Raw genomic sequence first — 57,671 nt, forward strand, 5'->3', positions numbered from 1 at the left:
GGAATCCATTTCGCATACGCTACTGTTTCCTCATCTTGTATATTTAATATTTCCATTTCATATAGTGACGTGTCTAATAAACGCAAAGAATATAGTTGAATAATTTCATGACCAATGTCTCCATCGAGATGAAAGACATTTTCTAAACAACCTAAATAATCGGTGATTTCCACTTCTGTATGAAGCTCTTCCCTAAATTCACGAATAACGGTATGTGCTGATTGTTCACCAAGTTCAATTGAACCACCAAGAGGTCGGTAAAATGTTTCATCGGCTGAATAATATTCTTGTACGAGAAGACGCCCGTGATGTATAGCAATGCCAAAAGCCTTTGCACGTGGATACATATACAATCACTCCTTATTTTTTTGTATAAGGAAGATTATAATATTTTTTGTAGTAAAGGTGTCATGTATTTAAGAATGTGGTCTAATCGTAATTCCATCAAATAAGTCTTTCCAAAATGCTTCATTGTATTGGTATACATCCATAATAGGACATTTCATAACGCAAATACGTTGTAATCCCCAATCTTCTTGGGTGATAGTTGGTATATCGGCAGGAATTAGTAACAGGACAGAGAATGTATGTGTAACGATTTGAGATAAACTTTGTTCTAGGGAACATGCTTCTTCATATGTTCCTCCAGTTCGAATAAATAATATGGATTCTGCCGTTTCAATTGTAGCTAGAAAACGATTAATACGATGTTCATAGTTTAACTTAATTTCTGTATAAGAAGGCCAAGAAGTTGGTGTATTTACATCTGTTTTAAAGTCATGACAGGAGTCAATTTCATAAAGGTTGTCCCTTAATCTTAATTTTGCATCATCATCCCAAAATGAGATGAAGGATAAATTTTCGAAATTTAAAAAGCGGTCAAATCGATTTTGTAATAATACATTCACTTTTTCTAATGAGGGACTTAGCATAAAATCAATAACGCCAAAAAATGGTGATAATTCTAATTGATATAATGCCCAAGCGGGCCAGCAGTTTTGTCCTAAGCTGAATACCGCATTATATTCTTTTTTTATATCGGATAGATTCATGTGATTTATCTCATCCTTTTTGTTAATATTTTATGCCATTCAAAAATGGTATGTGAATAAAGATAGACAAGCATATTTGCAAAGAATAAGCAGAAATATGTTACAATAGAAAAAAATCGAACGAGGTGGTTGTTACGATGCGATCGAAGCGAGAACAAGCCATTTTAGACAATATAAAAGAATGGGAAGCGCAATTAGTTGAGCAAGAAGCGACCGATTTTCAAAAAGTGTTTGATAAATGGTTACATGCTACAGTTGCGAAATTACCTGAGAAAAAGCGAAAAGAATTCTTCACGAAAGCAGATGGATGGCTCTTTCATTTGCATGCATTTATTCAAAGTTCACAAGCACAGTTAGATGCACGTAATCGGATTTTAGGAACATCAAGGTTATTTGATGAATCGATTGAACAGCTTGAAGATTTGAAAGCATTATCTATTGATCAATTAACATACATAGCAGAGCAGCAAACAGCACGTCATCGTCTATATTCATTTGTACAAGGTGGGGCAACAGGTGCTGGAGGTTTATTATTATTAACGGCGGATTTTCCGGTTATGATCGCGTTAAATGTGAAGGCAGTCCAACTTATTGCAACATCATTTGGACATGATGTGAACAAGCCGTATGAAATGATGCTTGCGTTAAAGGTGTTTCATGCGTCATTACTACCAGGAAGACTTCAGCAATATGCATGGTACAATTTATTGCAAGAGCTGGAGCAAGAAGATTCGTTCTTTTACGAAGGAGACGAAGCAGTGCTACAAACAGCTTCTACTGAGGTTGTGTTAAAACAAATTTTGAAGACATTTTCGATTTATGCTCTTCGTCGTAAATTATTCCAAGGTATACCGGTAATTGGAATGGCAATTGGATCTACAGTGAATTATCGTTTAACAAGAAACGTTACTGAATTTGCAAATAGATTTTATCAAGTGCGCCATATAGTCGAGAAAGAAAAAAGAGCATAAAAAAAGCGAGAGGCCGAAGCCTTTCGCTTTTTTAATTTGTTGCATGTTTTTTGGACATTGGAACAGATACTGGCTGCTTTTCTGCTGTTTTTTCTGTTTTTGGATAATAAATTAAATCCAATGTTTTTGCCTGTACGGCAATCGAAAGAATAGTAAAAGCAATTTCTGTCCAATTTAAATAATATAATGAAAGCGCAAGAACAATCGCGTCAAAGACGAAGAAAATTTGCCCAATTGTAAAACGAGTTCGTTTACTTAATACAATTGTTAAAATATCGTCTCCACCGGTTGCACCGCCAAATCGTAATATAAAACCGAGTCCAATACCAGCTAACGCACCGCCAACTACTGCAGCTATAAATAAGTTATTTGATAAATCTACCGTAAATGGAGAATAATTTTCCATAAAGGAATAAAATACTCCGAATGAAATTGAACCTAGGAATGAATAACCAACCATTTTTCTACCTAAAAATGAAGCGCACAGTAAAATAATTGGGATATCCATTAATACAGTTGAAATAGATGGTGAAATATCATAAAAGTTTTGAATGAATAGTGCAATTCCTACAAATCCACCTTCTGTTAAGTGGTTTTGGAAGTGAATGTGATATAGCGCTGCTGCTAAAATAAATGAACCGATTAAAACCATAAAAATTTCTTTAATAATTTGCCGACTTTGGATGTTCCTCATCGTTATTCCTTCTTTCCGTAGTTAGTAGTCCTTTTTGTGTTGTAAACTAACTACGAGCTCACATGTAGCTTTCAGTTAGTTTACGAAAAAACTAACTACGCTATATGTCGCTGAAGAAATAACGAATAATCCTCTCGTCCATCAATTCTCCCTACCTTCGTTTTAGTTTAAGTCTTAAAACGACTAAACAAAACGTGGAGTAGGATTCGTCATTTAGCAATCCTGCTCTTCTTTGTTTTGTTTAGTTAGTAACAATTAAGTCCTAAACAAAACGCTATGTGTAAGAAGAGTCTTTTTTTTGCCAAATTATCCTTCGGGCAATCATAATTTCCCCACTCTCGTATTTTTTTCGCTAGACTAAAGTATCTGAGCTGAAAAATACGCTACGTGTATGATTCGTCAATACGATGCCACATGCTCCTTCGAGCGATCATGATATCAAAATCCCTTCCTTCAAGATTTATACTATTATATCATACTTTTAAAAAATGTATGCGGATGGAAACCGACAATAAACGGAGGGAATCTACAAAAAATGTTATGTTTAAATATTTTTGTAGAAAAGCCTAAGTTATTTCGGAGGATTGGACAGTTTATAACGGTTTGTCCAATAAGTAAGAAAAAAGGGTTTTATTCCGTTGTGTTCTTTTCATCACTTTTATCTTTAAAAAACGCATCCCAACTAATTACACTTAAAAAAGTTAAAGTGATAATAACGAAAGCACGCATAATTTTTAAACCTCCTTTTGTACATAGTATATGAATCATTCGATTCGGAATGTGTCATTTTTTTACAAGTCTTAACTATTATGAGAGTATATTAATATAGATAGATGAAGGGGAGAGTGAAGGTATGCTAAAAGAAATGTTCAAAAGAAAAGAATTAATATGTATTTCATGTCAGAAAAAAATTCAATATGAAGAAGAGCTTGTTGCTTTTGTAAAGTTGCCGAAAGAAAGAAGTATATTAGTTGGCCCTTTTGATGTGTGTTTGGCAAAAACAGCACAAGAAATATATTGTAAATCATGTTACGACAAAAAAGCATGACCCAAAGTAATTGAGGGGCATGCTTTTTTCATTGGTGTGCTTTCCCCTCAGATACATTTTGAGTGAGTCGATACCAAAGCCAAAGGTCATTAATGATGGAAGCGAGATCGGCAATTTCTGAATTCAATTTGCAAGAAATTTCGAAGTCTTCTTCGTTATTTAAATGATGCTGTTTTGCATTAATAGAGTGCTCGAGTTCTTTTATTCGATCAGGAATCTTTCCGCGAACTTGTTCCCATCTTAGTAAAATAGCATGCTGCATTTTTTCGGGGATATCTTCCCAATCTTCTTGTAAATGAGGAATTTCAATTCCTAGATGATCATCGTATAAGAAATACTTTTCCATAAGCTCACCCCCGTTGTCCTGCTTATATTGTACAGAAAAACAGAAAGAAGTTCGACGAAATTGTTTGAAAAAATTTGAAAATGACTCTTGATACATTTTGTGAAAGGTGGTAAAGTGTGAATTATTATAAAATAAAATGAATATTTATTCTTTAGGGGGATGCAAAATGGAGAAGAAAAAAGTTGTATTAGCATATTCCGGAGGTCTTGATACTTCCGTTGCAATTAAATGGTTACAAGAGAAGAATTATGATATTATCGCGCTTTGTTTAGACTTAGGGGAAGGTAAAGACTTAGCATTTGTAAAAGAAAAGGCACTTTCAGTAGGTGCAATTAAATCATATATGATTGATGTTCAAGAAGAATTCGCGAATGAATATGCATTGATGGCGATGCAAGCACACACATTATACGAAGGGAAATACCCTCTTGTCTCTGCATTATCTCGTCCGCTTATTGCGAAGAAATTAGTAGAAATCGCAGAACAAGAAGGCGCAACTGCAGTTGCACACGGATGTACAGGGAAAGGAAATGACCAAGTTCGTTTTGAAGTTTCTATCCAAGCATTAAATCCTTACTTAGAAGTGATTGCGCCTGTACGTGAATGGAAATGGTCACGTGAAGAAGAAATTGCATATGCAAAAGAAAACGATGTACCAATTCCGATTAATTTAGATAGCCCGTTTTCAATCGATCAAAACTTATGGGGACGCAGCAACGAATGTGGAATTTTAGAAGATCCATGGGCAGCGCCGCCAGAAGATGCATATGAGATGACATTGGCATTAGAAGATACACCGAATAAACCAGAGTTTGTAGAAATTGGATTTGAAGCAGGCGTACCGACTACTTTAAATGGCACTGCATATTCACTTGCAGAATTAATTAAAACGTTAAATGCGCTTGCTGGAAAACACGGCGTTGGACGTATTGATCACGTAGAAAATCGTCTTGTCGGTATTAAATCTCGTGAAGTATACGAATGCCCAGCAGCAATGACGTTAATCACTGCGCATAAAGAGTTGGAAGATTTAACACACGTAAAAGAAGTAGCACATTTTAAACCAGTGATTGAACAGAAAATAACAGAACTTATTTATAATGGTTTATGGTTCTCGCCTTTAAAACAAGCGCTTCATGCATTTTTACAAGAAACGCAAAAGAATGTAACAGGTACAGTGCGTGTGAAATTATTTAAAGGTCATGCGATTGTAGAAGGACGTAAATCTGAATACTCTTTATACGATGAAAAATTAGCAACATATACTGCTCAAGATGAATTTAATCATGATGCAGCAGTTGGATTCATTTCATTATTCGGTTTACCGACGAAAGTATACAGCCAAGTGAATCAAAAGAAGGTGGAAGCGTGAGCAAACTTTGGGGCGGACGTTTTACAGAAGAAGCGGAAGCATGGGTTGAAGAGTTCGGAGCATCCATCTCCTTCGATCAACAATTAGTAAATCAAGATATAAATGGGAGTATGGCACACGTAACGATGCTAGCAAAGCAAGGCATCGTTACGCAAGAAGAAGCAGAGAAAATAAAGATAGGTCTTCAATATTTATTGAAAGAAGCAAAAGAGAATAAGCTACAATTTTCAGTAGAAGCAGAAGATATTCATTTAAACATCGAAAAAATGTTAATTGAACAAATTGGCGAAGTAGGAGGAAAACTTCACACTGGCCGAAGTCGTAATGATCAAGTAGCGACAGATATGCATTTGTATTTAAAAGAAAAGGTAGAACATATTATAAAAGCTACAAAGCAATTGCAAACTGTTCTTGTTCATCAAGCAGAAAATAATATTGAAACCATTATGCCTGGCTATACGCATTTGCAACGTGCTCAGCCGATTTCATTTGCTCATCATATTCTCGCTTACTTTTGGATGTTAGAGCGTGATGTGAATCGTTATGAAGATTCGTTAAAACGTATTAACATTTCGCCATTAGGAGCAGGAGCGTTAGCTGGAACGACATTCCCGATCGACCGAGAGTATAGTGCGGAGCTTCTTGGATTTAATGGAATCTATGAAAATAGTTTAGATGCAGTAAGTGATCGTGATTTCATACTGGAGTTCCTAAGTAACTCCTCTATGCTTATGATGCACTTATCACGCTTTTGCGAAGAACTTATTTTATGGAGTAGCCAAGAGTTTCAATTTATTGAAATGAGCGATCAATATGCAACGGGAAGCAGCATTATGCCGCAAAAGAAAAATCCGGATATGGCGGAACTAATCCGTGGTAAAACAGGCAGAGTATACGGTAATTTATTCAGTTTACTCACAGTAATGAAAGGATTACCGCTCGCTTACAATAAAGACTTACAAGAAGATAAAGAAGGAATGTTTGATACAGTTAAAACAGTAGAAGGATGCCTTCATATTATGGCGGGCATGCTTGAAACGATGACTGTAAACAAAGAAAAAATGGGGCAAGCTGTGACGCAAGATTTCTCCAACGCAACAGAAATTGCTGACTATTTAGCGAACAAAGGACTACCATTCCGTCAAGCTCATGAAATTGTTGGAAAGTTAGTGCTATATTGCACACAAAAAGGAATTTATTTATTAGATGTCTCTCTTGAAACATATAAAGAAATGAGCTCCTTATTTGAAGAAGATTTGTATGAAGTGCTGTCACCATATGCAGCTGTAAAGCGTCGTAACAGTGCTGGCGGGACTGGGTTTGAACAAATCAAAAACGCTTTGGAGAAGGCGAAGGGGTTAACGAAAGAAGTTATTAAGAGTTGAGTTGGGAAGTACGCTAGTCTATTAAAGTCTGGCGTACTTTATTTTTTACTAGCATTTAAGTTACAATGTAGTAAAAAATAACAATTTAGGGGAAGTCTATGAAAAAAATAGTGTTGATCATTGTACTGTTAATTAGCTTAATTGCAAATGCTAAAGTGTTTCTTTTGGACAAATATATGTATGTTGGTGAAAAAGAAAAGCGAGAAGAAGCGGTTATCGCAACGATGTGGCATTTGCAAGATAAAGGATATAAAGAAAGTGATATTTTATATATAAAACCGGCCTTTTATAGCAAAATGGATTCGTATGGTATGAATGTACAGTTTAAAGATGAACCAAATGAATCATATACATATAGAGTTTTAAAAGATGCGAAAACAAATAAACTAACTGTACACCAAGATAGTAATGAGCCAGGTGGTATGGGCGGGAAGCATCAAGAGCTTAAATAAAGAAAGAAAACGACTGATGGCATTCGCCTGCAGTCGTTTTCTTTTAATTATACTTATGTCGATCTTCCGTAATTCGAATATACTCTATATCCATCAAATCACGAAGTAATGCACCATTACTTAGTTCAACGCCGTGCTTCTCTTTAAAATGAGTGCGAATCGTATCTAGCATTTCAATTTCTTTGCCGTTCACATCTAAAATAATGCGTTCAGAATCATCCATATAGCATCCTCCTTTTTTACACATATATATTTTGTCCGTCTATTTCTAAAAAATGTATGTTAACGTAATGTTAGGAAATAAGAAAGGGATGGAAAATGAGACGTATTTATTTTATAGGACTAATTTTGTACACATTCATTGTATTACATGTTGCATTCCCAAATATCTTTTCATTTGAGGATTTAGAAACAGTACACGTTGCGATATTTACTTTTGCTCTATTTGTAGTAGATTGTTTTATTTCTATATGGCTTTCGAAAAGAAAAGATATACAAGGCAAAAAAGAAATGGAACGGAAAAAGAGAAAACGTTCCTTTTGGATGATGACATACTGTTTGTCTTTAGTGCTTACTGCTGCTTTTTTTAGTGAACATATTCCATTAGAAAGAGTAAATATTGGATTTGGAGCATTCGTATTCGCATACTATTTTTTTATGCACTTTCTTCCTTATATGAAAGAAAAGCGAGGAGAAGAGGAAAATCCGCTTGTAGAAGAAGCGAAAGAACAAGAGCATAAGAGAATAGAAGGGGATATAAAGAAACTTGGAGAACAAAAGTGGTATTTAAAATCAAAAATCATATACGTTCTTTGCTTTATTACGCCGCCAATTGGTTATTTGTATGTTTTCTTATTTCGTAAAAAAATGATAGAAGGTGCAAAGCAAACGTACTTAACGATCGCGACGATTATGATGGCATTATGGTCTTTGAAGTTTCTTCCGCCTTATGTGTTGGCAATTACCGTTGTTGTCGTAGCGTGTCTTGTGTTTATAGTGAAGTTTATAAAATGAAAAACACCAAGCCTATGTGGACTTGGTGTTTTATCTATAAATTAAAGCTCACCTTGCTCTTCATCACCACGAACAACAAGGACATCGCATTTCGCATAGCGAATAATATGTTCAGAGACGCTACCAATTAGGAAACGCTCAACAGCATTTAAACCAGTCGCACCACACATAATTAAATCTACTTTATGGTTTGGAGCGATTTCTTTTGAAATTTTTGATTTAGGATTACCGAATTCTAATACAGTTTCAATTTTTTCAAGACCAGCTTCAAGCGCAGTTTTTTTGTAGTCTTCTAATAAGTCTTCTGCAAATAGATTTGCACGTTCCGCAATTGCACGGCTATAAGCTTCTACGGCTGAGTATGCTTTTACATCAACGATATGAGCGATTGTTAATGTTGCATTGTTGCGTTTTGCGACTTGAATTGCTTTTTTAAAGGCTTTTTCTGCTTCTTTAGAACCATCCACCGCGATTAAAATATTTGTATATGTATTATTCATAGTAAATTCCTCCCAATCTGTTTTATAACTGTTTACAACTTAATTATAAAACAAATTTTGGTAACGTGCTTGCCAGAAACGTTACAGAATTTTGAAAACTCTGTTTCAATTCATTTTAGTTGTAATTGGAGCGAGAACTTGTTACATATGAAGTATAGCAATTTAAAAGGGGGCAGTTTTGTGAGACATGCGCTCATTACAGCCGGTACGAAAGGTTTAGGAAAGCAAGTAACAGAAAAGTTATTGGCTAAAGGCTATTCAGTAACAGTAACGTACCATAGCGATATCACGGCTATGGAAACGATGAAAGAAACATATAAAGATGTGGAAGAGCGTCTACAATTCGTGCAAGCTGATGTCACGAAAAAGGAAGATTTACATAAAATAGTAGAAGAAGCGATGAGCCGTTTTGGCAAAATTGACTTTTTAATTAATAATGCTGGTCCATATGTATTTGAACGAAAAAAGTTAGTTGATTATGAAGAAGATGAATGGAATGAAATGATTCAGGGAAATTTAACAGCGGTATTTCATTTATTAAAACTTGTCGTTCCGGTCATGAGAAAACAGAACTTTGGCCGTATTATTAATTACGGATTTCAAGGGGCGGATAGTGCACCGGGATGGATTTATCGTTCAGCTTTTGCCGCAGCGAAAGTAGGACTTGTTTCATTAACGAAAACAGTTGCTTATGAAGAAGCGGAGTATGGTATTACTGCGAACATGGTATGTCCTGGTGATATTATAGGCGATATGAAAGAGGCAACTATTCAAGAAGCACGTCAGCTGAAAGAGCATAACACACCGATTGGTAGATCTGGAACAGGTGAAGATATTGCAAGAACCATTTCGTTTTTATGTGAGGACGATTCCGATATGATTACCGGTACAATTATTGAAGTGACTGGTGCAGTGGATGTTATTCATAGACATCGATAGAATAAAATAAGATGAAGTTTCGAATAATTGGACAGTTTATCCATTGTGCTGAGAGGTGCGGATAATACTGTCCTTTAATATAAAATTAAATCTATCGGAAAACTCGTGTTATTTTTTTGTCAAATATTGAGATATTATGTTAAAATATAAGAGCTTAGAAAGCGCTTTAAAAAATGATTCAGGGGTCATTTCATAACTCAAGGGGGAACTAATCATGCGTATCGGTATTCCAACAGAAATTAAGAACAATGAAAACCGTGTGGCAATGACGCCAGCGGGAGCAGTACATTTAGTACAAAATGGTCACGAAGTTTTTGTTCAAAAAGGAGCAGGTTTAGGATCTGGCTTTACAGATGAAGAATACGTACAAGCGGGTGCGAAACTTGTAGAAACTGCTGAAGAAGCATGGAATCAAGATATGGTTATGAAGGTAAAAGAGCCAGTAGCAAGTGAATACGGCTATTTCCGTGAAGGCTTAATCTTATTCACATACTTACACTTAGCTCCAGAACCAGAATTAACGAAAGCATTAATCGATAACAAAGTTGCATCAATCGCATACGAAACAGTACAATTAGACAATCGTTCTTTACCATTACTTGCACCTATGAGTGAAGTGGCTGGTCGTATGTCTGCACAAATCGGTGCACAATTCCTTGAGAAAAACAAAGGCGGTAAAGGTATTTTACTTGCAGGCGTTCCAGGGGTAAAACGCGGCAAAGTAACAATCATCGGCGGTGGTCAAGCTGGTACAAACGCAGCTAAGATTGCAGTAGGTTTAGGTGCAGATGTAACAATCATTGACTTAAGTGCAGAACGTCTTCGTCAATTAGATGATATTTTCGGTAACCAAGTAAAAACATTAATGTCTAATCCATACAACATTGCAGAAGCTGTTAAAGAATCTGACCTTGTTATTGGAGCGGTATTAATTCCGGGTGCAAAAGCGCCAAAACTTGTAACTGAAGAAATGATTCAATCAATGGAACCAGGTTCTGTCGTTGTAGATATCGCGATTGACCAAGGTGGTATTTTCGAAACAACTGATCGTATTACAACTCATGACAACCCAACTTACGAAAAACATGGCGTTGTTCATTATGCAGTTGCTAATATGCCAGGTGCAGTTCCACGTACGTCAACTCTTGCATTAACAAACGTAACAGTACCATATGCAGTACAAATTGCTAACAAGGGCTACAAAGAAGCTTGCTTAGGCAACACTGCATTATTAAAAGGTATTAACACATTAGATGGTTATGTAACATTCGAAGCAGTTGCGGAAGCTCACGGCTTACAATACGCTGATGCAAAAGAGCTTCTTGAAAAAGCTCCTGCTTTATCATAATAGAAATACATTTGAGACCTTCCTTTTCGTGAGGAGGGTCTTTTTTATATGGAGAAATAACATGTGAATAATTGTTATTTATTGGTGTAAAAAATTTTTTATTATGATAATTTAGAATTATATAATAAAAAGAGGGGATTCGATGGGGAGCAAAAAGAGGAAGAAAAAACAGGCAAAGAGACAAAGGTATATAAAGAAAAAACAGGAACAGAACATACCTTTTTCACAAAAAGTAGTCATTACGATAGAGAAAACATTTCGGTATATTTGTATGTTCTTGTATGTGATTTTTTGCTTGTATTTATGTGGGATATTTAAAAGTTTGGGGATAACCCCCAATGTTATTGAAAGTACCTTAGGCGTTCTACTTGTTATGGTAGAAGGAATCTTATTCTTTATATTATTTGATAAAGTATGGCCTAGTCATGAAAGTAAAAAAGATAGAAAAAGAAGCAAAAAATCTTCATACGCTTCAAGCTCATCAGGTGGATTCGGTGACTACAGTAGCAATGACTGTAGTAGCTCAAGTGATGGTGGAGGAGATTGCGGAGGTGGTGGAGATTAAGTTAGTTTTTTAGAAGAACGACTAATGAAAGGATGGGACGAAAGATGGAGACTGTGAACTTAATAGAATTAACAAAGGATATTAAAGATCAACATAAAAACTTCGTCGTTTCAAATATAAACAGTCATTGCTTACGAATCGCTGTATTTACTGGTGAATATGATTGGCACTATCATTCTAATTCGGATGAATTATTTATTGTGCTAGAGGGAGAGTTACTTATTGATTTTGAAGATGGAGAAACGGCGGTTTTAAAGCCAAATGATTCTATTTTAATTCCAGCATGTACGATTCATAGAACGAGAGCATTAAAGAGAACGGTAAATCTTTGTTTTGAACATATAGAGGCTGATACGATTATAGTGGAGCAATTATGAAAAAATTATCTGTAGCCGAGTATAGAAAAGTTCTTCCGGTTTTAGAAGGTAATACAAGAACGATGACATTTGCTTATGCGGTATGTGATCAAGTGGTAGATGGTGAGGTTTTTGTAAACGGGCAATTAACAGCAGGATTAATTATTACAGCTAACGGTATCTATTATTTATTTGGTGATACTGATGATCAAAATTATAACGAAGAGTTATTTTCATATTTAAAAACGGCTATTGAAAAAACAGAGAAGAGATTTACACTCTTTACTTCAAGTGAAGAGTGGGAAATGATGTTAGAAGAGCGTTTTAGTAATACACTTCGGAACATCCCGCGAATGAAATTTCAAAGGGTAACCTTTGAGGAGAGAAAACGAGATTTTAACAAAAATACATATGAAGTGAAGCGTATTGATAGAAGAGATATAGAGCGAAGCAGTGAATTTAAAGAGGAGTACTACAAAGAATATTGGGGATCAAAAGAAACGTTTTTGAATAGTGGTTTTGGATTTTGTATAGAACAAGATGGGATAATTGTAGCTGAATGTGTCTCGATATTTAGCGGGAATGGTTATGCTGAAATAGATATTGCAACACATGAAGCGTATCAAGGGAAAGGATTAGCTCAAGCTGTTGCAACACGGTTCATTGAACATTGCATGCAAAATGATATTATACCGAGCTGGGATTGTTATGTAGACAATATTCCTTCGCGAAAATTAGCTAGTAAATTAAGTTTTTATCATCCAATAGAATATAGTTTGTTTGTACGTAAGAAAACGTGGGAAGAAAAATGAATGTAGAATTAACGAGATTTAAAGTTAAGCCTGGTAAGAGTCATCGAGTAGATGAATGGATGCAACTTCTTAATGACAATATGAAAGAAGTACTTTTGACATTAAACGACGAAAAGATGTATGTTGAGACAATTTTCTGGGAAATAAGAGATGGAGAAGAGTACTTATATTGGTATTCTGTGCAAGGAGAAGGCGGGGCTCTTGTCGAAAATTCTCATTATGAAATCGATAAAAAGCACTTAGCGTTTTGGTATGAATGTATCGATGAAGAAGCACCGTCTATTGATATGAAAACAGAAGTTGTTATGATTCAAGATGTTGTGAAGGAAGCGATGAAATAATAGAATAGTATTTCAGAGAAAAGCGCATCAAAATGGATGTGCTTTTTATTATGAAAAAATTGATAAAAGCTATATTTGGATATCTTTAAGTGAAAATAAGGAGGGATATCGAGAATATTTTAGGATAAACTATAAAGTGAAACTTTAATCAGTGGGGGGCATCCCCCACTGATTATCAGCCCTCACCAATCGGGCTTTTACGGGCAGTTCGACCCCAACCTAACTTCTTTGCTTCCGCTGAGTTTTGATGTGGGGTCTTACTGCCCGTTAATGCGGGATAAAGAAATAAAAAACACAAAACCAAAAAACTTACCAATATAAGGTGTATTCGTAACAGGAAAAACAGAGGATTTACAAAGTTTACAAGGGTCACCGTATATTAAGGCTGCTGTAAGAGGTGTAACAGTTGAGAAATATTGATTACAAGTAATTAATGTGAATAATCAGAAAATTTATGTTATAATATGGGAAAAGGAGGTTTATATGAGGCAAATACATGGAGCAATTTATATTTACATAACAATGTTTTTCGTGGCGGTATCCTATGGATTGGGGCACGTGTATTCGCATCCTATACTAACTTTTTTAAGCGGAGCATGTATGGCGTTTGCGCTTCTTGTCCACCTTTTCTCGGTTTGGATCGTGAAATTTCAATTAAATATTAGTGAAATAGAAGAAGGCACTTTTTGAGTGGCCTTCTTTTTTAGTAATATTGGCGAAGCCCTGGTAGCAATTTTTCAATTTCACATTCGGTTTCTTTACATATGGAAAGTGTACGTAGTCTGAAAAATAAGCTACGTAAGAAAGATTTTATATTTCCGTATAAAAATTCGTATGATTCAATATGTAGCGTGGATTTTTTTACTTGTAATTGAGCTACTAAATCATGAAGGGCTAATATGAGTACTTCTTCCTTTAGGTCATTTTGCAGCATTGCGACAATCGGATAAACGATACGTTCATCTTCTTCATATTTGTAGTAAATAGAATGAACACAAACTTTGTTTAATAAATTTTGTAATATTTCTTCGTAATATAAAGTTTCCAGTTTAGGACTATTCACAAGCGCCTCAAATGTATCGGAAGCATGAGCGATACTATGTGCCCAGCCGTGGTCTTGGACATATCCACGGAAATCATGCTCGTTGTTCATATATAGAATTAATTGATCTTTTACAGTTAAAATATCATTCTGTGATAAGAAATTATGATTTGTATCTGCATCTATAATGAGGGCAATTAATAATGTTGTAAATGCTCGGGTAAATACGGCATCTTCGTCATCCGAATGAATCTTATACAATAAATATTTTTCACTAATGCTTTCTAATAATAATTTCTGTAAGTGTGTATGTGAAATGTAGTCTTTTTTGATGAGATGATAAAAAGTAGAGTAAATAAGTTTGTCTCTTAAATAGCTATCGGTAACACCGATGTGCTCAAGCATATTGGAACTTAAAGAATCAATGTTAATTGTGTTGTCCAGTATGTAATTATTATTACGAATTTCTTCTAACTGTTGTTGTAACATATAAACCTCCTGTTTTAGAAAATTCTGTATTTTTATAATATAATAAGAGGAAGAAATAGACAATAAATAAGTGCATTTGAATGGAGGGGGCATTATGAAGAGAGCATTATTCTTTTTCATTAGTATTTTCTTTTTAGGAAGCTGTTCCATTTCGTATGTTACTTTTTCTAGCGAGAGCAAAAGTTGGACTGGACAATATAAAGGGCATATTAAGGATGACAGTGAAGATGGGATGTTTACGTTTCAATATAAGGGCGGGGATGGAAAGACAGAATTTAAAAACTTAGAGATTGCTATTAATAGAGCCTTTAGTACAATGACACAAACGTCAGAAGTTCATAGAGGAGCAAAGGTTGAAATGAAGTCTTCTTGTGTAAGTTGCGCGCCTATCTCTAAAGATGAACCAATAGAGATTGTGATTAAATGGGATGATAAGTATGAGGAGAAGATGGTGCTAAATTTGAAATAGCCTAGAGTAAGGAGTTAAAAATGAATAGGCATATGAAAATTGTTATGTTTTTAAGTGTATTTCTAGTCGTATTATCAGCGTGTGATACAAAACAAGTAGAGCAAGTAACGGTAAAAGAAGTACCTAAAGAAGGGTATATCATATTAAGAAATGACACGGTGTTTTTTGCCGATGATAAAACGTTTGAAACAAAAGTAGAGTTGCAACATTATATAGAACAACAAATGAATAAAGAGCATCCAGCACATATAGTCTTGAGCTTTAAGGACAAAGACACATATAAACAGTTAAAAACAGGGGATAAAATAAAAGTATGGTTTTCTCAAATACTTGAAAGTTATCCAGCAAAAATGATTGTAGAGAAATTTGAAATAGTAGGGAAATAGAAAAAGGCAGCACTCCCGCTGCCTTTTTTATTATTTTACAAATTGTAACTCTTTCGGGAATTTCGTTAAAATTTCTGATCCGTCTTTTGTGATGTAAATATCATCTTCAATACGAACGCCACCTACGTTTGGTACGTAAATACCAGGTTCGATTGTGAAGACCATACCTTCTTTTAATGGAGACTCGTTACCAGCTTTTACATCTGGATATTCGTGTACGCTAATTCCAAGTCCATGACCAAGTCGGTGCGGGAAGAAGTCTCCGTAACCTGCATCTGTGATAACAGAACGAGCAGCATTATCGATTGCGCCAAGTGTAAAACCTGGTTTACATGCTTCAACTGCTTGTAGTTGTCCAGCAAGTACAGTGTTGTAAATACGAGTTTGCTCTTCAGAAATCTCACCGAATGCTACTGTACGTGTAATATCAGAGCAATAACCATCAATGATTACGCCTAAATCAAATAGTACGAAATCGCCGCGTTTCATTTTGTTTGCGCCAGGAATACCGTGTGGAAGAGCTGAGTTCGCACCTGCTAATACCATCGTATCAAATGACATTTTATGTATGCCTTTTGTTTTTAATTCGTGTTCAATAATTGCTAATACTTCTAGTTCACTACGATCTTCTTTAATTGCATTTACACCAACTTCAACAGCATAGTCCGCCATTTTAGCTGCTTCGCGTAAAATAGAAAGTTCTTTTTCATCTTTAATTAAACGAAGTTCGCGAACTTTCTCCTCAGCTGATTTGAAAGCTGCATTTGGGAATAATTTCGTTAATTCTTCGTAGCGCTCTACGTTTAAATGTTCTTTTTCAATTGCAACTGCATTTGCATTGATGCCGCGGTCTTTAATTGCTTTTGCAATCATATCCCATGGTCTGTCAGTATCAGTAAATCCGATAATTTCATGTGCCCAGCCAGCGTTACGTGCTTGACCTTCTTCCATTTTAGGGCAAATTAAAATAGGTTCTTTTTCTTGGAATACAAACATACCAAGTAATCTTTCGTGTGGTTCACAGTGGAAGTTTGTCATGTAGAAGACGTTCGGTGTAGAAGTTAAGAACGCAGCTTCTACGTTTTTTTCTTTTAGCCATTGCATTAAATTTTCTAATCTAGCATTCATCGATTGGCACCCCCGAGATATTTAATTACAAATATAACTTTAACTCGGAAGAAAGCGTTATGACAAGTAAATAGATGTTAGAAAAGACAGGGAATTGAAAAATCATGTAGAATAAAAAGTGAGAATGTGAATAGGGGAGGAATGTAATAATGAAAGTATCTTATCATGGACATTCAGTTGTGAAAATTGAGGCGAATGGAAAAGTTATTTTAATTGACCCGTTTTTAACAGGTAATCCGAAAACAGATTTAAAAGCTGAAGATGTAAAAGTGGATGCAATTCTTTTATCGCATGGACACGGTGATCATGTTGGAGATACAGTAGAACTTGCGAAGAAAAATAATGCAGTTGTTGTAGCGCCATTTGAACTAGCAACATTTTTAAGTTGGCAAGGTGTAAATACACACCCGATGCATATTGGTGGTTCACATGAATTTGACTTCGGAAAAGTGAAGCTTACACAAGCATTCCACGGCTCTAGTTATATTGATGAAGAAAATAAGACGATTACATATACAGGTATGCCAGCAGGTATTTTATTTACAGCAGAAGAGAAAACTGTATACCACGCAGGAGATACTGCACTATTCTCTGATATGAAGTTAATTGGGGAATTAAATAAAGTTGATCTAGCATTTTTACCAATTGGTGATAATTTCACAATGGGACCAGAAGATGCTGTACTAGCGGCAAAATGGATTAATGCGAAAACTGTTGTACCGATGCATTACAATACGTTCCCAGTTATTGAACAAGATCCATATCAATTTGTAGAAAAGCTACAAAATTGTACAGGGAAAGTATTAGAAGCTGGAGAAAGTATTACACTATAGAAAAGAAACCCTTCATTTGAAAAGAAAAGTGAAGGGTTTTTTACGTGTGTAGGACAGCTTTTAATGCTTGTATTTGTTTTGGTGATTCTTTTCTTTTGGTACGTGGTTGTTCAGGTGTTTCATTCAATTCCATTGCAACTTTTTTCCCATCTACGAAAGCTAAAAATACAGCACCTACAACCTCTAAAAATTTTTTCATCATGTGTTCGCTCCTTTGTTTTATTTCTTGTCTTAATTGTATAGGCAATTAAGTGGACGAACTATCGAATGAGATGACAATAGCATTACATTGTTGTAATAGAATGACTGGTGGAATGTAAGAGTCATTTTGTTATAAAAAAAATAGTACAGGTATGCAAAGAGAGAGTGTAACAGTTTTGAAAATATAGTATACTGAAAGTACAACACATGAAGAATTTAGGGAAAAGAAAGTATGGTGAAACCATTTGGCTACCAAGCATAACCAAATTTTAGAACATATTAATAGCCTGCCAGTAGGCCATAAAATTTCTGTAAGACAAATTGCGAAAGATTTGAGTGTAAGTGAAGGGACCGCTTACCGTGCAATTAAAGATGCAGAAAATAAAGGATATGTTAGTACAATTGAACGTGTCGGAACAATTCGAATTGAACAAAAGAAGAAAGAGAATATCGAAAAACTGACATATGCAGAAGTCGTTAACATTGTCGACGGTCAAGTACTTGGGGGCAGAGAAGGACTACATAAAACATTAAATAAATTCGTAATCGGAGCTATGAAGTTAGAAGCGATGATGCGCTATACAGAAGCTGGGAATTTACTCATTATTGGTAACCGTACCAATGCACATGAATTAGCGCTAGAAACTGGAGCCGCTGTATTAATTACGGGCGGCTTTGATACGGAAGATCATGTGAAGAAATTAGCAGACGAATTAAAGCTGCCGATCATTTCAAGTAGCTACGATACATTTACGGTCGCAACGTTAATTAATCGTGCAATTTATGACCAACTTATTAAGAAAGAAATTGTACTCGTTGAAGATATTTTAACGCCAATTGAAGAAACGTTATATTTAAAGCCGAGTGATACAGTACAGCAATGGCATGCATATAACGAAGAGACAATGCACGGAAGATATCCAATTGTCGATGAAAGTAACAAAGTACTAGGAATCGTAACTTCAAAAGATATGATCGGAGTAGCGAAAGAAACACCAATTGATAAAGTAATGACAAAACACCCAATTACAGTGAACGGTAAAATGTCTGTCGCAGCTGCGGCACGTATGATGGTGTGGGAAGGAATTGAATTACTTCCTGTCGTTGAGGAAGGAAACAAACTGCAAGGTATTATTAGCCGTCAAGATGTACTTCAGGCACTGCAAATGATTCAACGTCAGCCACAAGTTGGAGAAACCATTGATGATATTGTAACGAATCAATTTATGACACCAAAAGAAGCGAAGAATGAGCATCTATATCAATTTTCGGTGACGCCGCAAATGACGAACTCAATCGGGACGTTATCGTACGGTGTATTTGCAACAATTGTGACAGAAGCGACAAATCGCGTCATTCGTGCGCAAAAGAAAAGCGATTTAATTGTTGAAAACTTAACGATTTATTTCGTAAAGCCGGTTCAAATTGATAATGTTGTATCTGTTCATCCGAAAGTATTAGAAATTGGACGTAAATTTGGTAAGGTCGATGTAGAGGTGCATCATGAAGGTAATGTTGTTGGAAAAGCATTACTTATGGTTCAGTTAATCGATAAATAAAAAGATGGAACAAATCGTTTTGATTTGTTCCATCTTTTTTTGTTGTTTTAAATTTGAAAGGCATGATTTTAGATGGGAGTTTTAGTGAAATATGTATGGGATGGAGTGGAAAAGTAATGTGAGAAAAGACGGAATAATAATTCAATTCAGTTGTATATTGTGTTATGATTATATTGTAAGAAAATGGAATCGTGAGAGGTGGTATGCATTATGTCGTCAGCCGTACTCTTTTTTGGTAGTATCGCACTATTTTACTTTCTTGTAATGATACCGATTCAATATTTATATTTACAAGGTTTACATGAAAAAAAGGAAAAGACAGGATTATCTCAGCGAGAGCTATATGAAAAAATGTCTTTTGGAGAAGAACAATTACATTTTCACGTACAAGGGAACCCATTTAATATACCATCTGCGTTTGTTGCGTATATGATTTTGAAAGTTAAGGGACGTAAAAAAGCATCACAATATTGATGCTTTTTTACGTTGCTTCATAGACTTCAGCTTCTTTAACTGCTAATGGCAAGAAATGTTTGTATTGGCGAAACCCGTTAAATACACTTGCACTACCAAATAGAACGAATAAAACACCAACGATAATACGAGCGGTTGAAAGTTCTAAAAAGAATTGGTTTATCCCGAAAAATAAAACGAATGAACCGAGTGCCATTGCGGATTTTCCTGAGAGCCAACCTTTCTCCATTGGGCGGTTTGTACGAAAGTATTTTGTTTTGTAAAAGAGGTACAACATAAATGAGACGATAATACAGAAGACTAATACTGGCATAATGAACACTCCCATCGCTTTGTGAAAAATAATAGAAAAGAAAAAGAAATATCTAAACTTTCTAACTTTTATTATAAAGCAATTGTTCGCATGTATGAAATACTTTCCGTTATAATGGAGGATAAAGTGAAGAAGTTGATTAAAAAGGAGATTATACATATGCATGAGCAAATTTTAGGAGCAATTAAAGAGTTTGATACAATTATTATTCATCGCCACGTGCGTCCGGATCCAGATGCGTTAGGTTCACAGGGTGGTCTTGGTACAATTCTACAAGAATCGTTTCCAGAGAAAAATATTTATACGGTTGGGTACAATGAACCGTCACTAGCATACTTACGAGTAATGGATGATATTGAAGATAGTGTATACGAAAATGCGCTTGTTATTGTTTGTGATACTGCGAATCAAGAACGTGTTGACGATCAACGCTATACAAAAGGGAAGATGTTAATTAAAATTGATCATCATCCAAATGAAGATCCATATGGAGATATTACGTGGGTAGATACGACAGCGAGTTCTACAAGTGAAATGATTTATGAGTTTTATAACTATGGAAAAGATAAAGGATTAAAAATAACAAAAGAAGCAGCCCGCCTTATTTTAGCAGGAATTGTTGGAGATACAGGTCGTTTCTTATTCCCGAATACGACAGCAAAAACACTTCGTTACGTAAGTGAGCTTGTTGACATGGGTGTGAAATTCACAGATTTATACAATGAGATGTATAAGACAAAAGAAAAAATTGCTCGTTTAAACGGTTATATTTTACAAAACTTTACGATGGTAGAAGAAGGAGCAGCTTACATTAAATTAACGAAAGAAGTATTAGAAGAGTTTGATGTACTTCCTTCTGAAGCATCTGGTGTTGTTGGAGCGCTTGGCAATATTGATGGATTAAAGGCGTGGGTTCTATTTTTAGAGGAAGACGACGTAATTCGTGTTCGTCTTCGTTCAAAAGGACCAGTTATAAACAAATTAGCAATGCAATATAACGGCGGGGGGCATCCGATGGCTTCTGGTGCGAAGGCATCTTCTTGGGAAGAAGCGGATCGTCTTTTTGCTGATTTACGTGAGATTTGTAAATAAGAGACTATATGTTAGAACGAAAAGAAGGAGCGGCGCTAAAGCCCTCCTTCTTTATTTTTCTTTCTCTATAGTAATGCTAATTTCAAGCACTGTATCAAAAGATATTGTATCGACTTTAAAACGGTATAGCCGATCGTAATGTTTGTACGTTTTATTTTCGATTACCTTTTTAAGTAGGTCTTTATTTTTTGCGATACTTTGAATGTTTTTCGTTAAAAGATGTTGGAGGTCATTATGGATAGATGTAGTCATATTTTCGAGTGTGAGATTGTCTAAATCGTATTTTTCTCGATTGATAAGTTTTATTTTAATCTCTTGAATGGTTAAGAGCCGTTTATTTTCAGTGTTCAATTTTTCTTGATCTTCGAGAAGGACGTGGAGCTTTGCTTCTTGTTTTTCTATAATTTCTCTTTGTTCTGCTATTTTACTAGCTTGTTCTTCTTGAAAAACACCGTATATGTACAAAAAAATAAACCAGCTCAACACGCCTCCAACAGCAGCCCCAGCTAATACTAAGTACCATCTTTTTGCTGTATTGGCACTTGGTACTCTCATACATGTTCCTGCGTTAGCCATTTAATAATAATGAGACCTGTTTGCATACCACCAGTTGCGAAAAAAATAAGGAGAATTTGCTTTACGATATCTTTCATATCTCCGCCAAAGAAACTTCTTTCAAAGCTATAAAAGGTATCGAATGTTCCGCCGATTGCTGCAACGAGTGCCCAAATTCTTAAATTTTGGGCGAATTGATTAATGTAAGTTAGAGCTGGTTTTCCGATAAGAAACGCACCAAATCCACCAATTAATGAACCGCCAAGTATAACCCCAAAGGCAATAAAATAACTAATAATAAGCAGAGAGAAAAAAGTATGTTCTCTTACATCCATCGTCATTCCCCTTTCTTCTTCATATATATGGACAAAGTATAAGAAGTATGTTTTGATTTCCGCTTTCCTCATCACCTATAATAAAAGTAGTCAAATAGGTAAAGAGAGGGTACAACAGTGAAGTTTGTGCATTTACAATGTCAAACCGTTTTTAGTTTATTAAAAAGTGCTTGTAAAATTGATGAGCTTGTAGTCAGGGCGAAAGAACTCGGTTTTTCATCGCTGGCTATTACGGATGAAAATGTTATGTATGGCGTTATTCCGTTTTATAAAGCATGTAAGAAACATGGTATACAGCCTGTTATTGGATTAACCGCTTCTATTTTTAGTGAAGAAGAAGAAAGGTCTTATCCGCTTGTATTACTTGCTGAGAATGAAATAGGCTACCAAAATTTATTAAAGATTTCTAGCAGTATTATGACAAAGTCCAAAGAAGGTATTCCTAAGAAGTGGCTTGCGCATTATGCGAAAGGATTAATTGCAATTTCACCAGGTAAAGATGGCGAAATTGAGCAATTATTACTAGAAGACAATGAGAGTCAGGCTGAAGAAGTAGCTCGCACGTATCAAAATATGTTTGGCCATTTTTATATGAGTTTGCAGCATCATGCGATTCAAGATGAGTTGCTTTTACAAGAGAAACTACCTGAATTTATTAGTAGGGTTAATATTCCGGTCGTTGCAACAAACGATGTGCGCTATATCAATCAAAGTGACGCGCTTGTTCACGAATGTTTACTATCTGTTGAAAGTGGAACGAAAATGACTGATCCAGATAGGCCGAGGCTGAAAACAGATCAGTATTATTTAAAGTCATCGGATGAAATGGAAGCACTATTTTCCCACGCGCCGGAAGCAATCCAAAATACAATAAAAATTGCAGAGCGTTGCCAAGTAGAAATACCGTTCCATGTAAATCAACTTCCGAAATTTCCTGTTCCGTCTAATGAAACGAGTGATATATATTTGCGTCGTGTTTGTGAAGAAGGTTTGCGGAAACGATATGGTGAACCGAAAGAAGTGCATATAAAGCGTTTGGATCATGAATTAAATGTTATTTCTCGTATGGGATTTAGTGATTATTTCCTCATCGTATGGGATTTTATGAAGTATGCACATGAAAATCATATTCTAACAGGACCAGGTCGTGGATCGGCAGCTGGTTCACTCGTTTCATACGTATTAGAAATTACAGATATTGATCCAATTGAATACGATCTATTATTTCAAAGGTTTTTAAATCCTGAACGTGTGACGCTTCCCGATATTGATATTGATTTTCCAGACGTAAGACGTGATGAGATGATTCGCTATGTGAAAGATAAATACGGTCAGCTCCGTGTTGCGCAAATTGTAACGTTTGGTACGCTTGCAGCAAAAGCGGCAATTAGAGACATTGCCCGCGTAATGGGGCTTCCGCCGCGAGATATTGATATATTTTCAAAACTTATCCCATCAAAGCTTGGTATAACGTTAAAAGATGCATATGAAGAATCACAATCACTTCGTGAGTTTATACAAGGGAATCTTCTGCATGAGCGTGTATTTGAAATCGCAAAACGTGTAGAAGGTTTACCACGTCATACGTCTATTCATGCGGCTGGTGTTATTATGAGTCAAGAACCGCTAACAGGAAGTGTAGCAATTCAAGAAGGACATAACGATGTTTATGTTACGCAATATCCAGCCGATGCGCTAGAAGAACTTGGTTTGCTTAAGATGGACTTTTTAGGATTACGTAATTTAACGTTACTTGAAAATATTATAAAATTTATCGCGAACAAAACAGGGAAAGAAATCGATATAAGAAACTTACCTCTTCAAGATGAAAAGACGTTCCAATTATTAGGGAGAGGGGATACAACAGGTGTATTCCAGCTTGAGTCGGGTGGTATGCGAAATGTACTTCGCGGGTTAAAACCGAATGAGTTTGAAGATATCGTAGCTGTTAACTCGTTATACAGACCAGGACCGATGGAACAGATACCGACTTTTATTGAATCGAAACATGGAAAAAGAAAAATTGAATATTTACATCCGGATTTAAAGCCAATTTTAGAAAGAACATACGGCGTCATTGTATACCAAGAACAAATTATGCAAATTGCATCGAAGTTAGCTGGTTTTTCGCTCGGAGAAGCAGATTTACTGCGCCGTGCGGTGAGTAAAAAAAATCGTGATATTTTAGATCAGGAACGTAAGCATTTCGTCCAAGGATGTTTGCGAAATGGTTATGATGAGACATCCGCAGAGAAAATTTATGATTTAATTGTAAGATTTGCGAATTACGGTTTTAACCGAAGTCACGCTGTAGCTTACAGTATGATCGGATATCAGCTTGCCTATTTGAAAGCGAATTATACGCTGGAATTTATGACGGCATTATTATCAAGCGCAATTGGAAATGAAGATAAGATTGTACAGTATATACGAGAAACGAAGCGGAAAGGTTTTCACGTTTTGCCACCGTCTCTTCAGAGGAGTGGCTACAACTTCCAAATAGAAGGGAATGCGATACGTTACAGTTTACTTTCGATCCGAAATATTGGAATGGCTACAGTGACGGCATTATTAGAAGAACGAGAGAAAAAAATGTTCGAAGATTTATTTGAATTTTGTCTTCGTATGCCGTCAAAGTTCGTAACGGAGCGTAATTTAGAAGCTTTCGTCTGGTCGGGATGTTTTGACGATTTTGGTGTTTCGAGAACGAATTTATGGAAAAGTATTAAAGGGGCGTTAGAGTACGCGAATCTCGCACGTGATTTAGGAGATGCTGTTCCAAAATCAAAATATGTACAAGGAGAAGAGTTATCTTTTATTGAACAACTAAATAAAGAGAAGGAAGCGCTTGGCTTTTATTTATCAAGTTATCCGACAGCGCAATATGTGAAGTTAGCAAAAGAATTAGAAATTCCATCTCTCGCTCAGGCGATGCGACACAAGAAAAAAGTACAAAGAGCTATTGTGTATATAACAAGTGTGAGAGTGATTCGTACGAAAAAGTTTCAAAAGATGGCATTTATTACATTCTGTGATCAAAATGATGAAATGGAAGCAGTCCTCTTCCCGGAAACGTATATACATTTCTCGGATAAGTTGCAAGAAGGAGCAATTGTTTTAGTTGACGGTACGATTGAGCTAAGAAATCATAAGCTGCAATGGATTGTAAATGGACTATATCCGCTAGAGGAAATGGATGTTTATGAAGAAAAGAAAGACGCATCTGTTTACGTGAAATTGCCGTCTCAGTATGAGAAAAAGCTTTTAAATCAGGTTACGAAAATATTGTTCGACTATTCAGGTTTTGCGAAAGTACTAATTTATTATGAAAAGGAACATAAAATGGTACAATTATCTCGGAGTTTATCGATTCATCCAAGTGAAGAATGTTTAGGAGCACTTCGTGAAATTGTCGGGGAAGAAAATGTAGTTGTGAAAATATAATGGACAATTTCCCTACACTTCGATTATTATAGTAGTAGTGTTCGTGGTCAGACCACTTGGAGAAATTGATATCAGCAAGAATAATTTGAGGAGAGTGGATAGTTTGTCAACACTTCGTGAAGAAGCACTTCACATGCATAAAGTGCATCAAGGAAAATTAGAAACTGTATCAAAAGTAAAAGTAGAAAATGCAAAAGATTTAAGTCTTGCATATTCTCCAGGGGTTGCAGAACCTTGTAAAGAAATTTATGACGATAAAAGTAAGGTATATGAATATACGATGAAGGGAAATATGGTAGCAGTTGTGACAGATGGAACAGCTGTACTTGGTCTTGGTAACATTGGACCTGAAGCATCTCTTCCAGTAATGGAAGGTAAAGCTGTATTATTCAAGAGCTTTGCTGGTGTAGATGCATTCCCAATTGCCTTAAATACAAACGATGTAGATAAAATTGTTGAAACTGTAAAATTAATGGAGCCAACTTTTGGCGGCGTTAACTTAGAAGATATCGCAGCACCAAACTGCTTCATTATTGAAGAGCGTTTGAAAAAAGAAACAAATATTCCTATCTTCCATGATGATCAACACGGAACAGCTATTGTAACAGTAGCAGGTCTTGTAAATGCACTGAAATTAGTTGGAAAGAAAATGTCTGACATTAAAGTTGTCGCAAATGGCGCAGGTGCAGCAGGTATTGCAATTATTAAACTTTTATATCGCTATGGTGTACGCGACATTATTATGTGTGACCGTAAAGGCGCAATCTATGATGGTCGTCCTACAGGTATGAATCCGGTGAAGGATGAAGTTGCAAAATATACAAATAAGAATCGTATAGAAGGTTCTTTAGCTGATGTTGTACAAGGTGCGGACGTATTCATTGGTGTATCTGCAGAAGGTGCATTAACAGAAGAGATGGTTCGTACAATGAATGACGATGCGATTATTTTTGCAATGGCGAATCCAGTTCCAGAAATTATGCCAGAATTGGCAAAAGCAGCGGGCGCAGCTGTTGTTGGAACAGGTCGTTCTGACTTCCCGAACCAAGTAAATAATGTACTGGCGTTCCCTGGTATTTTCCGCGGTGCACTTGACGTACATGCGACACAAATTAACGAAGAAATGAAGATGGCAGCTGTACAGGCTATTGCTGAGCTTGTAGCAGAAGATGAGTTAAATGCAGACTATATCATTCCGGCACCATTTGACGCGCGTGTAGCGCCTCAAGTAGCGGCTTACGTTGCAAAAGCAGCAATGGAGACAGGAGTAGCTCGCCGTCAAGTAGATCCAAATGAGATCGCTGAAAAAACAAAACAATTAGCGCTGATTGGTAAAGAATAAGCGAGGAATTTCCATTGACATCATCAAATACAAAAGTATATCTCGAAATTGTAAAAAAAATCCGTTCCATTATGGAAGAGGATGGTTTGGTGGCGGGGGATCGTTTGCCGTCTGAGCGTGAGTTAAGTTCACGCTTAAACGTAGGACGTTCCTCTGTAAGAGAAGCATTGCGTGCTTTAGAACTGGTAGGATTGATTGAAACGAGACGTGGTGAAGGGACGTTTATTCGAAACTTTTATGATAACGGTCTTGTACAATTAATTGCTCCGTTCTTATTGCAAGATGAGAAAACAATTCGTGATTTATTACAAACGAAACGATTACTTGAGAAAGATATGATTCGAATTGTATGTAATTTACCGAAAGAAACGTTTTCTAAAGTACTAAGTAGATTACACCAAGTACTTGAAGGAAATGAAAGCTCAGTCCCAACGCTTCATCAAACGTTCTTTAAAACACTTATTGAACAAGTCGATAATTATTTACTATATCGCATTTGGATGATCGTAAATGATTACGTAGCAACTCTTTCTTGTAAAGTTTCAAGAGATTCTATCGATATGTATAGAAAGCTTTATGCTACTTTGGAAGAAAAACAAGAAAATGATGCACTAAAAATTTACGATGAATTAGTAGAGAATATACAGTTTCACTCGTAATGTATAAAATTTGTCGAAATGACCATGACACGTTATGACAAACATTCTACCGCGTAGCGGTTAAAGTTAAACGTAAAGAGTGAGGTTATTAGACAGATTGAGAAGATAAGGCTAACATCAAACTTTGGTGTTAGCCCCATTTTCTTCTTACGCTAACCTTAGCTCTCAACGAAGGGGGTCAAATTGTGCTAAGAGATTTATTCGTGAAAAAGAAAAAGTACGCTGCAATACCTTCAGAACAAGTACGAAAAGATGTACCAGATGGCGTTATGACAAAATGTCCGGAATGTAAAAAAATCATGTATACGAAAGAACTTCTAAAAAATTTAAAAGTATGTGTGAATTGTGGATATCATCATCCTATGAATGCATGGGAACGTCTTGATAGTATATTGGACGAAGGGTCATTCCGTGAGTATGACAAAGAAATGGTTTCGTTAAATCCACTCGAGTTTCCAGGTTATGAAGAGAAACTAGAGAGCGATCGTAAGAAGACTGAATTGAACGAAGCGGTTGTAACTGGTGAAGGAACAATTGATGACATGCTTGTTGTTGTTGCAGTAATGGATTCTCGTTTTCGAATGGGGAGCATGGGCTCTGTAGTAGGAGAAAAAATCGCCCGTGCGGTTGAAAAGGCGTACGACTTACAAGTTCCATTTATTATCTTTACTGCTTCGGGTGGTGCCCGTATGCAAGAAGGTATATTAAGTTTAATGCAAATGGCAAAAACAAGCGTAGCTTTGAAAAAGCATAGTAATGCAGGAGGATTATTTATTTCTGTTATGACTCACCCAACGACGGGCGGGGTTTCAGCGAGTTTCGCTTCACTTGGTGATTATAATCTTGCAGAACCAGGTGCACTTATCGGATTTGCTGGTAGACGTGTAATTGAACAAACGGTGCGTGAGAAACTACCAGAAGATTTCCAAACGGCAGAATTCTTACTAGATCATGGTCAATTAGATGCGGTGGTGCATCGTGATGATATGAGAGAATCACTTCGCAAGATTTTAGAAGTTCATCAAGGAGGGGAAATGGCTGTATGGCAGAGCTAGAATTTGAAAAACCAGTTGTTGAGCTAAGAAATAAGATTCGTGAACTGAAAGACTATACGAAAAACAGCCAGATGGACTTCAGTGAGGAGATTCGTATTTTGGAAGAAAAGCTAGAAAATTTAGAGGAAGATATATACGGCAATCTGAAAGTATGGGACCGTGTTCAAATTGCTCGTCATGCTGAACGACCGACAACGCTCGATTATATTGAGCACTTATTTACTGATTTTTTCGAATGTCATGGAGATCGTCTATTTGGCGATGATGCAGCGATTGTCGGCGGCATTGCGAAATATAAAGGGATGCCTGTAACTGTAATTGGGCATCAGCGCGGAAAAGATACGAAAGAAAATATTCGCCGTAACTTTGGAATGCCTCATCCAGAAGGATATCGAAAAGCATTACGTTTAATGAAGCAGGCGGAAAAGTTCAATCGTCCTATTATTTGTTTTATTGATACGAAAGGAGCTTATCCTGGTAAAGCTGCTGAAGAACGTGGTCAAAGTGAAGCTATCGCCCGCAATTTATTTGAAATGGCAGGTTTAACGGTACCTGTTATTTGTATCGTTATCGGCGAAGGTGGTAGTGGTGGTGCGCTAGGCCTTGGAGTTGGAGATTACATTCATATGCTAGAAAATTCCACTTATTCTGTTATTACACCAGAGGGTGCAGCGGCAATTCTTTGGAAAGATGCAGGAAAAGCAAAGGAAGCTGCAGAGGCAATGAAAATTACAGCAGCAGATTTGAAAGAATTAGGTGTAATTGACGAAATTATTCCAGAAGCAAGAGGCGGAGCTCACCGTAATGTTTTGAAACAGTCAGAAAATATAGACTTAATGATTCGGAAAACTTTTGAACAATTAAACGGAATTTCGAAAGATGAATTAATCGAAAAACGTTATGAAAAATATATGAAAATTGGGCAAGTTTCGTTTTCAAACGCTTCCATTTGGATAAAATAAGAAAAGCGTGCGTTCCACTTCGCGAATGCACGTTTTTATTATGAAAAGACACATCTTCTCCATTGTATTTTTATATTTTTTCGTGTTATTTTATTATAAGGCAAATAATCTTTATGAGGTGAGTACAAATGAAACGTATTGGTGTATTAACAAGTGGTGGAGATTCACCTGGTATGAATGCTGCCATTCGTGCAGTTGTTCGTAAAGCGATTTTCCATGATATTGAAGTATATGGTATTTACCATGGATACGCTGGATTAATTTCTGGTCACATTGAAAAATTAGAACTTGGTTCTGTTGGCGATATTATCCACCGCGGTGGTACAAAATTATATACAGCAAGATGTCCTGAGTTTAAAGATCCAGAAGTACGACTAAAAGGTATCGAGCAATTAAAGAAACACGGTATCGAAGGACTTGTTGTTATTGGTGGAGATGGTTCTTACCAAGGCGCTAAAAAATTAACTGAACAAGGATTCCCATGTGTTGGTGTACCAGGTACAATCGACAATGATATCCCTGGAACAGACTTCACAATTGGTTTCGATACAGCTTTAAACACTGTTATTGATGCAATTGATAAAATTCGTGACACAGCTACATCTCATGAACGTACATATGTTATCGAAGTAATGGGACGTCACGCTGGTGATATCGCATTATGGGCTGGTTTAGCTGATGGTGCGGAAACAATCTTAATTCCAGAAGAAGAGTATGACATGGATGATGTTATCGCTCGTCTGAAGCGTGGTAGTGAACGTGGTAAAAAACACAGTATTATCGTTGTAGCTGAAGGTGTTGGAAGTGCAATTGACATCGGTAAGCACATTGAAGAAGCAACAAACTTTGATACTCGTGTAACTGTATTAGGTCACGTACAACGTGGTGGATCACCAAGTGCACAAGACCGTGTATTAGCAAGTCGTCTTGGCGCAAGAGCAGTTGAATTGTTAATTGCTGGTAAAGGCGGACGTTGTGTAGGTATTCAAGATAACAAACTTGTTGATCATGACATTATCGAAGCGTTAGCTCAAAAGCATACAATCGATAAAGATATGTATCAATTATCTAAAGAATTATCCATCTAATCGGCGTAATGTCAGATATTTGGGAACGGTTTCATAATTTTCGGAGGTGCAATATGCGTAAAACTAAAATTGTATGTACTATAGGTCCTGCTAGTGAAAGTATTGAAAAATTAGAGCAATTAATCGAAGCAGGTATGAACGTTGCTCGTTTAAACTTCTCTCATGGTAGCCATGAAGAGCACGGAGCTCGTATTAAAAACATTCGTGAAGCTTCAAAGAAGACTGGTAAAACAGTTGGTATCTTACTTGATACAAAAGGTCCAGAAATCCGTACTCACGACTTTGTAGACGGACAAGCTGAGCTTGTAACAGGTGCAGAAGTAGTTCTTTCTACTGAGCAAGTATTAGGTACTGCAGAGAAGTTCTCTGTATCTTATGCTGGTCTTTATGACGATGTAGACCCAGGTTCTCGTATTCTAATCGATGACGGTCTTATCGAACTAGAAGTAATCGAAAAAGCTGATGGAAACATCCGTACAAAAGTTCTTAACAGCGGAACTGTAAAAAATAAAAAAGGTGTTAACGTACCAAACGTAAGCATTAAGCTTCCTGGTATCACTGAAAAAGACGTAAAAGATATCATCTTCGGTATCGAGCAAAAAGTTGATTTCATTGCAGCTTCATTCGTACGTAAAGCGTCTGACGTATTAGAAATCCGTGAATTATTAGAAGAGCATAACGCTCAATACATCCAAATCGTACCAAAAATCGAAAACCAAGAAGGTATCGACAATATCGATTCAATCTTAGAAGTTTCTGACGGTTTAATGGTAGCTCGTGGTGACATGGGTGTAGAAATTCCACCGGAAGAAGTACCGTTAGTACAAAAACGTCTAATTAAAAAATGTAACGTGTTAGGTAAACCAGTTATTACTGCAACACAAATGTTAGATTCTATGCAACGTAACCCACGTCCAACTCGTGCGGAAGCAAGTGACGTAGCTAACGCAATCTTCGATGGTACAGATGCAATCATGCTTTCAGGTGAAACAGCTGCTGGACAATACCCAGTAGAAGCAGTAACAATGATGGCTAACATTGCGGTACGCGTTGAAAAATCATTGCAATATGAAGATATGTTCAAAAAACGTATTAAAGAGTTCACTCCAACAATTACAGATGCAATTAGCCAATCTGTTGCACATACAGCACTTGCTCTTGATGTAGCTGCAATCGTAGCTCCAACAGAAAGTGGATATACTGCGAAAATGATCTCTAAATACCGTCCAAAATCTCCAATCGTAGCTGTAACATCTGACGAGCAAGTAGGACGTCGTCTTGCACTTGTTTGGGGTGTACAAGCATTTATGGCTGAGAAGCGCGCAGCTTCAACTGATGAAATGTTAGATACAGCAATTCAAACAGGTATGGATGCAGGTCTAATCGGACTTGGAGATACTGTAGTGATTACTGCTGGTGTTCCAGTTGCTGAAACTGGTACAACAAACTTAATGAAAATCCACGTTGTTGGTGAAGAAATTGCTAAAGGACAAGGAATCGGTCGTAAAGCTGCAAAAGGTAAAGTAGTTGTAGCGAAAACAGCTGCTGAAGCTGTAGCGAACGTAAACGAAGGTGATATCCTTGTTACAACAAGCACTGATAAAGATATGATTCCTGCAATCGAAAAAGCTGCAGCTTTAGTTGTAGAAGAAGGTGGCTTAACAAGCCATGCAGCTGTTGTAGGTGTATCAATCGGTATTCCTGTTATCGTTGGTGTAAACGGCGTAACAGCAACTTTAAAAAATGGCCAAGAAGTAACAGTTGATGCAGCACGCGGAATTGTTTATAATGGACATGCGGAAGTGCTATAAGTAATACGGAGAGAAGGATCGGAGTCCTTCTCTTTTTTTTACACAAAAACGAGATAGAATTAGCTTAAAGCGCCTAGAATTGCTTTTAAAAGCTGTTTGTTATGGGTTTTAATATGAAAGGGTATCTATATTTCATATGATGTATATAGGCATTGTGAGGGCGTTAAAAGTGAGATGTGAGAGAGGTGTAGAACTATGAAGTGGTTACTATTCTTGTTTATTTTAATACCGGCGATTGAGATTACGGTCTTAATTGGATCAAGTCATGTAATAGGTTTATGGTCTACGTTCGCTATGATTGTATTTACAGGTGTTGTAGGTGTGTATTTGGCGAAAAGACAAGGGTTTAAAGTGCTTGGAGAGATTCAATCTAAGTTGAATAGAGGGGAAATGCCAGGTGAGGCGGTACTAGATGGTATTTTTGTATTTGTAGGAGGTATTCTCTTAGTGCTTCCTGGGTATGTGACAGATATGCTAGGGTTTATCTGCGTGATCCCTATTACGAGAGCTTTATTGAAGCCGCTTGTTATGAAGTGGATGGAATGGAAACTTAGAAAGAATTCTACTATTATTATTCAGAAATAGCACTTAGATTGTAGAAATCTAAGTGCTATTTTTTGTCTTGTAAGAGGAGAGGGATTTTCTGATTGAAGCTTTGCTTTACCGCGCTATTTGTGGGGTGGAATTTCTATCTCGAAGCTGGGCTGCTCGTAAGTGTCTGATGTGGGGCGAATGATGAGTGGGGATGAACAAAACGTTCGCTTATTATATTTGCTATATAATTTTCGTTTGAACTCTTGTGTGTACTTCGATTAAACTTGTGATTTTTTAGTGCTATTAATTTAGATGAATAAGATGGAGGGAAACACTGCTAAATTAAAGTTTTGCTTTCTTATATAGAGGAACGATTGGTGTAAAAAATTCATATAAAAAGGCGGAGATTGTTAGTTGAAGTCTTATTTCATGCTATTTTGTATATTTATTCATTTACATAAAAAGTAATAAATGTAAATGATAATTATAAAATAAATAGAATAAATATGTAAAAACACCACGGAATATGCGTTTTTCATGCAAAAAAACAAGAGAATTATCTTTTTTGAGTGCAATTCTCTTGTTTTATGTAATAAGTATGAAAAATAAGTACAAGGAATAATCAGTGGGAATTTCCCACTGATTACAGGTAAGTTTTTTGTTGTGTATGAATTAGAAACTATTATTTTGAAGGTGAACCTTTAATATATTTCCACAAGTCATGGAAGACATTAGCTTTGTGTAATGTATTAAGTAGTACTAAGGTGACTGGGCCGATGATTAATCCTAAAAAGCCAAAAAGTTTAAAGCCGACAAATAGAGCGACGAGTGTTGCTAATGGATCGAGACCGATGTTAGATGAAAGTACTTTCGGCTCCATAATTTGTCTTTGGACAATCACGACGATGTATAAAATGAGAAGACCAATGGCGAATGCGGTATCGCCAGTGAAAAATACGTATATAACCCATGGAACAAAGACTGCGCCTGTTCCTAAATATGGTAGTAAATCTACAACCCCTGTAATAATCGCGATAGTAATGGCGTATGGTACGCGTAATATTAAAAGCCCGATTAGTACAATGACAGTTGTCATAGATACGAGTGTAAGTTGTGCTTTCACAAAACCAAACAAAGCTTTTCTTAAGTCGACAAAAATAGTTTTTCCATAGCCATGTACACGATTCGGTAGCAATTTTCTTGCTTTCTGAGCAAGACGGTGCCAATCGTAACTAATGAAGAAAGTGGCTAATAAAATGAATACAAGGACAGTTAAAGTTGTTGGCAGTGCACTAATGAAATTCGTTAACCCGCTTATAATGGCGGTTAAAAGTTCTTTCATTTGTGTTGTTGCTTCTGTTCCTAAGTTTTGAATGTTTTGTGTAATTGTATAGCGCTGTGGTTCTCCAAGATGATTAAATTTAGAGATTAAATCATCGTAGAGAGGCATAATATGATTAAGTGCAAATTGCTGAGCGAATGTAACGATATCTGGAAACTTTACTGTAACAAGTTGTAGTAAGTATGTTGTGGCAGATATTGCTTCAGTCACAAGATATGTAACAAGTCCAACGATAGCTCCAAATACGAGAATTAAGCTAACGAGTACTGCTAGTGCGCGAGGAAATTGTAGTTTTTGATTAAGGAAATTGACGACAGGATTAATCAAATAAGCAAATGCAAAAGCGATAATAAAAGGATAGATAAGCCCTGACATGTATAGTAATACATAGAACCCAGCTACCGTTGCTACAATGACAAATATGAGTCGCAATATCATATATAGTAAGTTTCGGTTCAAAGATGTATACCTCCCATTCCAATTTGGATTATCCTAATTCGTTCAACTTATAACGAGTGTGCCCCACTGATTAAAGTTTCACTTTACCCCGCATTAACGGGCAGTAAATCTCCTACCCGAAGTGCGGCTGGATCAAAGGAGTTAGATGGAGATAAACTGCCCGTAAAAGCCCGATTGGTTCAACTAATAATCAGTGGAAAATGCCCCACTGATTAAAGTTTCACTTTATGTTATAGTGGAATGATGGATTTTTCTTGCTTTTTCAGTATGTGAGTGACTGTGAAAGCTTGGTGTTGATGCTTCTACTATATGGTAAAAACTTCATTTTCTCTTCTTTTTATTTTACCTGTTTCTAATTAGAAAAGAAAGAAGAGACGCCCGTTTTTTAAAATGTATACACGCTTAAATTTTGATGGTGAAAGTCTCAGTTTGTCATTTTAAAATACATAAAAAATGAAGTGATTCATGTTGAATAGGCATCGATATAGCATGTATAACGATAGGTTTAAAGGTATTTTTGTTTGGAAATGAGTTCATTATTTTCAGAAAGGAAGTGCAAACATGATTAGTCAGTCAACGTTATTTTTATTCATACTACTTATTATAGGACTTATTGCTAAAAACCAATCGCTTACTGTGGCTATTGGTGTGTTATTTTTATTGAAGTTTACGTTTTTAGGAGATAAGGTCTTTCCTTATTTACAAACGAAAGGAATTAACCTAGGTGTAACGGTCATTACAATAGCGGTTCTCGTACCAATTGCGACGGGGGAAATAGGTTTTAAACAACTTGGAGAAGCGGCAAAATCTTATTATGCGTGGATTGCTTTAGCTTCAGGTGTAGCGGTCGCTTTGTTAGCGAAAGGCGGCGTACAATTGTTGACAACGGATCCTCACATTACAACTGCGCTTGTTTTTGGGACAATTATAGCGGTTGCGCTATTTAATGGGGTTGCTGTTGGTCCGTTAATTGGGGCTGGAATTGCCTATGCGGTTATGAGTATTATACAAATGTTTAAATAAGGAATTTTATAGTAATATAAAATTTTTGAATTCTTTCTGTTCACAAAAGTCAGATAATTGTTTATAATAGGATTAGAAACTTTGAAAAGTTACATAACAGCAGAGACTTTACACCAGATAAAATAAAAATAACATAAAACAATTTTATAATGATATTGTTTTATGTTGTTTTTATCATAAAACTCTTCGGAATGTATTTTCCTCACTAACTTGTTGTTTTGAGCGTGAGGATTCGGGGAGACATTCACGCTCATGCTTTCCATGTAGACAATGGACAATAAGAGGGGAACATCGCAACAAATTTGCATGATCGTGCATTTTGCTTGCCTAAAGAGTGAACGGGCGTTCATAATTCATAAGGGGAGCAAATAGATATAAGGAGCAAGGTTGGGAGAATTTTCAGGAAAAGGAGAGAATGTCATGACTGTTATTCGAGGTTTAGAAGGGGTAGTAGCAACAACATCATCTGTGAGCTCTATTATTGATGATACATTAACTTATGTTGGGTATAATATTGATGATTTAGCTGAGAATGCTACGTTTGAAGAAGTAGTGTACTTATTATGGCACCGCAAGCTTCCTAATGAAAAAGAACTAGCGGAATTTAATGAAATTGTATCAGAATACTATAAAGTTCCAGGTGAGATTTTAACATATTTGAAACAAGTAGATTTAAAAATTGCACATCCGATGTCTGTTTTACGAACTGCAATTTCCATGCTATCATTATACGATGAGAGCGCTGAAATTATGGATGAAAAGTCCAATTATTTGAAAGCGGTTAAATTACAGGCGCAAGTCGGAACTTTAGTTGCTGCTTACGCGAGAATCCGTAAAGGTTTAGATATTGTTGAGCCAAGAAAGGATTTATCATTAGCTGCAAACTTCTTGTACATGTTAAATGATCGCGAGCCAAATGAAGTTGAAATTGAAGCTTTTGATAAGGCGCTTGTACTTCATGCAGATCATGAGTTAAACGCTTCTACATTTACTGCACGTGTTTGCGTAGCTACACTTTCAGATGTATATTCTGGTATTACAGCAGCAATCGGTGCATTAAAAGGTCCTCTTCACGGTGGGGCAAATGAGAATGTAATGAAGATGTTAACTGAGATTGGTGAAGAAGAAAATGTAGAGTCATATATTCATAATGCTCTTCAAAATAAAGTGAAAATCATGGGCTTTGGCCACCGTGTGTATGAGCAGGGTGATCCACGTGCAAAACACTTACGTGAAATGTCTAAGAGATTATGCGTGCTTTTAGGAGAAGAGAAATGGTATAATATGTCTATCAAAATTGAAGGCATTGTAACAAAAGAAAAAGGTCTTCCACCAAATGTTGATTTCTATTCAGCTTCTGTATACCATTGTTTAGGAATTGACCATGACTTATTTACACCTATTTTTGCAATTAGCCGTATGTCAGGCTGGTTAGCTCATATTCTAGAACAATATGAAAACAACCGTTTAATTCGTCCGCGTGCTGATTATAATGGACCAACGCATCAAGTGTATGTTCCAATTGCACAACGATAAGCGAATAACACTATTTTGATAGTGAAAATACGCTTTCAAAAGTCTGATTTTTTCGGAAAGATGTAATGATTAGAATATTTTAATTTGACTAACGGTTTGAACTGAGGGGTTATTCCCTCAGTTTCATACATATGAAATTTCAAACATGGGGGTTATCACATTGACGACAGGTGAAAAAATTACTGTAACTAATGGTGTTATGAATGTACCAAACAATCCGATTATTCCGTTTATCGAGGGAGATGGAATTGGTCCTGATATTTGGGCAGCTGCATCTCGCGTACTAGAAGCAGCAGTTGAAAAAGCTTATGATGGTGAGAAGAAAATCGTTTGGAAAGAAGTGCTTGCAGGGGAAAAAGCATTCAACCAAACAGGCGAGTGGTTACCAGAAGAAACTTTAAACTTAATTCGTGAATATTTAATCGCGATTAAAGGTCCACTTACAACTCCAGTTGGCGGTGGTATTCGTTCTCTAAACGTAGCACTTCGTCAAGAATTAGATTTATATGTATGTCTACGTCCAGTTCGTTATTTTGAAGGTGTTCCTTCACCTGTAAAACGTCCGGAAGATACTGATATGGTTATTTTCCGTGAAAATACAGAAGACATTTATGCTGGAATTGAATATGCGCAAGGATCTCCAGAAGCAGAAAAAGTTCTTGCTTTCTTAAAAGAAGCAATGGGTGTTAATAAAATCCGCTTCCCAGAAACATCTGGTATTGGTATTAAGCCAATTTCAGAAGAAGGGACAAAGCGTCTTGTTCGTGCTGCAATTCAATATGCAATTAACGAAAAACGTTCTTCTGTTACATTAGTTCATAAAGGAAACATTATGAAATTTACAGAAGGTGCTTTCAAAAACTGGGGTTACGAAGTAGCGGAACAAGAATTCGGCGACAAAGTATTTACTTGGGCTGAATACGATCGTATCGTTGAAAAAGATGGTAAAGATGCAGCGAATAAAGCGATGGCAGACGCTGAAGTGGCTGGAAAAATCATCGTAAAAGATTCTATTGCAGACATCTTCTTACAACAAATTTTAACTCGTCCACGTGAGTTCGATGTTGTTGCAACAATGAACTTAAATGGTGACTATATCTCTGATGCACTTGCTGCACAAGTAGGTGGAATTGGTATTGCACCTGGTGCAAACATTAACTATGTGACTGGACATGCTATCTTTGAAGCTACACACGGTACAGCTCCAAAATATGCAGGTTTAGATAAAGTAAACCCATCTTCTGTTCTTCTTTCAGGTGTATTATTATTAGAACACTTAGGATGGAACGAAGCTGCGAAATTAGTAACTGCTTCTGTTGAGAAAACAATTGCTTCAAAAGTAGTAACTTATGATTTCGCACGCTTAATGGAAGGTGCAACAGAAGTGAAATGTTCTGAGTTCGCTAATGAACTTATTAAAAACATGGATGTAGCGATAATCAAAAACGCATAATTAAAGCGGGGGGTAAATTATGACAATCAAACGCAAGAAGGTTTCAGTCATCGGTGCAGGATTTACAGGAGCAACAACGGCATTCTTATTAGCACAAAAAGAACTTGCAGATGTTGTATTAGTGGACATTCCACAACTGGAAAATCCAACAAAAGGGAAAGCGTTAGATATGTTAGAAGCGAGCCCAGTACAAGGTTTTGATGCTAACATTATTGGAACATCGGATTACGCAGATACTGCTGATTCTGACGTTGTCGTTATTACAGCAGGTATTGCACGTAAGCCTGGTATGAGCCGTGATGACTTAGTAGCAACAAACTCTAAAATTATGAAAAGTATTACGCGCGACATTGCAAAACATTCACCAAATGCAATTATTGTTGTGTTAACAAATCCAGTTGATGCAATGACATATTCTGTATTTAAAGAAGCGGGATTCCCGAAAGAGCGTGTAATCGGCCAATCGGGTGTATTAGATACAGCTCGTTTCCGTACATTCATCGCACAAGAATTAAATCTTTCTGTAAAAGACATTACAGGATTTGTTCTTGGCGGACACGGTGACGACATGGTACCTCTTGTGCGTTATTCTTATGCAGGCGGTATTCCGTTAGAAACGTTAATTCCGAAAGAGCGTTTAGAAGCAATCGTAGAACGTACACGTAAAGGTGGCGGTGAGATTGTAGGCTTATTAGGAAACGGTAGTGCATATTACGCACCAGCAGCTTCTTTAGTTGAAATGACAGAAGCAATCTTAAAAGATCAACGCCGTGTATTACCAGCTATTGCGTACCTTGAAGGTGAGTATGGTTATAGTGACCTTTACTTAGGGGTGCCAGTAATTCTAGGTGGTAACGGAATTGAAAAAATTATTGAATTAGAACTTCTTGCAGATGAAAAAGAAGCGTTAGATCGCTCTGTAGAATCTGTACGTAATGTAATGAAAGTTCTTGTTTAATAATTGAATAGTAGTGAAAAAGATTCGGGATTCCGAATCTTTTTCTACTATTTACCGAATTGTTTTTTTGAAATAATATGAAAACGCTATCATTTGTAATATCCTATAATGAAACTGTAGATTTATACTATACATTGCCCTCATCATAGTAAATTTCGGATAAGGTATCGCTTTTAGTAGGATAATAAGGTGAAAAAATCGGAGGGGGTTGTAACATGTTAAAGAAAAAAGTTCAAATTGGTCGTAAAATGGATGAAATTACAGTAGGAGAGAAATTATCTATCACTGAAAAAATTGAGGATAAAGATTTGTTATTGTACTTAGGGTTAACGAATGATGCCAATCCATTATATATTCAGCATGATTACGCATCCCAAACTCCGTATGAAAAGCCGATTGTACCAAGCATTATGCTAACGGGAATGATTACAACGGCGGTTACGAAATATTTACCGGGTCCAGGAAGTCATATTACGAGAAAGGACCTTACATTCGTGAAACATGTTCACCATTATGAAACGTTACAAATCCACTTTGAAGTTGTGGCTGTTTCTGAGGAGGAACATACAATTGATATGCTTGTATCTGCTCATGATGAAAAAGGAGAAACTGTTGTGAAAGGTTCATTAACAGTAACGCCACCTTTTAAATCTGTTTCTATTATGGAAAAAGCATTAGATAATTTTTAAAAGATGAAAATATGAATAGTGCTAGCATACCTTTCATAAGGATGCTAGCGCTATTTTTAGTTGAAGAACCCTTCTTTGAACCCTTCAGCAAATTCTGAGCACCCCGTTTTAATCGTATCCCAGCTCGGAGCGTTAAAAGCAAGGATACATGTGACTGCTAAAGATAGAATAGATAGTATTAGTCGCATAATAGACCTCCATATATTATTAATTCATATATTAAGATTAATGATATAATCATCGGTAATTGAAGTCAATTAAAGGAGTGGTTTTTTAGGTAAGGTGGAAAAGAGAAGACGTGATCTTTGAAACGGTAAGAGAAGCTGAAGTGTGGGCAGACCGGGTTGCGAATGAAATGTACGGGAGAGTATTTGATGGATATGAAACACCAGATTATAAAATAGCGTATGCTCTTTCGTTTTTCCTAGCATAAAATTAAGATTTTATAGTTCATACGGAAGTGAGCTTTAAAGAAGAGAGAGCAATCTATAAAGTTTGACAAAATCCTGTGTAGTTGCAGGTGAATTGTAATTACTTCTATTTTCTCAATTCTACACAAACGATCTCCATGAATAGACAATTATATTGAGAGGGACCTTGTTTTCTAGTATGATGAGAATAACGGGGAAAATACTAGGATGAAGAAGGTTTCAAGTCTATAACTTGGAGGAAAAGAATGAACAATCGTATTTTAGTAGTTGATGATGAGGAATTTATCTTAACTTTAATCGAATTTAATTTACAACAAGCTGGGTTTGAAGTTATAACAGCGATGGATGGAGAAATGGCGCTTCAAAAAGCGACAACAGAACGCCCAGATTTAATTATATTAGATTTAATGCTTCCGAAAATGGATGGTATGGAAGTGTGTAAAGAATTACGATTGCAGCGCGTTATGACGCCGATTTTAATGTTAACGGCAAAAGATGATGAGTTTGATAAGGTGCTAGGCCTTGAACTTGGGGCAGATGATTATATGACGAAGCCATTTAGTCCAAGAGAAGTTGTTGCTCGTGTGAAGGCGATTTTGCGCCGTACGAAATTACAACAAGAAGAACAAGTTGCAGAAGCGCCAGATGAAGATAGCATCACAATTGCAGAACTTAAAATTTTACCGGAGTTTTATGAGGCTTATTTCCAAGGAAGAAAGCTTGAATTAACACCAAAAGAATTTGAACTACTTGTGTATCTTGCGAAAAATAAAAGTCGCGTGTTGACACGTGATCAATTACTAAGTGCTGTATGGAATTACGATTTTGCTGGTGATACACGAATTGTTGATGTTCATATTAGCCATTTGCGCGATAAAATTGAACAAAATACGAAAAAACCGACGTACATTAAAACGATACGTGGTTTAGGATATAAATTAGAGGAGCCAAAAGGGAATGAATAAATTTCGTTCCAGGCTTCTTTTTACATTTGTTTCTCTTATTGTATTTATTTTAGTTGGACTAGGTTTATTACTAGAAACTGTGTTTGAAAACTACTATATAGATCATGCTAAAGAGAGAATGGTAAAAGAGACAGAGTATGTTGCGACGTTAGCAGAAGAGCAAGGTTTTGATAATGTCTTAAAAAATCCATACGTATTTGAAAAGTTAGAAGAAAAAATACCAGCTTCTATCGTATTTTTGGATGAAAAAAAGAAAGTTCAATATAGAAATGGACAAGAATTGGCATTTAGTCCAGAGACGATTAAAGAACTTTCTTCGGAAGTGGCAAAACAACGAAGTAAAGTAATTACGAAAGAAACGGATCGAAAGAATGAATTTTATCATGCGGTGTTCGTTCAAGATGTAGAAGGAAAACAAGGATACATTTTGGTGAAAAGTATAATTGATCCTTTAAGAGACGTACATCAAAAAACGTGGGGATTATTAATTATCGGATTTGTCATTGCTTGTCTCGTAGTTGTATTTTTAGGTATGAAAATTACAGGGCAATATATTAGGCCAATTGAATCGGTTACGAAAGTTGCAATTGAATTGGCAAAGGGTAATTATAAAGCACGTGCATACGAAAGTCATTCGGATGAAACAGGAATGCTGAGTAAAGCGATTAATATTTTAGCACGAAATTTACAAGAGATGACACTTGAACAAGAAATGCAGCAAGATCGTCTGCACACGTTAATTGAAAATATGGGAAGTGGAATGATTTTAATTGATAGCCGAGGATATATAAACCTTGTAAACCGCTCTTATAAGGAAACTTTCCACGTAACAGATGAAGAATATTTAGATCGCTTATATTATGAATCGTTTCATCATACAGAAATTATTGAGCTTGTAGAAGAAATCTTTATGACAGAAGTGAAAGTGCGTAAACAAATGTTATTGCCACTTGGAATTGAACGGAAGCATTTCGAAGTATATGGAGCGCCGATTATCGGGACAAACCATGAATGGAAAGGGATTGTTCTCGTATTCCATGACATAACAGAGTTAAAGAAATTAGAACAAATGAGAAAAGACTTTTTAGCGAATGTTTCTCATGAATTAAAGACACCGATTACTTCTATTAAAGGTTTTTCAGAAACACTCTTAGACGGAGCGATGGATAATAAAAAATTCTGCGAACATTTCTTGCACATTATTTTAAAAGAAAGTGAGCGCATGCAAGGATTAATTGAAGATTTATTAGATTTGTCGAAGATCGAACAACAAGGATTTAAATTAAATATGGGAACCGTTGATATGAAGGGGCTGCTTGAAGATATTCATATGGTACTTGATAATAAAGCAGGAGAAAAAGAAATCTCTTTACAAGTGAATGTATTAAAACGTGCCTCTGTTATTGGAGATCCAAGTCGTTTGAAACAAATCTTTATTAATTTAATTAATAACGCAATCGTATATACACCGGCTGGAGGCGTTGTTTCAGTAGAGTTAGCGGAAGATAAATATAATGCTTATATAAAAGTATCGGATACTGGAATTGGTATTAGTAAAGAGGAAATTCCGCGTATTTTTGAACGTTTCTACCGGGTGGATAAAGCAAGAAGTAGAAATACTGGTGGTACCGGCCTTGGATTGTCGATTGTAAAGCATTTAGTTGAGGCGCATCAAGGTACGATTACAGTAGATAGTGAAGTTGGAGAAGGGACAACGTTTACAGTTGTTTTACCGAAATCAGCAACTGAAAAATAGGATGAAGGATGTTTACAATATATTAACAATGGCTTAATTAAATATTAATAAAGCTCTGTTAATATAATACATGAAAACCCCTTCATCCAAGGAGTAATTTTGGACGAGAATAGTTAAGCTGTTCTCGTCACTTCCCTTTATGCCAATATAAGTCTGTTTTATATATGAAAGAAAATAGCCGTTATTTTTCTTCTCTCTATTAGTCATGTTAATATAGAGAGAGGAAAGGAACGGTTTTTTTCTGTGAAAAAAATCATTTCAAATTTGTATGGGGAGGTTTCAATTTTGGAAAAAAAGGTCGTATTAGTAGATGGTAATAATATCGCGTATCGTGCTTTCTTTGCACTACCGCTTTTAAATAACGACAAAGGTATACATACGAACGCAATTTACGGTTTTACAATGATGTTAATGAGAATATTAGAGGAAGAAAAGCCAACTCATATGTTAGTGGCGTTTGATGCAGGCAAAACAACGTTCCGTCATAAAACGTATAGTGAGTATAAAGGAGGACGTCAAAAGACTCCACCTGAATTATCAGAGCAGTTCCCGTTTATTCGTGAGATGCTGGATGCGTTCAATGTACCGCGTTATGAATTAGAAAATTATGAAGCGGATGACATCATGGGAACGTTAGCGAAAGAAGCGAGTGAGCAAGGGGCAAGTGTAAAAGTTATTTCAGGAGATAAAGATTTACTTCAACTTGTTTCTGATAACACGCTTGTATGTATTCCGCGAAAAGGGATTACAGAAGTGGATGAATATACGAAAGAAGCTTTATTTGAAAAATACAGCTTATCACCAAAGCAAATTATCGATATGAAAGGTTTAATGGGAGACCAGTCAGATAATATACCGGGTGTACCAGGAGTTGGTGAAAAAACGGCAATTAAATTGTTAACACAGTTTGGAACGGTTGAAGCGGTGTATGAAAATATAGATCAAGTAAGTGGGAAGAAATTAAAAGAAAAACTGGAAGAAAATAAAGAACAAGCTCTTATGAGTAAGGATCTTGCAACTATTATTACAGATGCGCCGATTACAGTTCATGTGGATGATATGGTGTATAAAGGATATGAAGCAAGTGATGTCATTCCAATGTTCGAGAGTTTAGGATTTACATCTCTTTTAAATAAATTAGGCGTTACGCCAGAAGAAACAGCTCCAGCTGAATTAGATGATATTACATTTGATATTGTGGAAGAAGTTACAGAAGAAATGCTTCAGCAAGATAGTGCGCTTATCGTTGAAGTACAAGAAGATAACTATCATAAAGCAGACATTCAAGGTTTCGGTATTCAAAATGAAAATGGATGTTACTTTATTCAGACAGACATTGCTCTTAAGTCAGATGCTTTTAAAGAGTGGCTTGCAGATGGAGAAATGAGAAAGCATACATTTGATGCGAAGCGTGCAATCGTTGCACTGAAATGGAATGGGATAGATATGCAAGGGATTGACTTTGATCTATTAATCGCTGCTTATTTACTTGACCCGGCTGATACAGATAAAGATTTCCGTACTGTAGCGAAAATGAAAGAAACGCATGCTGTGAAATCAGATGAAGAAGTTTACGGAAAAGGTGCGAAGCGTGCGGTTCCAGAGTTAGAGGTAGTCGCGGAGCATGTGGCTCGTAAAGTGCATGTATTATATGATGTAAAGCAAACATTCGTTGAAGAGTTAAAGAAGAATGAGCAATATGAACTGTTTACAGAATTAGAATTGCCGCTTGCACGTGTATTAGCTGATATGGAAGTAAAGGGTGTAAAAGTTGATACAGAGCGTCTTCGTAATATGGGAGAAGAACTTGCGGGTAGATTAAAGGAAATGGAACAGGAAATTTATAAGCTTGCGGGAACAGAATTTAATATTAATTCACCGAAGCAGCTTGGTGTTATTCTGTTTGAGAACTTAAACTTACCGGTTATTAAAAAGACGAAAACAGGTTATTCTACGTCAGCTGATGTACTAGATAAGCTTATGAATCACCATGAAATCATTCCAAATATTTTACATTATCGTCAATTAGGGAAGCTAAATTCAACTTACATTGAAGGTTTACTGAAAGTTGTACATGAAGATTCATCTAAAATTCATACTCGCTTTAATCAAGTGTTAACGCAAACAGGTCGATTAAGTTCAACGGATCCGAACTTGCAAAATATCCCGATTCGATTAGAAGAAGGAAGAAAGATTCGTCAGGCATTTGTTCCATCAGAAGAAGGATGGATTATGTATGCGGCTGATTATTCACAAATCGAACTGCGTGTATTAGCTCATATTGCAAATGATAAAGGGCTAGTTGAAGCGTTCCAACATGACATGGATATTCATACGAAAACAGCTATGGATGTATTTGGCGTTGAAAAAGATGAAGTAACTTCAAATATGAGACGACAAGCGAAAGCTGTTAACTTCGGAATTGTGTATGGTATTAGTGATTATGGTCTTTCACAAAACTTAGGAATTACAAGAAAAGCAGCAGCGGAATTTATTGAAAAGTATTTAGAAAGTTTCCCTGGTGTACAAGAATACATGGAGGACATCGTAAAAGATGCGAAACAAAAAGGATATGTAGCTACATTATTAAATCGTCGCCGTTATATTCCAGAAATTACGAGTCGTAATTTTAACTTGCGTAGCTTCGCTGAGCGTACAGCGATGAATACACCAATTCAAGGTACTGCAGCAGATATTATTAAAAAAGCGATGATTATTATGGCAGATCGTTTAGAAGAAGAAGGATTACAAGCGCGTCTTCTTCTGCAAGTACACGATGAATTAATATTTGAAGCACCAAAAGAAGAAATCGAAAAATTAGAGCAGCTTGTACCTGAAGTAATGGAACATGCGATTGAACTTGCAGTTCCGCTGAAAGTTGATTATTCTTACGGTCCAACTTGGTACGACGCAAAATAAGGAAGTGATGAAATGCCTGAATTACCAGAGGTTGAAAACGTCAGACGGACACTTGAAAATCTTGTAACAGGAAAAACGATTGAAGATGTTATTGTTACTTATCCAAAAATAGTGAAACGACCGGATGATGCAGAAATCTTTAAAGAAATGCTAAAAGGCGAGAAGATTGAAAATATAAAGCGAAGAGGAAAGTTTTTGCTTTTATATGTAACGAATTATGTCATTGTTTCACATTTGCGTATGGAAGGTAAGTTTTTACTGCATCAAGAGGATGAGCCGATTGATAAACATACGCACGTCCGTTTCTTATTTACAGATGGAACGGAATTACATTATAAAGATGTGAGAAAGTTTGGTACGATGCATCTCTTTAAGAAAGGTGAAGAAATGAACCAAATGCCTCTTGCTGACTTAGGTCCGGAGCCATTTGATGCTGAAATGACACCGCAGTATTTACAAGAAAGATTACAAAAGACAAATCGTAAAATAAAAGTTGTGCTACTGGACCAGCGTCTTTTAGTAGGGCTTGGAAATATATATGTAGATGAAGTTTTATTCCGTTCTCAAATTCATCCAGAACGAGAAGCTTCGTCTTTAACAGTAGAAGAAATTGAGCGAATTTATGAGGCTACCGTTACAACGCTAGGCGAAGCAGTAAAGCGTGGCGGAAGTACAATTCGGACGTATATCAACTCACAAGGGCAAATTGGTTCGTTCCAAGAACTCCTAAATGTATATGGGAAAAAGGGAGAGCCGTGCGTAACTTGTGGCACGATATTAGAAAAAACAGTTGTTGGCGGGCGAGGAACGCATTACTGCCCAATTTGTCAGCCTAGAATATAGAAAAGAGATAACATCGGATAGGCATTTGTCATATACATACAGCAGAGCTATGTATAAGGGAGGAGCTTACCGATGTACCTTTATTTATCTCTTATTTTATTAGCTTTTACATTAAGCTTAGATAGCTGTAGTGTAGGGCTAACATATGGTTTAAGAAGCGTAAGAATTCCACTAAGATCAATTATAATTATCGGAATGTGTTCAGCGGCTGTTATGCTTGTTTCAATGGGAATTGGACATATGATCGCGAAAGTATTTTCACCTGTTATCGCAACGCGTATCGGTGGGCTTGTTCTTATTGGAATAGGGATTTGGGTATTATATCAATTTTTTCGAAGTGAGAAAAAAGAAGAACCGAAGCAAGAGGAGAAGGTCTGGAAATTAGAGATTGCCTCGCTAGGCCTAGTGATTCAAATTTTACGGAAACCGACTGTTGCAGATTTTGATAAATCAGGCACCATTTCTGCAGGAGAAGCATTACTTCTTGGTATAGCTCTTTCTGTAGATTCATTTGGTGCCGGAATTGGTGCATCTTTATTAGGGTATGCACCCGCTATGATGGCGATATTAGTTGCAGTTATGAGTTCTTTGTTTTTATTTATTGGAATGAAACTTGGAACGGTTTTATCAAATATGAAGTGGTTACAAAAATTTACATTCCTGCCTGGAGTATTACTCATCATTATTGGAATTTGGAAAATGTAAGTATGGGCGTGGAACATTAGTTTCGCGCCTTTTATTATGAGGAGGATTATTATGACAGTAGTAATTGGATTAACGGGAGGCATTGCAAGCGGAAAAAGTACGGTATCAGAAATGTTTCGTGAACTGAGCATACCAGTTATTGATGCAGATATTATCGCAAGAGAAGTTGTAGAGCGAGGAAAACCAGCATATAACAAAATAGTAGAAGTATTTGGAACGGAAGTGTTACAAGGAGATGGAGAATTAGATCGTCCAAAACTAGGAAGTGTCGTTTTCTATAATGAAGAAAAACGATTGCAGTTAAATAAAATTGTTCATCCTGCAGTGCGTGAGGAAATGAATAGGCAAAAGGAAATGTACATAAAAGAAGGTATGCAAGCGGTTGTGTTAGATATTCCTCTCTTATTTGAAAGCAAATTAACAAGTCTCGTTGACCGCATTTTAGTTGTAGCGGTTAAGCCGCATACGCAATTAGAACGTTTAATGAAACGAAATAACTTTTCAGAAGAAGAAGCAACAGCTCGTATTCAATCTCAAATGCCGTTAGAAGAAAAAGTGGAAAATGCAGATGAAGTGATAAATAATGATGGCACAATTATGGGAACGAAAACACAATTGCAGGTAATTTTAAAGAAGTGGAACATTATTGACTAAAAAATTGTGAAATTAATGAAAATGCTTAGTGACATATCCCCTTTTTGTGTTATACTATTATTGGGATTGGAGATAAATAGTATAACGCATTCAAGGGGGATAACATATTATGACTCGTGTGGCAATTAATGGATTTGGACGTATTGGGAGAATGGTATTTCGTCAAGCAATAAAAGAAAGCGCATTCGAAATTGTAGCAATCAATGCAAGCTATCCATCTGAAACGTTAGCACACTTAATTAAATATGATACAGTTCATGGCAAGTTTGACGGAACAGTAGAAGCATTTGAAGATCACTTATTAGTTGATGGAAAAATGATTCGCCTTTTAAACAACCGCGATCCAAAGGAATTGCCTTGGACAGATTTAGGTGTTGAAGTTGTAATTGAAGCAACTGGTAAATTTAATTCAAAAGAAAAAGCAATTCTTCACGTTGAAGCTGGAGCGAAAAAAGTTATTTTAACAGCGCCTGGTAAAAATGAAGATGTAACAATTGTAGTTGGTGTGAACGAAGACCAATTAGATATTACAAAACATACTGTTATTTCAAATGCATCTTGTACAACAAATTGTTTAGCGCCTGTTGTGAAGGTGTTAGATGAGCAGTTTGGAATTGAAAACGGTTTAATGACGACAGTTCACGCTTATACAAATGACCAAAAAAATATTGATAACCCACATAAAGATTTAAGAAGAGCACGTGCTTGCGGACAATCAATCATTCCGACAACGACAGGTGCTGCGAAAGCGCTAGCAAAAGTTCTTCCACATTTAAACGGAAAACTTCATGGTATGGCACTTCGTGTACCAACACCAAACGTGTCTCTTGTTGATTTAGTAGTAGATGTAAAACGCGATGTGACAGTTGAAGCTATTAACGATGCATTCAAAACTGTTGCAAACGGTGCGTTAAAAGGTATTGTAGAATTCAGCGAAGAGCCTTTAGTATCTATCGACTTTAATACAAATACACACTCAGCTATTATCGATGGTTTATCTACAATGGTAATGGGTGATCGTAAAGTGAAAGTACTTGCTTGGTATGATAACGAGTGGGGCTACTCTCGTCGTGTTGTAGATCTTGTAACGTTAGTTGTTCAAGAGTTAGCGAAACAAGAAAATGTGCAACACATTTAAGTGAATAAGGGAGGAGAGGGCAAGGCAATATTTGCCCTCTTTTTTTAATTTTTTCTGAAAAGGAAAAAAATTATATAAGTATATTTTAAAAAGTGGACATACCACGAAACGTTGTGATTACTGCATTTGTGAATCGTTTATTTTTTTTAGGGAAAAGTAAAGAGGAAAATATGACAGAAAATCGAAAAAACTGTTGTTGCAAAATGAAAATAAACAAAGTATACTAACACTCGTAAACTTAAGAGCTGAGGTACGTAGTCACTACTTAAAGGGTTAGGACCTCTCTGGACTAACTTTCCCCCGTGGTAGTGGAGCAAGCCAAATTGCAAATTAGTTTTCAATTCGAACAGTTAGAATAAATTTACAAGGGGGAACTGTAGAATGGATACTATGGATACGATGGGTCGTCACGTGATCGCTGAACTTTGGGATTGCGATTTCGACAAGCTTAATGACATGCCGTATATTGAACAATTATTTGTGGATGCAGCACTAAGAGCTGGTGCTGAAGTGCGTGAGGTTGCTTTCCATAAATTTGCACCACAAGGTGTAAGTGGAGTAGTAATTATCTCAGAATCACATTTAACAATTCATAGCTTTCCGGAGCACGGTTACGCAAGTATTGATGTTTATACTTGTGGGGATCGTATTGATCCAAATGTTGCTGCAGAATATATTGCAGAGGGTTTAAACGCGAAAACGCGTGAGAGCATCGAGCTTCCTCGAGGCACTGGTAGCTTCGAAATTAAGCAGAGAGAAACAAAAGCTCTTTAAAAAAGAACATAATTGATTTAAAATGTAAAGAGGTGTATAATGCACCTCTTTTTTAGTTTATAAAAAAGGGAAAATATAACGTACTCGTTAGTTGAATAAATTGGACTCTTGCAAATGAGGTAGTGCCCTATATACCATCTTATTTTTAAGGATGAGATGATAAAGTGATGCGCTGGAACTTAAAGTGGTAAGAGAGTTAGAATGAGTTATATAATATTGTATATATATTTTAGGTGAAGTGAGTAGAGAAAAATAAAGAGTATAGTGTAAAGGAGTGAATGAATTGCGTTGTCCATCCTGTTCTCATAATGGTACAAGAGTGTTAGATTCGCGTCCGGTAGACGAGGGGCGCTCTATTCGAAGAAGGAGAGAGTGTGAAAGCTGCTTAAGTCGCTTTACGACCTTTGAAAGGGTAGAAGAGTCACCTCTTATCGTTGTAAAAAAAGAAGGCACACGAGAAGAGTTTAATAAAGAAAAGATTTTACGCGGTTTAATTAAAGCGTGTGAAAAAAGACCAGTATCTTTAAGACAATTAGAAGAAGTAACACAAAGCGTGGAACGTGAACTGCGTAATTTAGGTATATCAGAAGTGAAAAGTGATATGATTGGTGAAATTGTTATGGAAGAACTTCGCGATATTGATGATGTTGCTTACGTACGTTTTGCTTCTGTATATCGTCAATTTAAAGATTTAAATGTATTTATTGAAGAATTAAAAGATATACTGCAAAAAGAAAGAGAGTAGATTATTCTCTTTACATACCGTAAGTAATAGGATAAGAGAGCTAGAAGCGCAAGCTAATAGCTCTTTTTCACTAAGAATTTATATAATGAAGATAGAACGAATGAAGTAGAGGATAGATTGGATGAGAGAAAGGAAAAGCAAGAATGGAAAAACAGTCATGGATGGAGCTATTGCCGATTGATCGTTATAAAGTAAGTGCAAAAGGACTACTGCACAATTACGACCGAAAAGTGTTAACGATGTTGTATCAGCCGTTAATAGGTAGTAGAGCTTTTAGCTTATACATGACACTATGGGGAGAGCTTGAGCAAGATCGTGTATTTGGAAAAGAGAATACGCATCATTCCCTTATGGTGACTATGCAAATGCAACTTCCTGAAGTATATGAGGAACGAGTAAAGTTAGAGGCAATTGGGCTTTTGAAGGTATATATTAAGAAAGAAAAAGATATTCGAATGTTCATATATGAGTTGCAACCACCTTTATCTCCGAAGCAGTTTTTTGATGATATTGTTTTAAGTATCTTTTTATACAATCGATTGAGCAGGACAAAATATAATCAAGTAAAGCAATATTTCTTAGAAGAAGAATTTGATTTTGCTTCTTATGAAAATGTTACGCGTTCTTTCAATGATGTGTTTGGTTCGTTTAATCCAGGACAGCTTGAGCATGCGCAAGAAGACCTTCGTATTCCAAAAACGACAACTATGCCAAGTAACGAGAAGGGAGACGCTCCGAAAGTTTGGAATGATTTCTTTGATTTCTCTTTATTTATAGATGGATTGTCCGCTCTTGTTCCTAAAAAGGCGATTACAGATCAAGTGAGAGACTGCGTTATAACACTTGCTTACGTGTATGGTGTAGATGTGTTATCGATGCAAAATATCGTTCTTGGTGCAGTGACAGAGATGCAAACAATTGATATGGAGAGGCTTAGAAAAGGAGCGCGCGATTGGTATCAATTTGAAAATGGTCAAGCATTACCGGTATTAAGTGAAAGAGTACAGCCTCATGCTGCACGTACGATGAAAGAGAAAGAGCCTTCATCGCAAGAGGAGATGCTAATAAAGCAACTAGAGGAAATCTCACCAAAACAACTATTGAAAGAGATTTCTGGTGGTGCAGAGGCAACGAAAGCGGACTTGCAGATCGTTGAAGATGTCATGATTAATCAAAAATTGACACCAGGAGTTGTGAATGTACTTATTTATTACGTTATGCTACGCTCAGATATGAAACTTGCGAAAACGTATGTCGAGAAGATTGCTGGGCATTGGGCACGTAAAAAGGTCGGTACAGTAGCGGACGCGATGGCGTTAGCGAAAGAAGAGAACCGTCAGTATCAAGAGTGGGCTGAGACGAAGAAAAAAGGCCGTACGGCGAAGAAAACGGTGCGGAAAGAAATGGTGCCAGATTGGCTTAAGGAAGAAGAGCCGAAAGAACAAGAGAAAGAAACAGAGAAGAAAGATGTAAGTGTAGAAAAAGATGCAAGTACGCTAGAAGATGAAAGAAAACGACTAGAAGAAGTGTTAAAAAAATATAAGCGTGATTAATAGAAGAGAATGAACGCTCTTTGAGGTGAGAAAATGGAGCATATTCAAAATTCATTTGCAAAATTAATGGAAAATGAAAACTTTAAAAATAGATATGAAGTATTAAAGGCAGAAGTAATGGCGCATCCGCGTGTGAAAGAATTTATAGACGAACATAAGGGTGAAGTAACGACTTCTATGATTGAGCGCAGTCTTGTTAAGTTATATGAATATATTGGACAAAGTGTAGGTTGCGTGGATTGTCCGGATTTAGGCTCATGTAAAAATATGCTACAAGGGTACGAGCCAAAGCTTGTTATTCAAGGGAAGATGATTGATATTCAATACGATCGCTGCGTTAGAAAAGTAGCGTATGACGAGAGAAAGAAATATGAAAAACTTGTTCAAAGTGTATATATGCCAACGGATATTTTACAGGCAACTATGGAAAACTTAGATCCTTCTGATTTAAATGCACGTATCGATGCGATTGGTGCAGCGAATGAATTTTTAAGTACATATGAACCAGGTAAAAAAGCACAAGGTTTATATTTGTACGGTAAATTTGGTGTAGGAAAAACGTATTTGTTAGGAGCAATAGCGAACGAGCTTGCTCGAAAGAAAATAAGTTCGATGCTCGTATACTTCCCGGAATTTTTACGTGAAATTAAAAGTTCAATTCAAGATAATTCGATTGGTGAGAAGATTGATGCGGTTAAACGCGTACAAGTTTTAATGTTAGATGATATTGGGGCAGAAGCGATGTCAAGCTTTGTCCGTGACGATGTACTCGGTGCAATCTTACAATTCCGTATGTTAGAAAACTTACCGACGTTCTTTACGTCTAATTTTGATTTTAAACAACTGGAACACCATTTAACGTATACGCAGCGTGGCGAGGCTGAAGAAATGAAGGCAGCACGTATTATGGAACGAATTAAATATTTAGCGAAACCAATTCCGATTGGTGGGAAAAACCGTCGTCATAAGTAAAAGAGCAAGCTGAGAAGCTTGCTCTTTTGTATTATAGTGATATTTTCTTTTCAAATATGAGGTCGAAATATTCAGGTTGTCCAGAACTGCCAATCGTAGGGGCAACAATCTGTACGAACCTCCAGCCATTTCTAGCATGTTCTTGAATAATTTCTTGGTAGTCTTCAGCTGGTTTTGAGCGAGTGAACCCCCAATGTGGTTCGACTTTTACGAATTTATATTCAAACATTCGGATAACCCCTGTTATTGATAAGTAAAGTATACAATAAAAATTCATAGTAGCTTGTATCATTTTTTTCTCCCTCCCTTAATATATATAAAATTAGCAAGCCATATTGAGTGGATTTTCTAACGATAGGAAATGTAATTCTACTAAGAGTGAACTTCACGTGGAACGGACTCTTATAGGATTTGTAACGTATAGATACAGTCCTTTAGAGCGGGGATAAAAGGGGGGACAAAAGTGATTGAAATTTGCTTCGAAGAAAAAAATGATGCTATGCACGTATATAGACAATTGCTGAAAAGAGCGGAAGTGTTATATAAGGAAACGAGTGTGTATTTACAGGAACAAAAAGTGGTGATTCACATACCAGTACGTGAATCGAATTATATTGAAAAGATCTTATTGCCAGTAATGGTGTATTTCATTGTGAATGTGAAACAAAATGAGTGGATTTATACGATTTTAAAAGAAAAGTTTTTTTATGAAGAACAAGAAGAGTGTCATCAAATATTGCACATGGCACATGAGATTTTAAAGGGAAAAAGAAAAGGTGTAGCTCAGGATTTAACGCGTAACGCATTTGAGTCATATATTAAGTCTTCTTTAAATAATTGGCTTTGTGATCCGCTCTCATTCTCGTTTTCATCATATATCCGTTTTCGTCTTCGTACATATAGGGAAATGGTGGCTAAACTTGCGGAAGTGGCAATTGATGAATATAAGATGGAGCAAGAATACCAAATGTTCATTGAGACGCTTCGGCAACAAGTAAGTAGCCGTAAATCACGTTTGTCTTGCGTGCATCTTATTTTTGATGAAAGCTTTATCTTTTATGATGATAAAGGTAGACGTTTAAAACAGGAGAAGTTGGTCCAATATATAGATGAGGAATTATTAAAGCAAAATGATGTATATATTGATACGAAAGTAATTGCGCCACTTCTTTCTATTTCGCCCAAAAAGATTTATTTATATACGAAAGAACAAGACCATAATATGATAATTACTTTGCGAAATGTGTTCCAAGAACGGGTCCAATTACATGGATTACATGATTTTGAGCGCAATGTGAAAAATTTAAAAAATAAAGGTAACGCCCTTGATTTTCTAAGTTTTTGAGCATATAATTACCTACATAAATGAAATATATTGAAATGTCATGATGAGGACATGAGTAGTTTTCTACGATTTTCAGAGAGGGAAGCCTTAGGGTGTGAGCTTCCTAGTACGGGATTATTACTTACCACCTCTAAACTTTAGCAGTGAACGGTTTTCTAGTAATTGCTAACGGACAACACCGTTATGTTGAACTTGAGCAATTAACAATTATGTTAATTGGAACAAGGGTGGAACCACGAATTCAACACTCGTCCCTTTTTACGGGATGAGTGTTTTTTATTTTGAGAAAAAGAGGAGTGACCAGTGATGGCAGATGTAGTTAAAATTACTTTCCCTGATGGAGCTGTGAAGGAGTTTCCAAAAGGCGTAACAACTGAAGAAATCGCAGCTTCTATTAGCCCAGGCTTAAAGAAAAAAGCTGTAGCTGGAAAATTAAACGATGAGATGATCGATCTTGTTACACCAATCGAAGAAGATGGTGCAGTTTCTATCATTACATTAGATTCTGAAGATGGCCTATATATTTTACGCCATTCAACAGCCCACCTTTTAGCACAAGCGTTAAAACGTTTATATAAAGATGTTAAGGTTGAGCTCGGCATTGGTCCAGTAATTGAAAATGGCTTCTACTACGATATTGATATGGAAGAAGCAATTACAGTTGAAGACTTCAAGAAAATCGAAAAAGAAATGCAAAAAATTGTGAACGAGAACTTAGAAATCGTTCGTCATGAAGTACCACGTGCAGAAGCAATTCGTCGCTTTGAAGAAATCGGCGATGAGTTAAAATTAGATTTAATTAACGATCTTCCAGAAGATGCAGTTATTTCAATCTATGAGCAAGGCGAATTCTTCGACCTTTGCCGTGGTGTTCACCTTCCATCTACAGGGAAAATTAAAGTATTTAAATTATTAAGCGTTGCGGGTGCTTACTGGCGCGGCGATAGCAATAATAAAATGCTACAACGTATTTACGGTACTGCATTTGTTAAGAAAGCGGAATTAGATGAGCACTTACGTATGCTTGAAGAAGCGAAAGAGCGCGATCACCGTAAATTAGGTAAAGAATTAAAACTATTTACTAATAGCCAAAAAGTAGGACAAGGTTTACCACTTTGGTTACCAAAGGGTGCAACAATTCGTCGTATTATCGAGCGTTATATCGTTGATAAAGAAGCAAGCTTAGGCTATGATCACGTATATACTCCAGTACTAGGAAGCAGAGAGCTTTATGAAACTTCTGGTCACTGGAACCACTACCGTGATGGCATGTTCCCATCAATGGAAATGGATAACGAAGAATTAGTTCTTCGTCCAATGAACTGTCCTCATCATATGATGGTTTATAAAAATGATATTCACAGCTACCGTGAATTACCAATCCGTATTGCGGAACTTGGAACAATGCACCGTTATGAAATGTCAGGTGCGTTATCTGGATTACAACGTGTACGCGGAATGACTTTAAACGATGCGCATATTTTCGTTCGTCCAGATCAAATTAAAGAAGAGTTAAAACGTGTTGTAAACTTAACTCTAGAAGTGTACAAAGATTTCGGTTTAGAGAACTACTCATTCCGTCTATCTTACCGCGACCCAGCAGATACTAAAAAGTATTATGCGGATGATGAGATGTGGGAAAAAGCACAAGGTATGTTAAAAGAAGCTATGGATGAAATGGGTCTTGATTACTATGAAGCTGAAGGTGAAGCGGCATTCTACGGTCCAAAACTTGACGTTCAAGTTCGTACTGCTCTTGGAAAAGACGAAACACTTTCAACTGTACAATTAGACTTCTTGCTTCCAGAACGCTTTGAATTATCATACGTTGGTGAAGACGGTAAACAACATCGTCCAGTTGTAATTCACCGTGGTGTTGTATCAACTATGGAACGTTTTGTAGCCTTCTTAATTGAAGAATACAAAGGTGCATTCCCAACATGGTTAGCTCCAGTTCAAGTACAAGTAATTCCAGTTTCTCCGCAAGTACATTTAGACTATGCGAAGAAAGTACAAGACGAATTGCGTCGTGCTGGTATCCGTGTTGAATTAGACACTCGTGAAGAGAAAATCGGTTACAAAATCCGTGAAGCACAAATGCAAAAAATTCCGTACATGCTTGTAGTAGGTGACAATGAAGTAACTGAAAACGGCGTAAACGTACGTAAATATGGTGAACAAAAATCAGAAACAATCGCATTAGATGCTTTTGTTGACATGATTAAAGTAGAAGGAAAACGATAAGAAAAAGCCGCGGTATACCGCGGCTTTTTTATGTAATATACTTGAGAAAAATTAGAAAAAATAACCATGTAACACTTATCATAAAAAAGTATTGCAAGTATGTTAGTTGTTTGTTACAATATTTCTTGTTGTTAGTAAAACACATCGCGTCTTCTTGACAGACGTCATGTCCTATGATAAACTCATCAAGGATAATAGAAT

The 57,671-nt window shown here is 36.4% G+C and carries 61 protein-coding genes and 1 other annotated feature (1 of these 62 only partly in view); of the genes, 46 read left to right on the plus strand and 15 right to left on the minus strand.

The features are described 5' to 3' along the window. Positions 1 to 347 carry the 5' portion of an NUDIX hydrolase gene (locus HMAS_RS01345; protein WP_000283473.1) on the minus strand. The gene continues 88 nt to the left of window position 1, outside the view, so only the first 347 of its 435 coding nucleotides appear in the window; its start codon is at positions 345 to 347; its stop codon lies beyond the left edge, outside the window. A 69-nt stretch (positions 348 to 416) separates the two neighbouring features. Next, a complete protein-coding gene (locus HMAS_RS01350) occupies positions 417 to 1,052 on the minus strand; it encodes a DUF1796 family putative cysteine peptidase (protein WP_001053733.1) in 636 nt (211 codons plus the stop codon). A 137-nt stretch (positions 1,053 to 1,189) separates the two neighbouring features. Here HMAS_RS01350 and HMAS_RS01355 point away from each other — a divergent pair, with 137 nt between their 5' ends. Further along, positions 1,190 to 2,023: an EcsC family protein gene (locus tag HMAS_RS01355; protein WP_001256850.1), complete on the plus strand. Its 834-nt coding sequence runs from the start codon at positions 1,190 to 1,192 to the stop codon at positions 2,021 to 2,023. A 31-nt stretch (positions 2,024 to 2,054) separates the two neighbouring features. Here HMAS_RS01355 and HMAS_RS01360 read toward each other — a convergent pair whose 3' ends face one another. Further along, positions 2,055 to 2,717: a YitT family protein gene (locus HMAS_RS01360; RefSeq protein ID WP_001244515.1), complete on the minus strand. Its 663-nt coding sequence runs from the start codon at positions 2,715 to 2,717 to the stop codon at positions 2,055 to 2,057. An 853-nt stretch (positions 2,718 to 3,570) separates the two neighbouring features. Here HMAS_RS01360 and HMAS_RS01365 point away from each other — a divergent pair. Further along, positions 3,571 to 3,765 (plus strand): hypothetical protein, encoded by a 195-nt coding sequence (locus tag HMAS_RS01365; RefSeq protein ID WP_000910673.1) that lies wholly within the window; start codon positions 3,571 to 3,573, stop codon positions 3,763 to 3,765. A gap of 28 nt (positions 3,766 to 3,793) precedes the next feature. Here the strand turns inward: HMAS_RS01365 and HMAS_RS01370 are convergent, their stop codons facing one another. Next, on the minus strand, positions 3,794 to 4,111 hold the full coding sequence (locus HMAS_RS01370) for a hypothetical protein (RefSeq protein ID WP_000417207.1): 318 nt from the start codon (positions 4,109 to 4,111) through the stop codon (positions 3,794 to 3,796). A gap of 166 nt (positions 4,112 to 4,277) precedes the next feature. Here HMAS_RS01370 and HMAS_RS01375 point away from each other — a divergent pair, with 166 nt between their 5' ends. From HMAS_RS01375 to HMAS_RS01385, 3 genes are all read left to right on the plus strand, one after another. Then, complete coding sequence (locus tag HMAS_RS01375) at positions 4,278 to 5,483, plus strand: argininosuccinate synthase (protein ID WP_000412315.1); 1,206 nt, start codon at positions 4,278 to 4,280, stop codon at positions 5,481 to 5,483. Then, positions 5,480 to 6,868 (plus strand): argininosuccinate lyase, encoded by a 1,389-nt coding sequence (gene argH, locus HMAS_RS01380; protein ID WP_000041295.1) that lies wholly within the window; start codon positions 5,480 to 5,482, stop codon positions 6,866 to 6,868. The genes HMAS_RS01375 and argH overlap by 4 nt, the downstream gene beginning before the upstream one ends. 98 nt (positions 6,869 to 6,966) lie before the next feature. Then, a complete protein-coding gene (locus tag HMAS_RS01385) occupies positions 6,967 to 7,320 on the plus strand; it encodes a DUF3139 domain-containing protein (RefSeq protein WP_000725031.1) in 354 nt (117 codons plus the stop codon). 43 nt (positions 7,321 to 7,363) lie between these two features. Here the strand turns inward: HMAS_RS01385 and HMAS_RS01390 are convergent, their stop codons facing one another. Continuing rightward, positions 7,364 to 7,543, minus strand: coding sequence for a hypothetical protein (locus HMAS_RS01390; RefSeq protein ID WP_000342761.1), 180 nt, complete (start codon positions 7,541 to 7,543; stop codon positions 7,364 to 7,366). Positions 7,544 to 7,638: 95 nt separating this feature from the next. Between HMAS_RS01390 and HMAS_RS01395 the strand changes: the two genes are divergently transcribed. After that, positions 7,639 to 8,334, plus strand: a complete 696-nt coding sequence (locus HMAS_RS01395; protein WP_006926471.1) for a hypothetical protein — start codon at positions 7,639 to 7,641, stop codon at positions 8,332 to 8,334. A 41-nt stretch (positions 8,335 to 8,375) separates the two neighbouring features. Here HMAS_RS01395 and HMAS_RS01400 read toward each other — a convergent pair whose 3' ends face one another. Next, positions 8,376 to 8,834, minus strand: a complete 459-nt coding sequence (locus HMAS_RS01400) for a universal stress protein (protein WP_001066673.1) — start codon at positions 8,832 to 8,834, stop codon at positions 8,376 to 8,378. Between the two features lie 147 nt (positions 8,835 to 8,981). Between HMAS_RS01400 and HMAS_RS01405 the strand changes: the two genes are divergently transcribed. The 7 genes from HMAS_RS01405 (at position 8,982) to HMAS_RS01440 (ending at position 13,885) form a co-directional block, all read left to right on the plus strand. After that, complete coding sequence (locus HMAS_RS01405; protein ID WP_002024902.1) at positions 8,982 to 9,773, plus strand: SDR family oxidoreductase; 792 nt, start codon at positions 8,982 to 8,984, stop codon at positions 9,771 to 9,773. A 214-nt stretch (positions 9,774 to 9,987) separates the two neighbouring features. After that, the gene (gene ald / locus HMAS_RS01410; protein ID WP_001219403.1) at positions 9,988 to 11,121 is read left to right on the plus strand and encodes an alanine dehydrogenase; all 1,134 of its coding nucleotides are present in this window, start codon (positions 9,988 to 9,990) and stop codon (positions 11,119 to 11,121) included. 142 nt (positions 11,122 to 11,263) lie between these two features. Then, positions 11,264 to 11,686: a hypothetical protein gene (locus tag HMAS_RS01415; RefSeq protein WP_000534941.1), complete on the plus strand. Its 423-nt coding sequence runs from the start codon at positions 11,264 to 11,266 to the stop codon at positions 11,684 to 11,686. Positions 11,687 to 11,730: 44 nt separating this feature from the next. Further along, a complete protein-coding gene (locus HMAS_RS01420) occupies positions 11,731 to 12,063 on the plus strand; it encodes a cupin domain-containing protein (protein WP_000450926.1) in 333 nt (110 codons plus the stop codon). Beyond that, entirely contained in the window at positions 12,060 to 12,854 is a 795-nt protein-coding gene (locus HMAS_RS01425; protein WP_086389539.1) for a GNAT family N-acetyltransferase, read from the plus strand. Before HMAS_RS01420 ends, HMAS_RS01425 begins: the two co-directional genes overlap by 4 nt. Continuing rightward, positions 12,851 to 13,195, plus strand: a complete 345-nt coding sequence (locus HMAS_RS01430) for a DUF6176 family protein (protein WP_116344679.1) — start codon at positions 12,851 to 12,853, stop codon at positions 13,193 to 13,195. The genes HMAS_RS01425 and HMAS_RS01430 overlap by 4 nt, the downstream gene beginning before the upstream one ends. Positions 13,196 to 13,678: 483 nt before the next feature. Continuing rightward, positions 13,679 to 13,885, plus strand: a complete 207-nt coding sequence (locus HMAS_RS01440; RefSeq protein ID WP_001248908.1) for a hypothetical protein — start codon at positions 13,679 to 13,681, stop codon at positions 13,883 to 13,885. A gap of 13 nt (positions 13,886 to 13,898) precedes the next feature. Here HMAS_RS01440 and HMAS_RS01445 read toward each other — a convergent pair whose 3' ends face one another. Further along, the gene (locus HMAS_RS01445; protein ID WP_116344680.1) at positions 13,899 to 14,726 is read right to left on the minus strand and encodes a DUF2785 domain-containing protein; all 828 of its coding nucleotides are present in this window, start codon (positions 14,724 to 14,726) and stop codon (positions 13,899 to 13,901) included. 94 nt (positions 14,727 to 14,820) lie between these two features. Between HMAS_RS01445 and HMAS_RS01450 the strand changes: the two genes are divergently transcribed. Further along, positions 14,821 to 15,195 carry a hypothetical protein gene (locus tag HMAS_RS01450; protein WP_116344681.1) on the plus strand — a complete coding sequence of 125 codons (375 nt, stop codon included), beginning with the start codon at positions 14,821 to 14,823 and terminating at the stop codon, positions 15,193 to 15,195. 20 nt (positions 15,196 to 15,215) lie between these two features. Further along, a complete protein-coding gene (locus HMAS_RS01455; protein ID WP_001079378.1) occupies positions 15,216 to 15,581 on the plus strand; it encodes a DUF3221 domain-containing protein in 366 nt (121 codons plus the stop codon). Positions 15,582 to 15,611: 30 nt separating this feature from the next. Here HMAS_RS01455 and pepQ read toward each other — a convergent pair whose 3' ends face one another. Next, a complete protein-coding gene (gene pepQ / locus HMAS_RS01460) occupies positions 15,612 to 16,709 on the minus strand; it encodes a Xaa-Pro dipeptidase (RefSeq protein ID WP_116344682.1) in 1,098 nt (365 codons plus the stop codon). A 149-nt stretch (positions 16,710 to 16,858) separates the two neighbouring features. Here pepQ and HMAS_RS01465 point away from each other — a divergent pair, with 149 nt between their 5' ends. Beyond that, positions 16,859 to 17,542, plus strand: a complete 684-nt coding sequence (locus HMAS_RS01465) for a metal-dependent hydrolase (protein WP_000868926.1) — start codon at positions 16,859 to 16,861, stop codon at positions 17,540 to 17,542. 40 nt (positions 17,543 to 17,582) lie between these two features. Here HMAS_RS01465 and HMAS_RS27580 read toward each other — a convergent pair whose 3' ends face one another. Further along, on the minus strand, positions 17,583 to 17,744 hold the full coding sequence (locus tag HMAS_RS27580) for a hypothetical protein (protein ID WP_000976017.1): 162 nt from the start codon (positions 17,742 to 17,744) through the stop codon (positions 17,583 to 17,585). A gap of 244 nt (positions 17,745 to 17,988) precedes the next feature. Between HMAS_RS27580 and HMAS_RS01470 the strand changes: the two genes are divergently transcribed. Beyond that, a complete protein-coding gene (locus HMAS_RS01470) occupies positions 17,989 to 19,302 on the plus strand; it encodes a CBS domain-containing protein (RefSeq protein WP_000201572.1) in 1,314 nt (437 codons plus the stop codon). Between the two features lie 210 nt (positions 19,303 to 19,512). Beyond that, the gene (locus HMAS_RS01475; RefSeq protein WP_000093045.1) at positions 19,513 to 19,776 is read left to right on the plus strand and encodes a DUF3949 domain-containing protein; all 264 of its coding nucleotides are present in this window, start codon (positions 19,513 to 19,515) and stop codon (positions 19,774 to 19,776) included. A 7-nt stretch (positions 19,777 to 19,783) separates the two neighbouring features. On the opposite strand, the gene HMAS_RS01480 is transcribed toward HMAS_RS01475, so the two are convergent. After that, positions 19,784 to 20,089: a YtpI family protein gene (locus HMAS_RS01480; protein WP_001144776.1), complete on the minus strand. Its 306-nt coding sequence runs from the start codon at positions 20,087 to 20,089 to the stop codon at positions 19,784 to 19,786. Positions 20,090 to 20,248: 159 nt separating this feature from the next. Here HMAS_RS01480 and HMAS_RS01485 point away from each other — a divergent pair, with 159 nt between their 5' ends. After that, the gene (locus HMAS_RS01485) at positions 20,249 to 21,181 is read left to right on the plus strand and encodes a DHH family phosphoesterase (RefSeq protein WP_000545136.1); all 933 of its coding nucleotides are present in this window, start codon (positions 20,249 to 20,251) and stop codon (positions 21,179 to 21,181) included. 51 nt (positions 21,182 to 21,232) lie between these two features. Here HMAS_RS01485 and ytrI read toward each other — a convergent pair whose 3' ends face one another. Then, positions 21,233 to 21,736: a sporulation membrane protein YtrI gene (gene ytrI / locus HMAS_RS01490; RefSeq protein WP_001265736.1), complete on the minus strand. Its 504-nt coding sequence runs from the start codon at positions 21,734 to 21,736 to the stop codon at positions 21,233 to 21,235. Beyond that, positions 21,733 to 22,146, minus strand: a complete 414-nt coding sequence (locus tag HMAS_RS01495; protein WP_002005839.1) for a YtrH family sporulation protein — start codon at positions 22,144 to 22,146, stop codon at positions 21,733 to 21,735. The genes ytrI and HMAS_RS01495 overlap by 4 nt, the downstream gene beginning before the upstream one ends. Positions 22,147 to 22,188: 42 nt before the next feature. Between HMAS_RS01495 and dnaE the strand changes: the two genes are divergently transcribed. The 8 genes from dnaE (at position 22,189) to HMAS_RS01535 (ending at position 33,017) form a co-directional block, all read left to right on the plus strand. After that, the gene (gene dnaE, locus HMAS_RS01500) at positions 22,189 to 25,515 is read left to right on the plus strand and encodes a DNA polymerase III subunit alpha (RefSeq protein ID WP_116344683.1); all 3,327 of its coding nucleotides are present in this window, start codon (positions 22,189 to 22,191) and stop codon (positions 25,513 to 25,515) included. A 133-nt stretch (positions 25,516 to 25,648) separates the two neighbouring features. Next, positions 25,649 to 26,857, plus strand: coding sequence for an NAD(P)-dependent malic enzyme (locus HMAS_RS01505; protein ID WP_161508111.1), 1,209 nt, complete (start codon positions 25,649 to 25,651; stop codon positions 26,855 to 26,857). A 14-nt stretch (positions 26,858 to 26,871) separates the two neighbouring features. Further along, positions 26,872 to 27,516: a FadR/GntR family transcriptional regulator gene (locus tag HMAS_RS01510; RefSeq protein WP_000204448.1), complete on the plus strand. Its 645-nt coding sequence runs from the start codon at positions 26,872 to 26,874 to the stop codon at positions 27,514 to 27,516. Positions 27,517 to 27,701: 185 nt separating this feature from the next. After that, complete coding sequence (accD, locus tag HMAS_RS01515) at positions 27,702 to 28,571, plus strand: acetyl-CoA carboxylase, carboxyltransferase subunit beta (protein ID WP_000942856.1); 870 nt, start codon at positions 27,702 to 27,704, stop codon at positions 28,569 to 28,571. Then, entirely contained in the window at positions 28,559 to 29,533 is a 975-nt protein-coding gene (accA, locus tag HMAS_RS01520) for an acetyl-CoA carboxylase carboxyl transferase subunit alpha (RefSeq protein WP_000818805.1), read from the plus strand. Before accD ends, accA begins: the two co-directional genes overlap by 13 nt. 128 nt (positions 29,534 to 29,661) lie before the next feature. Further along, complete coding sequence (gene pfkA / locus HMAS_RS01525; protein ID WP_000821157.1) at positions 29,662 to 30,621, plus strand: 6-phosphofructokinase; 960 nt, start codon at positions 29,662 to 29,664, stop codon at positions 30,619 to 30,621. A 53-nt stretch (positions 30,622 to 30,674) separates the two neighbouring features. Then, entirely contained in the window at positions 30,675 to 32,432 is a 1,758-nt protein-coding gene (gene pyk / locus HMAS_RS01530) for a pyruvate kinase (RefSeq protein WP_001232673.1), read from the plus strand. Between the two features lie 195 nt (positions 32,433 to 32,627). After that, positions 32,628 to 33,017, plus strand: coding sequence for an FxsA family protein (locus HMAS_RS01535; protein WP_000871629.1), 390 nt, complete (start codon positions 32,628 to 32,630; stop codon positions 33,015 to 33,017). 631 nt (positions 33,018 to 33,648) lie between these two features. On the opposite strand, the gene ytvI is transcribed toward HMAS_RS01535, so the two are convergent. Next, positions 33,649 to 34,767: a sporulation integral membrane protein YtvI gene (ytvI, locus tag HMAS_RS01540; protein ID WP_001081388.1), complete on the minus strand. Its 1,119-nt coding sequence runs from the start codon at positions 34,765 to 34,767 to the stop codon at positions 33,649 to 33,651. 561 nt (positions 34,768 to 35,328) lie between these two features. Here ytvI and HMAS_RS01545 point away from each other — a divergent pair. The 5 genes from HMAS_RS01545 to HMAS_RS01570 all read left to right on the plus strand — a co-directional run bounded on the left by HMAS_RS01545 (position 35,329) and on the right by HMAS_RS01570 (position 40,426). After that, complete coding sequence (locus HMAS_RS01545; RefSeq protein ID WP_000625507.1) at positions 35,329 to 35,790, plus strand: DUF441 domain-containing protein; 462 nt, start codon at positions 35,329 to 35,331, stop codon at positions 35,788 to 35,790. 387 nt (positions 35,791 to 36,177) lie between these two features. Continuing rightward, a complete protein-coding gene (citZ, locus tag HMAS_RS01555) occupies positions 36,178 to 37,326 on the plus strand; it encodes a citrate synthase (RefSeq protein WP_116344684.1) in 1,149 nt (382 codons plus the stop codon). A gap of 160 nt (positions 37,327 to 37,486) precedes the next feature. Beyond that, the gene (icd, locus tag HMAS_RS01560; RefSeq protein WP_000206898.1) at positions 37,487 to 38,779 is read left to right on the plus strand and encodes an NADP-dependent isocitrate dehydrogenase; all 1,293 of its coding nucleotides are present in this window, start codon (positions 37,487 to 37,489) and stop codon (positions 38,777 to 38,779) included. 19 nt (positions 38,780 to 38,798) lie between these two features. Further along, positions 38,799 to 39,737 carry a malate dehydrogenase gene (gene mdh / locus HMAS_RS01565; protein WP_000153232.1) on the plus strand — a complete coding sequence of 313 codons (939 nt, stop codon included), beginning with the start codon at positions 38,799 to 38,801 and terminating at the stop codon, positions 39,735 to 39,737. A 215-nt stretch (positions 39,738 to 39,952) separates the two neighbouring features. Beyond that, positions 39,953 to 40,426, plus strand: a complete 474-nt coding sequence (locus tag HMAS_RS01570) for a MaoC family dehydratase (protein WP_000914180.1) — start codon at positions 39,953 to 39,955, stop codon at positions 40,424 to 40,426. A gap of 56 nt (positions 40,427 to 40,482) precedes the next feature. On the opposite strand, the gene HMAS_RS28200 is transcribed toward HMAS_RS01570, so the two are convergent. Beyond that, positions 40,483 to 40,614 carry a hypothetical protein gene (locus HMAS_RS28200; RefSeq protein ID WP_001237022.1) on the minus strand — a complete coding sequence of 44 codons (132 nt, stop codon included), beginning with the start codon at positions 40,612 to 40,614 and terminating at the stop codon, positions 40,483 to 40,485. A gap of 110 nt (positions 40,615 to 40,724) precedes the next feature. On the opposite strand from HMAS_RS28200, the gene HMAS_RS27990 reads away from it, so the two are divergent. From HMAS_RS27990 to dnaI, 12 genes are all read left to right on the plus strand, one after another. Then, entirely contained in the window at positions 40,725 to 40,859 is a 135-nt protein-coding gene (locus HMAS_RS27990) for a hypothetical protein (protein ID WP_000575770.1), read from the plus strand. Between the two features lie 243 nt (positions 40,860 to 41,102). Beyond that, the gene (phoP, locus tag HMAS_RS01575) at positions 41,103 to 41,822 is read left to right on the plus strand and encodes a two-component system response regulator PhoP (protein WP_001065220.1); all 720 of its coding nucleotides are present in this window, start codon (positions 41,103 to 41,105) and stop codon (positions 41,820 to 41,822) included. Next, on the plus strand, positions 41,815 to 43,578 hold the full coding sequence (gene phoR / locus HMAS_RS01580; RefSeq protein ID WP_001032107.1) for a sensory box histidine kinase PhoR: 1,764 nt from the start codon (positions 41,815 to 41,817) through the stop codon (positions 43,576 to 43,578). Before phoP ends, phoR begins: the two co-directional genes overlap by 8 nt. Positions 43,579 to 43,863: 285 nt before the next feature. Beyond that, a complete protein-coding gene (polA, locus tag HMAS_RS01585) occupies positions 43,864 to 46,497 on the plus strand; it encodes a DNA polymerase I (protein WP_000412806.1) in 2,634 nt (877 codons plus the stop codon). A 12-nt stretch (positions 46,498 to 46,509) separates the two neighbouring features. Continuing rightward, positions 46,510 to 47,340, plus strand: a complete 831-nt coding sequence (gene mutM / locus HMAS_RS01590) for a DNA-formamidopyrimidine glycosylase (protein ID WP_001114478.1) — start codon at positions 46,510 to 46,512, stop codon at positions 47,338 to 47,340. A 72-nt stretch (positions 47,341 to 47,412) separates the two neighbouring features. Further along, a complete protein-coding gene (ytaF, locus tag HMAS_RS01595) occupies positions 47,413 to 48,045 on the plus strand; it encodes a sporulation membrane protein YtaF (protein ID WP_000281744.1) in 633 nt (210 codons plus the stop codon). Between the two features lie 51 nt (positions 48,046 to 48,096). Next, positions 48,097 to 48,699, plus strand: a complete 603-nt coding sequence (coaE, locus tag HMAS_RS01600) for a dephospho-CoA kinase (protein WP_000219284.1) — start codon at positions 48,097 to 48,099, stop codon at positions 48,697 to 48,699. A gap of 109 nt (positions 48,700 to 48,808) precedes the next feature. Next, on the plus strand, positions 48,809 to 49,837 hold the full coding sequence (locus HMAS_RS01605) for a glyceraldehyde-3-phosphate dehydrogenase (protein ID WP_000198975.1): 1,029 nt from the start codon (positions 48,809 to 48,811) through the stop codon (positions 49,835 to 49,837). Positions 49,838 to 50,227: 390 nt separating this feature from the next. After that, positions 50,228 to 50,611, plus strand: a complete 384-nt coding sequence (speD, locus tag HMAS_RS01610) for an adenosylmethionine decarboxylase (RefSeq protein ID WP_002003660.1) — start codon at positions 50,228 to 50,230, stop codon at positions 50,609 to 50,611. Positions 50,612 to 50,894: 283 nt separating this feature from the next. Further along, positions 50,895 to 51,356 carry a transcriptional regulator NrdR gene (nrdR, locus tag HMAS_RS01615; protein ID WP_001203687.1) on the plus strand — a complete coding sequence of 154 codons (462 nt, stop codon included), beginning with the start codon at positions 50,895 to 50,897 and terminating at the stop codon, positions 51,354 to 51,356. A 143-nt stretch (positions 51,357 to 51,499) separates the two neighbouring features. Further along, entirely contained in the window at positions 51,500 to 52,909 is a 1,410-nt protein-coding gene (locus tag HMAS_RS01620; RefSeq protein ID WP_000415048.1) for a replication initiation and membrane attachment family protein, read from the plus strand. Between the two features lie 33 nt (positions 52,910 to 52,942). Further along, positions 52,943 to 53,881 carry a primosomal protein DnaI gene (gene dnaI / locus HMAS_RS01625; protein ID WP_000400106.1) on the plus strand — a complete coding sequence of 313 codons (939 nt, stop codon included), beginning with the start codon at positions 52,943 to 52,945 and terminating at the stop codon, positions 53,879 to 53,881. A 31-nt stretch (positions 53,882 to 53,912) separates the two neighbouring features. Here the strand turns inward: dnaI and HMAS_RS01630 are convergent, their stop codons facing one another. Beyond that, complete coding sequence (locus tag HMAS_RS01630; protein WP_002024924.1) at positions 53,913 to 54,110, minus strand: DUF4177 domain-containing protein; 198 nt, start codon at positions 54,108 to 54,110, stop codon at positions 53,913 to 53,915. A 234-nt stretch (positions 54,111 to 54,344) separates the two neighbouring features. Here HMAS_RS01630 and ytxC point away from each other — a divergent pair, with 234 nt between their 5' ends. After that, positions 54,345 to 55,226 carry a putative sporulation protein YtxC gene (gene ytxC / locus HMAS_RS01635; RefSeq protein ID WP_000569625.1) on the plus strand — a complete coding sequence of 294 codons (882 nt, stop codon included), beginning with the start codon at positions 54,345 to 54,347 and terminating at the stop codon, positions 55,224 to 55,226. A 31-nt stretch (positions 55,227 to 55,257) separates the two neighbouring features. Further along, positions 55,258 to 55,485: a binding site (T-box leader), on the plus strand. A 47-nt stretch (positions 55,486 to 55,532) separates the two neighbouring features. Continuing rightward, positions 55,533 to 57,470, plus strand: a complete 1,938-nt coding sequence (gene thrS / locus HMAS_RS01640) for a threonine--tRNA ligase (RefSeq protein ID WP_000786083.1) — start codon at positions 55,533 to 55,535, stop codon at positions 57,468 to 57,470. The last annotated feature ends 201 nt before the right edge of the window (positions 57,471 to 57,671 follow it).

It is taken from the genome of Bacillus sp. HMA207, assembly GCF_003402455.1.
Lineage (GTDB): Bacteria > Bacillota > Bacilli > Bacillales > Bacillaceae_G > Bacillus_A > Bacillus_A cereus.

Bases quoted from the DNA above. Each gene is read 5' to 3' on its own strand.
- HMAS_RS01350 (WP_001053733.1), bottom strand. From the start codon at position 1,052: ATGAATCTATCCGATATAAAAAAAGAATATAATGCGGTATTCAGCTTA.
- HMAS_RS01355 (WP_001256850.1), top strand. From the start codon at position 1,190: ATGCGATCGAAGCGAGAACAAGCCATTTTAGACAATATAAAAGAATGG.
- HMAS_RS01360 (WP_001244515.1), bottom strand. From the start codon at position 2,717: ATGAGGAACATCCAAAGTCGGCAAATTATTAAAGAAATTTTTATGGTT.
- HMAS_RS01365 (WP_000910673.1), top strand. From the start codon at position 3,571: ATGCTAAAAGAAATGTTCAAAAGAAAAGAATTAATATGTATTTCATGT.
- HMAS_RS01370 (WP_000417207.1), bottom strand. From the start codon at position 4,111: ATGGAAAAGTATTTCTTATACGATGATCATCTAGGAATTGAAATTCCT.
- HMAS_RS01375 (WP_000412315.1), top strand. From the start codon at position 4,278: ATGGAGAAGAAAAAAGTTGTATTAGCATATTCCGGAGGTCTTGATACT.
- HMAS_RS01385 (WP_000725031.1), top strand. From the start codon at position 6,967: ATGAAAAAAATAGTGTTGATCATTGTACTGTTAATTAGCTTAATTGCA.
- HMAS_RS01390 (WP_000342761.1), bottom strand. From the start codon at position 7,543: ATGGATGATTCTGAACGCATTATTTTAGATGTGAACGGCAAAGAAATT.
- HMAS_RS01395 (WP_006926471.1), top strand. From the start codon at position 7,639: ATGAGACGTATTTATTTTATAGGACTAATTTTGTACACATTCATTGTA.
- HMAS_RS01400 (WP_001066673.1), bottom strand. From the start codon at position 8,834: ATGAATAATACATATACAAATATTTTAATCGCGGTGGATGGTTCTAAA.
- HMAS_RS01405 (WP_002024902.1), top strand. From the start codon at position 8,982: ATGAAGTATAGCAATTTAAAAGGGGGCAGTTTTGTGAGACATGCGCTC.
- ald (WP_001219403.1), top strand. From the start codon at position 9,988: ATGCGTATCGGTATTCCAACAGAAATTAAGAACAATGAAAACCGTGTG.
- HMAS_RS01415 (WP_000534941.1), top strand. From the start codon at position 11,264: ATGGGGAGCAAAAAGAGGAAGAAAAAACAGGCAAAGAGACAAAGGTAT.
- HMAS_RS01420 (WP_000450926.1), top strand. From the start codon at position 11,731: ATGGAGACTGTGAACTTAATAGAATTAACAAAGGATATTAAAGATCAA.
- HMAS_RS01425 (WP_086389539.1), top strand. From the start codon at position 12,060: ATGAAAAAATTATCTGTAGCCGAGTATAGAAAAGTTCTTCCGGTTTTA.
- HMAS_RS01430 (WP_116344679.1), top strand. From the start codon at position 12,851: ATGAATGTAGAATTAACGAGATTTAAAGTTAAGCCTGGTAAGAGTCAT.
- HMAS_RS01440 (WP_001248908.1), top strand. From the start codon at position 13,679: ATGAGGCAAATACATGGAGCAATTTATATTTACATAACAATGTTTTTC.
- HMAS_RS01445 (WP_116344680.1), bottom strand. From the start codon at position 14,726: ATGTTACAACAACAGTTAGAAGAAATTCGTAATAATAATTACATACTG.
- HMAS_RS01450 (WP_116344681.1), top strand. From the start codon at position 14,821: ATGAAGAGAGCATTATTCTTTTTCATTAGTATTTTCTTTTTAGGAAGC.
- HMAS_RS01455 (WP_001079378.1), top strand. From the start codon at position 15,216: ATGAATAGGCATATGAAAATTGTTATGTTTTTAAGTGTATTTCTAGTC.
- pepQ (WP_116344682.1), bottom strand. From the start codon at position 16,709: ATGAATGCTAGATTAGAAAATTTAATGCAATGGCTAAAAGAAAAAAAC.
- HMAS_RS01465 (WP_000868926.1), top strand. From the start codon at position 16,859: ATGAAAGTATCTTATCATGGACATTCAGTTGTGAAAATTGAGGCGAAT.
- HMAS_RS27580 (WP_000976017.1), bottom strand. From the start codon at position 17,744: ATGATGAAAAAATTTTTAGAGGTTGTAGGTGCTGTATTTTTAGCTTTC.
- HMAS_RS01475 (WP_000093045.1), top strand. From the start codon at position 19,513: ATGTCGTCAGCCGTACTCTTTTTTGGTAGTATCGCACTATTTTACTTT.
- HMAS_RS01480 (WP_001144776.1), bottom strand. From the start codon at position 20,089: ATGCCAGTATTAGTCTTCTGTATTATCGTCTCATTTATGTTGTACCTC.
- HMAS_RS01485 (WP_000545136.1), top strand. From the start codon at position 20,249: ATGCATGAGCAAATTTTAGGAGCAATTAAAGAGTTTGATACAATTATT.
- ytrI (WP_001265736.1), bottom strand. From the start codon at position 21,736: ATGAGAGTACCAAGTGCCAATACAGCAAAAAGATGGTACTTAGTATTA.
- HMAS_RS01505 (WP_161508111.1), top strand. From the start codon at position 25,649: ATGCATAAAGTGCATCAAGGAAAATTAGAAACTGTATCAAAAGTAAAA.
- accA (WP_000818805.1), top strand. From the start codon at position 28,559: ATGGCAGAGCTAGAATTTGAAAAACCAGTTGTTGAGCTAAGAAATAAG.
- pfkA (WP_000821157.1), top strand. From the start codon at position 29,662: ATGAAACGTATTGGTGTATTAACAAGTGGTGGAGATTCACCTGGTATG.
- pyk (WP_001232673.1), top strand. From the start codon at position 30,675: ATGCGTAAAACTAAAATTGTATGTACTATAGGTCCTGCTAGTGAAAGT.
- HMAS_RS01535 (WP_000871629.1), top strand. From the start codon at position 32,628: ATGAAGTGGTTACTATTCTTGTTTATTTTAATACCGGCGATTGAGATT.
- HMAS_RS01545 (WP_000625507.1), top strand. From the start codon at position 35,329: ATGATTAGTCAGTCAACGTTATTTTTATTCATACTACTTATTATAGGA.
- mdh (WP_000153232.1), top strand. From the start codon at position 38,799: ATGACAATCAAACGCAAGAAGGTTTCAGTCATCGGTGCAGGATTTACA.
- HMAS_RS01570 (WP_000914180.1), top strand. From the start codon at position 39,953: ATGTTAAAGAAAAAAGTTCAAATTGGTCGTAAAATGGATGAAATTACA.
- HMAS_RS28200 (WP_001237022.1), bottom strand. From the start codon at position 40,614: ATGCGACTAATACTATCTATTCTATCTTTAGCAGTCACATGTATCCTT.
- phoP (WP_001065220.1), top strand. From the start codon at position 41,103: ATGAACAATCGTATTTTAGTAGTTGATGATGAGGAATTTATCTTAACT.
- phoR (WP_001032107.1), top strand. From the start codon at position 41,815: ATGAATAAATTTCGTTCCAGGCTTCTTTTTACATTTGTTTCTCTTATT.
- mutM (WP_001114478.1), top strand. From the start codon at position 46,510: ATGCCTGAATTACCAGAGGTTGAAAACGTCAGACGGACACTTGAAAAT.
- ytaF (WP_000281744.1), top strand. From the start codon at position 47,413: ATGTACCTTTATTTATCTCTTATTTTATTAGCTTTTACATTAAGCTTA.
- coaE (WP_000219284.1), top strand. From the start codon at position 48,097: ATGACAGTAGTAATTGGATTAACGGGAGGCATTGCAAGCGGAAAAAGT.
- HMAS_RS01605 (WP_000198975.1), top strand. From the start codon at position 48,809: ATGACTCGTGTGGCAATTAATGGATTTGGACGTATTGGGAGAATGGTA.
- speD (WP_002003660.1), top strand. From the start codon at position 50,228: ATGGATACGATGGGTCGTCACGTGATCGCTGAACTTTGGGATTGCGAT.
- HMAS_RS01620 (WP_000415048.1), top strand. From the start codon at position 51,500: ATGGAAAAACAGTCATGGATGGAGCTATTGCCGATTGATCGTTATAAA.
- dnaI (WP_000400106.1), top strand. From the start codon at position 52,943: ATGGAGCATATTCAAAATTCATTTGCAAAATTAATGGAAAATGAAAAC.
- HMAS_RS01630 (WP_002024924.1), bottom strand. From the start codon at position 54,110: ATGTTTGAATATAAATTCGTAAAAGTCGAACCACATTGGGGGTTCACT.
- thrS (WP_000786083.1), top strand. From the start codon at position 55,533: ATGGCAGATGTAGTTAAAATTACTTTCCCTGATGGAGCTGTGAAGGAG.